The organism is Oceanobacillus indicireducens (assembly GCF_014647195.1).
In the GTDB taxonomy this organism is placed as follows: Bacteria; Bacillota; Bacilli; order Bacillales; family Amphibacillaceae; genus Oceanobacillus; species Oceanobacillus indicireducens.
Genome location: NZ_BMOS01000004.1, coordinates 6,869 through 58,001, shown reverse-complemented (window position 1 = coordinate 58,001; position 51,133 = coordinate 6,869). Strand labels below are relative to the sequence as shown.

The window sequence follows — 51,133 nt, the reverse complement described above, 5'->3', positions numbered from 1 at the left end:
CAGATATCGTAGACTCTAGATTTGCCTCTAGAAAGACAAGTTCATCTTTTTTAATGATACGGCGACCACCGAGAATGACTTCTTTATCAAGGTAGCCATTATCCTTTAATGGTTTCAGCTTGCCTTCAGGAATTTTTATTTTCACGTCCCCCATGGTAAAGTAAGAATCCTTCACGATGCCTGTAAAGAAGTTCATTGCTGGTGAGCCGATGAAGCCACCGACGAATACGTTATTAGGGTTCTTATACACTTCTTCAGGAGAACCGATTTGCTGGATTTCTCCATCCTTCATAACAACGAGACGGGTAGCCATTGTCATTGCTTCCGTCTGATCGTGTGTAACGTAAATAGTAGTTGATTGCAGACGCCTGTGCAGCTTTTGAATTTCTGTACGCATCTGGACACGTAATTTAGCATCAAGGTTTGATAAAGGTTCGTCCATGAGAAACACTTTCGGATCGCGGACAATGGCTCGTCCTAATGCAACACGCTGACGCTGACCACCAGAAAGTGCTTTAGGTTTACGAGTTAAGTATTCCTCCAAGCCTAAAATTTTAGCTGCTTCATTTACGCGCTTATCGATTTCCGCCTTCTTAAATTTCCGCAGTTTTAATCCAAATGCCATATTATCGTATACACTCATATGCGGATAGAGGGCGTAGTTTTGGAAAACCATTGCAATATCACGGTCTTTTGGAGAAACATCGTTCATCCGCTTATTATCAATGTACAGGTTTCCTTCCGTGATTTCCTCTAGACCTGCAATCATTCGTAGTGTAGTAGATTTACCGCAGCCGGATGGTCCAACGAATACGATAAACTCCTTATCTTCAATATGCAGGTTAAAGTCTTTAACCGCTACGACATCTTTATCATACTTCTTTTGAATATTTTCTAATACGAGTTCAGCCATTATGAGATCCTCCTTCAAATATATGAAAACGTTTTATTCACTGATTTCATTATAGTGAAGAACGATTACTCATTAAATGGTAAACGTGCACAAAGCTTTGGACATGTTTTAGGCAACTTTACAAATGGATTCACTTGACCAATAAAGCCAGGTAAACAGTTAGTGCATGATGGAAATTTCGGATATCGAGACCCGTTTTTTCCTTGAACTTTTCAATTCGGTATTGAAAACTGTTACGGTGCATATATAGCTTTTTAGCCGCTACTGAAACATTTAAATTGCTTTTCAGAAAAACTTCCATCATCTTTAGGAACCCCTTATCGTGTTGAAATTCCTGTGGGATGAGCTGCTGCAGATCGTCTCTTAATTTCGGTGTTAGTTGATCGATAAGCAGGTAAGGAATTGCTTCTATATAAGAAATCACATTATGCTCCGAGTAGGAGAAGACAATGCTTGCTTGAGAAGTTAATTGGTTATAATAATGTTTCGCTTGTCGGAGTTCCGTAAGATATGGGCTCACGAAAAAGCGGATTTTTATGTATAGATCACTCATTAAAATGTCGATGATTTCCTCTAATGAAATATCTTCTTCATAGTCGGTGAGCTCTTTATCAACAATGACTCCTTCCGTTTCACTTTCCCATAGGATAATCATCTCTTTTTCAAATAATTGATTAAGGGCGTCCTTGAAGTCTGCTGGTTGTAGTTGATCTGGCGGGATTTGGAAAAAGATTAGGCGAAACATGTTTTCTATTATCGGTAGCTCACCGTCAGCTTGAATGTATTGCTGCCATAATTTTTCTGCTTTCGTCATAGGCGGAAAATTATGTTGGTACGGTTTTAGAAAGATATGTAATAAAGCGGAATCCTTTTCAGTGATTTCGGACGGATCGATACTGATAATTTGGCCATTCTCTGCAATAAACCATGTCAGTTTATCATCGATTTCCGTTGGTGTTTTTTTATAAGATTGTAAGGAAGGAAAATGTTTTTTTAATTGTTGGAGCATGGGATAGACCTCCTAGTTGAGGAGTTAGACACCTCAAAAAAATGGTAAACCATATCATAATATAGTTTACCATTTTTCTGTTGGAGGTGTTTGGCGGAAGAATATATTCTTGCAAAATTTGAGTTCTGCCAGACACCAAATACTCAATTCCCATCATACTCCGCAAACTGTTCAAACATCTTTTCATTTTCAATTAATCCACATACCCCGCACTGAATTCTGTATTGCGGTCCATTATAAGCTTGGTGAAAAAGAAGCGTATCTTCACTCGTATATTCTTCTAAGATTTCACCCGTTTTTGCATCGAGTTTGACGGGAGTTGCGGTCTGTTCGATCAGGTTAAAGCGCGATCTGTTTGTTTTGCAATTTGGACACCGGTATGGTTTATTCATGCTGCACCTCCGTATATTTGTATCAATCTATGCCTTTTTATTTTGACTATTTATACAGTTACTATACGGAAATACGGCGATAAAATTTAGAAAGTGGCATGTATTGCTTCGCGGCCTTACCAGATTTCAAGTACATCGAGCATGACAAAAATAATCAACGCTGGAACGATGTAGCGAACGAGGAAGAACCAAGCTTGGAAGATGCCGTACATTAAGTTGCTGCCCCGTTTTAATTCTTCGTACATCGCTGATTTTTTCATTTTAACAGATACGAAAATTGCGATGAATAATGCCCCCGTTGGCAGCAAAATATTACTCACGGTGTAATCCGCTAAGTCAAAGATTGATTTGCCGAATAACGAAACATCACTCAAAATACCAAAAGAGAGTGCAGACGGTACACCGAAGAGAAAGATTGCTAATCCGACAATCCAGGCCCATTTTTTCCTTTTTACAGGGTCGCCTTTGGAAATGACGGCTACAATAATTTCCAGCATGGAAAAAGCCGATGTTAAGGTCGCAAATAAAAAGACTATGAGAAACGCTGCGAAAAACAGCATCCCGGCTGGCATTTGACTGAAAATCGTAGGAAGCACATTAAATAAAAGGGTCGGCCCTGCATCCGGCTCCATTCCAAACGAGAATACTGCAGGAAATATCACAAGACCCGACAAGAGAACAACCATTATATTCATAACGACAATCGATACAGCGGAACTTGGCAGACTCTGGTCTTTTGACAAATAAGCACTGTATGTAATCATGACGGAAACACCGACACTTAACGTGAAGAAGGATTGTCCCATAGCTTCAAGAATTGTGCTTGATGTCACTTTTGATAAATCAGGTTGAAATAGAAAAGCAACACCTGCAGAAGCACCATCAAGGGTGACCGAGCGAATTACGAGAATGATGAAAAGGATCGCAAGTGCTGGCATCATGATTTTATTTGTTTGCTCAATTCCATTTTGTACGCCTCTACTAATAACGAAAATGGTCATGATGATAAATATCAGTTGCGCACCGATACTTATCGCTGGATTCGCTATTGTATTTGCGAACAGCTCTGCATATTGAACTTCATTTAAACCGGTTAATCCTCCAGTCACGACTTTCCATAGATATGTAATGATCCAACCGCCAATAACACTGTAGAAGGAAAGTAAAATAAAAACACTGATCATGCCAAGAATTCCGATAAAATACCATTTTGTTCCGGGAGCGATTACCTGGAAAGAACGAACGGCATCTTGCTGTGCTGTTCTACCTATCGTAAATTCGGCTAACAGTAAGGGAAGGCCGAGTATAACGGTAAACAAAAGAAAAATAATGAGAAATGCGCCACCGCCATTTTGTCCTGCGATGTATGGGAATTTCCAAATGGCACCAAGGCCAATTGCGGCCCCTGCGGCCGATAAAATAAATCCTATCCTGGATGAAAATTGCTCTTGCTGCTCCAAATAAAACTTCCTCTCATGTAGAATATCTATACCATTTTCTATTATCTAGAGGGAAATGTCAAAGGAGTACTAAGTTACCTGGAATTCCTTAGGTTGTTTCGAAAACCTGCAACTATTTACCGGAGGAGCGTATTTTAGAATAAGATCATTTAATTTTAGCTGTGCGTTGTTATTTAGAACGAAAGGGTGCCCTTATAGTCAATAAGGGTGCCCCAATTTAAAGTTTGACTATTGGTGAGGGATAGGTTTATAACAAAGGAGGAATAACATGAGCAATCAAAAAAAGGTATGGTATGAAAATGCAGAGTCTAAATTAGATCCAGGCTTAGTGGAACATTTACGGGATATTCAAAAAGTAAACCTGAAATCGACGAATAGCAATGAGATTCCCATTATCCTTTATCTGAAAAAGAATTGCCAGCAGGATAAAAAAGATGACCTCCTCAAAATATGTAACAAGGATTCTCCTAACAAACTAAGTAAAGGATTACCCAGTATTAACGGATTAAAAGGCCATTTAACACCTGATAAAATCAAACAGATTAAGGATCATGAAGCAGTAGAACGGATTTTTTACGACCGGATTGTAACATCTTTTCTGGATATCGCCAGTGAACAAATAGGTGCGATTCAGGTGCGAGAGCAGTTAGGTTTAACAGGGAAAGGGATTGCCATTGCTGTGATTGATACAGGTGTCCATCCACATGACGACCTTGTTCAACCCTCAAATAGAATAATAGCTTTCCATGATTTTATAAATGGGAAAGAAGATCCATATGACGATAATGGACATGGAACACACTGCGCAGGAAATGCTGCTGGAAATGGCAGTCTTTCTAATGGGAAATATACGGGTCCTGCATCAGAAGCTTCGATCATTGGATTAAAAGTGTTAGATAAACAAGGTGAAGGCAGGCTGTCAACGATTATTGAAAGTCTGGAATGGTGTATGGAACATAAAGAAGAGCATCGTATTCGAATTATCTCCCTTTCACTCGGAGCTCCTGCCTACGAGTCTTTCAGGGATGATCCGTTGTGTTTAGCTGCTCAAGTTGCTTGGCATCAAGGAATCGTTGTATGTGCCGCTGCTGGAAATAATGGTCCTGATCAAACAACAATCAGTACGCCAGCAATTGATCCGTTCATTATAACGGTGGGATCAACAGATGATCAGAACACATTAGACCGGGCAGACGACCGAATAGCCGATTATTCCAGTAGAGGACCTACAATTGATTCGTTCGTCAAGCCTGACATTTATGCACCAGGAACCAATATTGTATCGCTGCTTGCACCAGGCTCAAGCATCGAATCGGAATTGCCAGAGATGATTAGGGATGAGAAATATATTGAGTTATCAGGTACATCGATGGCAACCCCAATTTGCGCAGGAGTCATTGCTCTTATGCTTGAAGCGAATCCGGATCTTAGTCCAAATGATGTAAAGAGCATTCTGAAAGCTACTGCCCACCCGATTCTCGATGATATATGGGGATATATTGACGCGGAACGTGCCGTAGAAATGGCGAAAAACCACCGATTACACTCTTCAACAGAAGTTGTTCAGGAAGGATAAATTTTAAATAAAGGGAGGACAATACGTTCTCCCTTTTTCATTGGTTTAGGAATGACTCGAGGGAATATTCCTGATCTATTAGAATGAGACTTGAGCATGTACAACAATTGACGATAAGAGTAGAAAGCAAGAGAAACAAAGAAGCATGGGGCATTCATCTCCACTTGAAGAATGCTTGAGGAGACTTGCTTTATGTAGCCGTTCCCTGGAAGATGAAAGGGAACGGGACTTAGTGGCTGATGACAAATGAATTTAATAACCCTATGATTATATAGAATTTGTATCCTATCCCCCTATCATGAATTTTTAACTGGATGATCAGAATTTTCTTTTGCTGTCTGTTCAACTACATGCAGTTCTTTTAGACGATTGGTAAATTCCCAAAAACCGTACGTATTATTGTAGTCATACTTCCTAATGATTTCTATTACTCTAATTTTTAGTTCTTGATATAAATCGACTTGTTCCTGTGGTGAGGTTTCTTTTAATGATGCTCTGATTTTAGGTTCGAACAGGGTAAGAACAATTTCTAATGATTCGGCATCATTGTACTTTTGCACTTTTTTCGTTAGATCAATGAGACTCGTCATGAAAGATCCCTCCTTAATTTGTTGATTGTATCTGATAAATCTTTAGAGTGTTTTTCCAAACGTTCCATCCTGATTTCATAGCGTATTAATAAAAACAAAGCCACGATGACGGGGAATCCAACATTTTCTATCATATCAATCAAACCGGAAAGAGCAGAGATATCAATCATGTTTTATCCTCCTCTGCCAATAGTTGTTTTCTTAGCTCCCTTAAAGCTCTGTTTCTCGTCTTGGAAATGGATTGCTGGGATACACCTTCTTTAGCGGCAATTTCTGTATCAGACATCTTGAAAAGATACGCTTGATTTAAAATTTGTTTCTGCCTGGAAGTAAGGGAAGAAAAAGCTTGAAATAGAGTTGGATTTTCAAGATAGCATTGCAAATCCTGGTTATTTTCTAGCGCCGCTTCATCAACAGGGATAGCATGCTTATCTGTGATAACATCTTTGAAAGATATGCTATTCTCTGTTTCGTCATGGATTGGCTGGTCCAAAATTAGTAATTGACTTCTTCTGTACAAGTTAACCTTCTTGTCATAACGAATGGCATGTCTTCTCAATTCATTTGATAATTGACTAATTAACCTGATCTCGGCAAAATGATCTTGGAATGCCTTATCTAAAGCATTATTCGTTTCTGGCGTTGGATGGCGGATGGATTGATTTAGCAAAAAGTAATTTTCCTTCTTAAGCAAAAATGACTTTATTAAACGATTCCGGAAAATTAATTCATTTTCTGCTATAAATTTATTTGCCCACATGAACTCACAATGTTTCCCATCAGAAATTGTGGTTTCTTCCATCCTTTTTTCCTCCTTTCTATATTAATAAAGGCAAAATTGATGATTATAATACAACCTTAAACAGGCTTCAATTAGTTAATTATAATAAATATTTACAATAATTTCTATAAAACCTAAAATTGCACACTTTGACGAAAAAAAGTTTTATTCGGGACATTTATGATACTTTTGGGCAAGATAGGGAGAATATAACTAAGCTTCAGGTACTGGATTGGCAAAGGAAGGGGGAAGAGATATAAAAAGTCAGTGGATTCATTCGACAATCGAGTGCGAAGAATTAGGACTAAGGTACCTAAAAATTTTACAATTCATTGGATAGCAGGAGAGATGTTTTAGGGGGGATGTGTTGTCCTTCGTTGTTGTTACAAAAAGCTAGAAAAGATGAAGGTAGTGATCACCAATTCTAGCTTTTTTTCCGTTATTTTTTTATTGTTTAATCCGTTTTTGTCAATTTGTTATTTTGGTACTTTAAAACTTTCTTATACCGACACATTCATCCCCATATTTCCATTGTCGTCCTTACGTCGTTTTTGAATGTACCAGATCCCTAATACTAAAACTAAACCAATCGTACTGCTCATTATATTTGGAACGATCAAGATAATACCAGCGACGAAAAGAATGATCCGCTCCCAAGAATAAGAATTCCGGACAAAGAAGCCGATGACTGCACTGCTAACAGCGATCATACCCAATAATGCTGTTGCAAGAGCAATGACAAGCCTTACTGGTGTAACATCTATTAGAACGAGAATTGAATCATAAACAAATATATACGGTATAATAAATGCCGCAATTGCGAGCTTCACTGCGATGACTCCGGATTTAAATGGATTCGCCCTCGCTATTCCCGCTCCAGCATATGCGGTAAGACAGACAGGTGGTGTAATATCTGCTGCAATTCCAAAGTAAAAGACAAACATATGCGCAGCGATTGGCGCTACACCGAATTCATTAATAAGTGCTGGTGCTGCAATTGTTGCTGTTACCACGTAATTAGCCGTTGTCGGTAATCCCATTCCAAGAATCAGACAAGCGATCATCGTGAAAAATAGCGCTAAAAATAAATGTCCACTTGATAATGCAATAATACCGGAAGCAAATTTAGAACCGAGGCCGGTGATACTGACTACTCCAGCAATAATACCAGCCGTAGCAACTGCAGCTATTACCGGTAAAGCGACACGCGCTCCTTGTTCAAGTACATGAATCGTTTGCCTAAAATTGAGCCTCGTTTCTTTTCTAACTAAACTTATCAAAAAAGCTGACAAAATCCCTAGTAAAGCAGCCCGCTGTGGGGTGAACCCAATCATGACTGTGCCGATGACGACGACTAATGGTAAAAGCATATATCCATTTTTAATCATTAATTTACGGAAACTCGGGAGTTCTGACTTTGGCAGACCAACAATACCTAATCGTTTCGCCTCAAAGTGTGTTCCGATAAATATCCCTGTAAAATATAAGACAGCTGGAACTGCAGCAGCAATCATGATTGTTGCGTAGGACACGCCTAAGTATTCCATCATAATAAATGCTGCGGCTCCCATTACTGGAGGCATAATTTGTCCACCTGTTGACGCTGATGCTTCTGTTGCCGCAGCAAACTCTGGTTTAAATCCTGCCTTCTTCATCATCGGAATGGTAAAGGAACCGGAAGCGACGGTATTACCAACAGAACTTCCAGAAACCATTCCTTGCAATGCACTAGCCGCGACGGCTGCTTTTGCCGTTCCGCCTGTATATCTCCCTGTTAACGCGAATGCAAGGTCATTGAAAAATTTACCAATCTTTGTTTGTACGAGGACTACACCGAAAAACAGAAAGAGGAAAATAAACTTAGCTGAAATTTGAATGGGTGTCCCGAAAACACCACTTTCCTTATACCATAAATCTGTTGCCAAGCGGTCAAAAGCAAAACCAGGATGAGACAAGATCTGTGTTGGTATGATATTACCAAATAAAGCATAAAGTAACGTAACTCCAGCTACAATTACAATTGGTAAACCAACTGTACGACGGGTTGCTTCGAGTAAGAGAAAGATACCGAGTATGGAAATGATTGTATCGAGCATACTGTAGCCTGCAATCCGACTCTCGAGAATTGAATCAAAAAAGATGACTTTATGATAAGTCACATACATGGCCAAAAATGCGAGAAGAACGTCATACCATGGAACCGTCTTCTGTAATTTCTGCAGACCACTTTTTGCCGGGAAAAGCAAAAAGATAATACCAAGTGCAGTCCCAAGGTGGACAGCACCTTGCTGTTGGGATGGGAGGTTTCCAAAGTATCCTGTATATAAATGGAAAGCGGTTAAGGCAACACCTAAAAATGTTACAATCCATGCCCATTTTCCAATATTCTCACGGAAATTACTTTCTTTATCGTATTTCTCTAAAATTTCCTTTACGTTGATTTCTTGGTTTTCTTTCATCTAATCACACCCTTACGGAGAAGCTAAACGATGAGGGACCTTCCTGGTTAAAAGATCCCCCAACATTTGCGAATGATGAAATTAAAAGTCATCAAGGCTCTCGATACCAGTACTTTCACGGGTTATAATTTGAATAACCTCTGGATAAATATGACCGATAAAAGCGGCGTTCTCAACTTTCTCTCCTTCAAAATCCGCTTCCCCATTAATTGCAGCTTGTGCTGGAACATGAACGGTCATACCAAGGTCAATATCCCCGTTACGAATTCCAACAAGGTTTTCAATCGATGCCCCAGTTTCCGTATTCGTTATATTGATGCCATCGATATGGTTATTCCAAATATTAGCCATTTCTCCTCCAAGAGGATAATAGGTGCCGCCTTGACTGCCCGTTCCTAATATAAGCTCAGGTTTCGCTTCCGTTGTATTTAATTCTGCTACAGGATTGTCTACTGTTAAGCCTTGTTCTTCATAATAACGTTTTGCACCTGGATGAATTGGTAGTCCCTCTGCCCCAAGAAGAGCATTTTCTAATGTCATATGTTCAGACTGTGCATGTGTATTTTCGTTCGCATTCTCAACCATACTTTTTGCAAGCTCATAACCAAGCTCTTCATCAATTGTATCGGTGCTTGCCATTAGAATTGCATAGGCCGTAACAGTTTCAACATCTGATTCAAGAAAATCGTACGTATCTTGTGGAATAGTGAAACGTTTGTACCCACTATTTTCCTCAATATGTGCGATCGCTTCATCCGAGAGTCCTAGCATTTTCACATCCCCAACAGATGCTTGCAGGCTTTCAATGTTACCTGCAGGCAAGCCTAAAATACCAATTGATATATCAATATTTCCATCCTGTACGCCATCTGCCGCATCACCAAATCCTTCTTGATACGCATTGTAATCACCATCACCGATCCCATATGCATCAAGAATTAAACTTGATGCCGTATTCGTCTCACTTGCTGGAGGACCAATTGCTATATTTTTCTTCCCCTCTCCACAAGCAGCAAGTATGAGTAATATACATCCCATCAACAATAAAAAATAAATTAAATTCTTTATTCTCAACTTTATCGATCCCCTTTTTCCTCTTTATTTTGTCCACATTTTAAACGTTCTTTGTTAACTCATAGAAAAGGCAAGCTATCCAAGTTATTACAAATTATGTTGGAAAGCTTAGGAGTATTACAAAACTTTGAAAAGTGGAGTTTCTAGAAGAGGATTGTTCTTTCCTTTTCTTCTAAAAAAGCGATACCTTCAATACGATAGAAATAAGAAAAGAATGACCTATTTGGGAGGTAAAAAATGATTACGATAGCGGATAGGGTGAAAAGTTTACCAGCCTACGTATTTTCCGAATTCCAACGTAAAAAAGCGGAACTCGAGAAAGAGGGAGTCGATGTTATTGATCTAGGGATTGGTGCTCCTGATTTACCTACACCCGATTTTGTTTATGAGCGGCTCGTGCTTGAGGCAAAGAATCCTGATAACCATCGTTATTCCCCGTACAGTGGCTGTTCTGAATTTAAAGAGGCGGTTGCGGAATTTTATAAAAAACAATATGCTGTTGATCTGGATCCCGATACAGAGGTTTTGGCACTAATCGGTTCGAAGGAAGGGATTGTTAATCTGTTTCAGGCGGTTTTAAACCCGGGTGACGCGGTATTTGTCCCTGATCCGGGCTATCCAGTATATCAAAAAGGGGTCCTTTTGGCTGGTGGTGAAAGTATATTATTGCCTTTAAATGAAGAAAAGGGTTATATTCCAGAGTTTGGCAGGATCTCTAAAAGGAACAAGCAACGGGCCAAACTTTTGATGTTAAATTATCCAAGCAATCCGCTAGGTGCCACTGTTGAATTAAACACGTTTCGGGAAGCAGCAACTTTTTCAAAGAATAATAAAATTTTGCTTGCGAGCGATGCGGCATATAATCTGATAACATTTGACGGTTATAAAGCTCCGAGTGTCCTGCAAGTCCCAGACGCCAAGGATTATGCAGTGGAATTTGGTTCATTATCAAAGAGCTTTAATATGACAGGCTGGCGAATCGGTTATGTGGTTGGAAATAAGCATGTCATTCAAGCCTTGGCCACTTTGAAAAGTAATATTGATTCTTCCCAGTTTCTTGCTGTACAAAAGGCTGCGGCTACAGCGTTACGGAGTGATTTATCCGCAGTCAAGGAGCATAATGCCATTTATCAAGAGCGGATGGAGAAGCTATACACAGCGCTGAACGAATTAGGGATTTCTACAGAAAAAACGAGAGGAACCATTTTTCTTTGGGCGAAGGTTCCCACTGGATTTACAGCGAACAGTTTTGCTAACAAACTGCTAGAGGAGGCTGGAGTGATTGTTACTCCAGGAACAGCTTTTGGACCATCAGGTGAAGGTTATATTCGAATTGCTTTAACGGTTAGTAAAGAGCGATTAGATGAAGTAGTTCGTCGGTTGAGGAAACTCAGGTTGAAGGAGGAGAGCCGGTAATGTCTGTCGAACATTTCGGCAAAATGTCTGCAGCTCGGGCCATTGTAGAACTGGCTTTAATCTAAGGTTAACAGAGTCCATTAGTTACCTAAGTTGATCACTGCAGTTTTACTGCTCGAATTTGGACAAATGCCGAAAACTCGCAGTGTCAATTCACAGGATTAAAAATAGAGCGATAACAATGGCTATTACTTTTACCATTGCTATTGCTCTATTTTTTGCAGCAAGCATCATTAGTCCTTCGTAGACAAGCAATAAAAATTTGCTTGGAACCTTTTTTTGTGATTTTTCCTATCCCGGCACGATTTTCCGTTCATGGTGGCGTTTTTACTCAAATTCACCGCCATCAATGCAAAGGCTAATTCATTCTTCACTTTCTGTTTTCCCCTGACGGAAAAACGAGTGAAACCCAAATTAGCCTTCAGGAAACCGAATGCTGGTTCTAGGTCGATTTTACGTTTTCCGTAAATTTTACCAGTTTTCTCGTCTGAAAACTTCGTACGTATATATTCTTTTTGGGACTCCACTTTTCATTAATTTGTAGACTTTTCGGTTGTTTCCTTCTTTTGCCTTCGTGCATAAATCGCGGAGTAGACAGCCCGAACAGTCCTCACATTCGTACACTTTAAATTCACGGGTGAATCCGTACCTGTCTGTTCGTGTTTAATGATGGCTAAACCGTACTTCTCGTCTATTTGGGCCCAAAAAGGTATCTTCGTCCGCATTATATTCCCAATCTTTTCTCGACTCGATTGAAGAAAACTTTTTCGAACTGCCGGAACACATTGTCGCGGATGCAGGATATCGCAGTGAACAGAGGCGTTGGGTTTACACTTTTTTCAGTGTTAGCTCCCACGCCTTATTTTACTCGTTTAAACGTCAACATTTCTTGAATTTTGTAGAAGATCATGCTAGCAGCTATTTTCGTATCTCATAATTTAGTTTTCAGAACTCAAGCCTATTCATTAACTATATTTCTCAATGGCATCTAATGTTCGTTGACGTGCACGCATTAAATCTTCATGGTTAAGTAATTTGTAGGTTAGTAAATCAAGCAGGAAGAGTCCTGGTAATTGAGAATTAATGAACTTCGCATCATCAATGTACTTATAGCTTGAGATGAGAACAACCTCGTCTGCGAGTTTGGTTAAAGCTGTTTGTTCAAAATTGGTTACAACCATAATGGTTGCCTTATTGGATTTTGCTATTTTTGCTGAGTCAATAATAGGTTTTGTTTTTCCGGAATTCGAGAAGCAAACGAGCAAATCATTTTCTTTTAGTAGACTGCTTTTCATTAACAGATCATGTGCATCCGTTACAGATTCTGAAGTGATTCCCATTCGATATATTCTGCTGTTGAACTCATGTGCAACCAATCCGGAGTTGCCAATTCCACAAAATAATACCTTATTTGAGTCTAAAATGAGATTCACAATTCTAGCTGTTTGTTCTTCGCTGAAAAATTGCTGGGTTGATTTGATAATCGTCTGATAATAGTTATAGACTGTATCGAATGTATGATCACTTTTCTTATTCTCTGTACTTGTGCCGATTAAGGAGTATTTCATTTGCTGAAACGTGCTGAAATCAATTTTTTTGCAAAACCTAGTTATACTAGCTGGAGATACTTGAATTTCCTCTGCTAAATCGATAATGGTTTTATCACGTATAGTAACTTTATTTGCAAGTAGATACTTTGTAATTTTTCGATCGCTTTCGGTCAGTACAGCGTTATATTTTTGAATCCTATTTTCGAAATTCAACGGCTTCATCTCCCTTCTTAACTTTAAACATTATACCATCATTGCGATTCAATATTATATTGACATAAATGAAAGCGGTTGTTAAGATGTTTATGAAAATAATTTTCCGGAGGTGTTATTTTTATGAAAAAGTTTTTCGGTAAAGCGCAGCAATTTGGGAAATCGTTTATGCTTCCAATTGCTATTCTGCCTGCAGCAGGTCTTTTGCTTGGTATCGGTGGTGCTTTATCTAATCCAAATACAGTTAGTGTTTATCCAATTTTAGACCATAGTTGGCTTCAAGCAATTTTTACGATAATGAGTTCTGCTGGGGACATTGTGTTTGCGAATCTACCGGTTATCTTTGCGGTAGGTGTTGCCATTGGTCTCGCTAAATCAGATAAAGGTACCGCAGGGTTAGCTGCATTAATTGGTTACCTTGTCATGAATGCAACAATTAATGCTATTTTAATTATTACAGATAGCCTTGCAGCAGATAATCTTTCAGCAGTTGGGCAAGGTGTTACATTAGGAGTTCAAACATTAGAGTCAGGTGTTTTTGGCGGAATTCTTGTTGGGATTATGGCAGGTATGCTGCATAATCGATTTAATAAAATTGAGTTGCCACAGTTCTTAGGATTCTTTGGAGGATCACGATTTGTTCCAATTGTAACTTCTTTTTCTGCAATTATTCTTGGAACGGTCATGTATTTTGTATGGCCGATTATTCAAAATGGTATTTTTAGCTTTGGGGATATTGTTAATGCAACAGGGTATATTGGTACATTCTTCTATGGCTTTATCTTGCGTTTATTAGGCCCATTTGGACTGCATCACATTTTCTATTTACCGTTCTGGCAAACTGGCTTAGGTGGAGCATTGGAAATTGGTGGGCAATTAATTCAAGGAACACAAAATATATTCTTTGCACAATTGGGTGACCCTACGACAACGAAATTCTTTGAAGGTACTTCACGTTTTATGTCTGGGCGATTCATTACGATGATGTTTGGATTATTAGGGGCAGCTTACGCCATCTATAGAACTGCGAAGCCTGAAAATAAAAAGGTTGTCGGTGGATTAATGCTTTCAGCTGGATTGACGTCCTTTTTAACGGGTATTACAGAGCCATTGGAATTCTCATTCTTATTTATCGCACCAGTGCTTTATGTGATCCATGCAATTTTTGACGGTTTAGCATTTATGCTAGCACATATTTTCCAAATAACAATCGGACAAACCTTCTCAGGAGGATTTATTGACTTTATTTTATTTGGAATATTACAAGGTCAGGCTTTAACGAACTGGATGTATGTTATCCCAATCGGAGTCATTTGGTTCTTCTTATATTTCTTTACGTTCACTTTCTTGATAAGGAAGTTTAATTTTAAAACACCTGGACGTGAAGACAAGAAGGCAGAAGATGATACGACAGTACAAACAACTCAAGGTTCCGGTGAGGAGCGACCACTTGCAATTATTCAAGCATTGGGTGGAAAAGATAACCTTGTTGATGTCGATAATTGTGCGACGAGATTGCGTGTCACGGTTAAAGATGGCGAAATGGTAGACAAGGATGCCTTACAGCAAACAGGAAGTAAAGGTGTTATTGTAAAAGGTGAAGGCGTACAAGTAATCTACGGACCACAGGTTTCTGTTATTAAAAATGAGGTTGAGGAAGAATTGGAGAAGTAATAGGAGATGACTGTTTTGAAATTACCGAGAAATTTAATTGTATCGTGTCAAGCGTTAGAAGACGAACCGCTTCATTCGTCCTTTATCATGAGTAAGATGGCACTTGCTGCTGCTCAAGGTGGGGGAAAAGGAATTCGAGCCAATTCAAAAGAAGATATTATCGAAATAAAAAAAGAAGTGGATCTTCCTGTTATTGGAATTGTAAAGCGGGATTATGAAGGATCTGATGTCTATATCACCGCAACGAGTAAAGAGATCGATGAATTAATTGAAAGTGGCTGTGAAGTTATTGCAATGGACGCCACAATCAGCCAAAGACCTGAAAAAACTTTGGAGGAATTAGTTTCCTATGCAAGAGAGAAAGCACCAAATGTTGAATTGATGGCAGATATATCAACAATGGAAGAAGCTGTTATTGCTGAAAAATTAGGATTTGATTACATCGGAACGACATTACATGGTTATACCAAGCATACAAAAGGTAAGAAATTATATGATGATGATTTTGCCTTTTTAAAAGAGATACTACGTGCCGTCGATAAGCCAGTAATTGCCGAGGGAAATATTATGACACCGCAAATGCTGAAGCGAGTTTTTGAATTAGGTGTATATGCGACAGTCGTCGGCGGTGCAATTACAAGGCCAAAAGATATTACTGCCCGATTTGCTCATGAAATTAAAGATATGCTTTAATAGTAGATAATGATGATCCTAATACAAGAAAGGAAATCAGCCATGTTTAAAAAATTATTCAAGCAAAAAAAGGAAGAAAATATAGTTGCACCAGTAAATGGAAAGATTGTACCTTTGGAAGAAGTTCCGGATCCAGTATTTAGCGAAAAAATGATGGGTGAAGGGATTGCCATTATTCCGGAAGATGGAAAGATCTATTCGCCTGTAGACGGAAAGGTTATTCAAGTTGCTGAAACGAAGCATGCGATCGGACTTGTTACAGAAGGTGGCGTTGAAATTCTAATCCATATTGGACTTGAGACAGTTGGACTTAAAGGTGAAGGATTTACAGCAAAGATAAATGTTGATGATGAAGTAAAAGCTGGTCAGCTTTTGATGGAAGCAGATTTGGAATACATTGGTGAACATGCATCAAATACAATTACGCCAATTGTCATTACCAATAGTGCAGAAGGAAAGAAAAATTATCACTTTACATCTGAAAAGACAGCTAAAGCAGGAGAAACGGTTATTATAACAGCTGAAGACAAATAGCATTAGCAGAAATTTGCAGAGAGGGCGCGAACAATGGAAACCAATAAGTCCATTCTTATAAAAAATGCTAAAATCTATCTGGAAGATAAAGTTATCCCAAATGGTGGGATTTACATTGAAAATGAACAGATTCAAAGCCTTTTGGAGGGAGAGTCCTTCACACAGACTTTCACTGAGGTCGCTCACATTATTGATGCGACCGGGCTAATCGCCATCCCTGGATTTATCGATGGTCACATCCACGGTGCAAATGGAGCGGACACCATGGATGCAACAGAAGAAGCGCTGGACAAGATTGCATCGCTTTTACCAATGGAAGGAACGACAAGCTTTATCGCAACGACGATTACGCAGTCACCTGATAACATTTCGAAAGCCTTAGAAAATGCTGCACGTTATCCAAATAAACCGGGTCAGGCGGAAATGATCGGTATCCATTTGGAAGGCCCTTTTGTAGAAAAGTCAAAAGCTGGCGCACAACCAAAAGAGTATATTGTTAAGCCAGATTTAGAGCAATTTAAGAAATGGCAGGAGCAATCAGGTGGCAATATAAAAACGATTACGATGGCACCAGAGCATGATGAAGAAGGTCTTTTTATAAAACATCTCGCAGCAGCTGGTGTGAATGTATCGGCAGGGCATACAGATGCTGGATTTGCTGGAATCAAAAAGGCAGTAGCACAAGGGGTTAGCCAACTGACCCACCTTTGCAATGCAATGAATGGAATCCATCACCGTGATATTGGTGCAGTTGGTGCTGCATTTCAATTGGATGAATTACGAGCAGAGCTTATCGCAGATGGAATTCATGTTACCCCAGAAATGCTGCAATTAATTTATAATAACATGGGCAGTGAGCGGATTATTTTAATTACGGATGCGATGCGGGCTAAAGGGCTGCCAGATGGAGACTATGAGCTTGGTGGTCAGCCAGTTAAAGTAAAAAATGATAGAGCTGTTTTAGAAGATGGAACATTAGCAGGCAGTATTTTGAAGATGCATGATGGTGCTAAGCAAATGCTTCAACTGGAAGGTGTTAAGCTGCGTAATATTGTTGAGATGGCTTCCGTTAACCCGGCAAAACAAATTGGCATTTACGATCAAAAAGGCAGTATTACTCTAGGGAAAGTTGCCGATATCCTATTGGTCGATGATGATCTGAACATTAAATATACAATATGCCGTGGGAAAATTTCATTCCAATATGAATAATCTGTATTATTATCGAAATAGATGTAGAAGTTTTATATTTGGGGGAGATTGAATAGTGAACGTTATCAAAGTAAAAGACTATGATGAGATGAGCGAAAAAGCAACCGAGTTTATGGTTGATCGTATCAATTCGTTGGAAAACCCGGTTCTTGGTTTAGCAACTGGTTCCACACCAGAAGGACTTTATCAACGAATTATTGAAAAGCATCAGCAAAATGAAATATCTTTTGAAAATGTGACTACTTTCAATTTAGATGAATATGTCGGATTAGAACAAAATGATCCAAATAGCTATTATTATTTTATGAATGAAAAGTTATTTCGCCATGTAGATATTGCGATAGACCGTGTTCACATTCCAAATGGTGCTGCAACAGATTTGAAAAAAGAATGTATGGAACATGAGCGTGCAATTGAACAAGTAGGTGGAATTGATGTTCAGGTATTGGGTATTGGTGGAAATGGCCATATTGGTTTTAATGAGCCAGGAACATCATTCACTAGTAAGACACATATTGTTGATTTAGATGAGTCTACTATTCAAGCAAATGCACGATTCTTCAATTCAATTGAAGAAGTGCCAACACAAGCAGTTTCTATGGGAATCGAAACAATCATGAACAGTAAAGAGATTCTATTACTTGTTTCTGGTGAAGCAAAAGCAGATGCAATGGCAAAATTATTAAATGGCGAAGTTACAGAAGACTTCCCAGCCTCAATTTTGAAAAAGCATGAAAATGTTACTGTTATTGTTGATGAAGCAGCGTTGAGTGGTGTAGAGGGTAAATAACTATTTTGACAAGCGTCCGAAGTCTGGGCGCTTTTATTATTTGCTAGATCCCACACTCTCTTGATTGCGATCTTTGGGGTACTTAGAAAGGTTGCTGCTCGATTTGTCCGCTGCACGTAATTTATCATAGTAGTTTTTTGGCCTTGACTCTTCCCATAATCCTTAGTATCTTTTGTAATACTAAAGAAATTATAAAAAGATATACAAATCATGGTATATTAATAATATAGAGAATATAAAAACGGAGGAGATGGAGAGATGAACACAGTCTTTATCGCAGGACATTCGAGACTACCATCAGGGATGGCAGCAAAAAATATCTATGAAACATTGACAATTACTGCGGAAATCGATAAGAAGTATGGGGTAATCGTGACGGCAAGTTGTACACTCGCAACAGAGCATGGTAGAGATTTTGTTCAATATTTACTAAAGGGGCATAGTTTGCAAGATGGAATTGATAAGCCTGTGCAAGCAATTAAAGAGCATTATCTGGGAAAGGCAGGTAACGCGCTCGCTTCGGCAATGAAGGATTTATATAAACAGTACGAGAATATGGTAAAAACACCTAAATAACAGGATGAAAAAATGGTGAGTCCTCTCTGGCGTGGCAGAGGAACTCACCATAATTATTTACTAAATCCCAATTGAAACAAATTGCTGTTCAAGGAATTCATCCATCCCGTGATTTCCGCCTTCTTTACCGTTTCCAGATTGTTTGATACCACCAAAAGGAGCTTCTGGACTGGCAGGGAAGACATCGTTGACACCGACAATACCGTAGTCCAACTTTTCCGTAACTCGGATTGCCCGACTCGTATTCTCCGTGAAAATAAAAGAGGCTAACCCATAGTCTGTATCATTTGCCTTATTAATTACGTCGCTTTCATCGTTAAATGTTTGAATCGGAATGATCGGTCCAAAGGTTTCTTCATTCATAATAACCATATCGTTTGTCACTTCAGATAGAATCGTAGGCTGATAGAAATGCCCTTTTAAATTACCATCCCATGGAGCGCCTCCATTCAGAACTTTTGCTCCTTTACTTACAGCATCTTCCAAATGGGAATGTACTTTTTCTAAAGCTTTCTTATTGATTAAAGGTCCAATCTCCGTATCTTTCTCTAAGCCTGAACCAATCTTTAATTGTGCTACTTTTTCTGTAAGTTTCGCAGTAAATTGTTCGGCAATGGATTCGTGGACATATAAACGGTTCGTACAGATACACGTCTGACCGTTATTTCTAAATTTACTCCCTAGCACGAGTGTTGCTGCTTTCTCAAGGTCGGCATCTTCAAAAACAATACTTGGTGCATGGCCACCGAGCTCAAGCGACAGCTTTTTCACATGGTTGGCACTTTCTTGCATTAAATATTTTCCAACCGCGGTTGATCCGGTAAATGTAATATGGCGGACTTCTTTACTTTCAAGCAGAGCCTCGCCAATTGCTTTGGAATCACCCGTAATTAAGTTTACAACTCCATTAGGCATACCAGCTTTCTCAAACACTTTCATAATCTCGATAGCAGAAAGCGGTGTTTCAGGAGCTGGCTTCAAGACAACGGTACATCCTGCTGCTAAAGCAGGAGCAATTTTTCGAGTGATCATAGAGGCTGGGAAGTTCCAAGGCGTAATTGCTCCAACAACTCCAACAGGTCGTGGGATGACGAGCATCCGTTTATTCTTATTGGAAGAAGGGATCCATTCCCCGTATCCTCTGCTTGCTTCTTCGGCATACCAGAGTAAGAAGGCGGCTGCACCTTTTACTTCGCCGATTGCTTCATTTAATGGCTTTCCTTGTTCCATTGTCAAAATTTTGCCAAGCCGTTCTGCATCTTCCAACATGAGCTGGTGTGCTTTATATAAAATGGTCGATCGCTCACGTCCAGTCGTCTCACTCCAGGAGAGAAAAGCTTCTGCTGCAGCTTCAATTGCTTCTTCCGTTTCTTTTTTTCCGGCATAAGCGACTTCTGTGATTGGTTCTAATGTGGCCGGATTATAGACTGTTTCTGTTTTTCCGTCAAAATCTCTCCAGGAACCATTAATGAATAAGCTTTTTGTCATCGTTTCAATCTGCATTTAGACACTCTCCTTCACTAATAATTAGAGACCGGGAACGGTTGAAGATTCTTCCCAAGCAGGCAGCATTCGATTAAGCGTTTTATCCTGACGGTAGCCAAGGACATATTCTGCTTGCATGATCGTATGAATTTCTCTCGTCCCTTCATAAATAACAGGCGCTTTTGAGTTGCGTAAATATCTTTCTACCGGATATTCATCAGAGTATCCGTATGCCCCGTGGATTTGGACGGCATCATCCGCAGCTCGGTTGGCAAAATCGCACGCCTGCCATTTAGCGAGGGATGTTTCTCTTGTGTTCCGTTTTCCTTGATTTTTTAACTCTCCGGCGCGATAGACGAGAAGTCTGCTCATTTGAAAACCAGCTTCCATTTTGGCAATCATCTGTTGCACGAGCTGATGTTTTCCAATCTCCTTACCGAAAGTTTCCCGCTCATGACAGTATTTTACACTAGCCTCGATGCAAGCCATAATTTGTCCGACGGCACCGGCTGCAACGGTGAAGCGTCCATTATCGAGGGCTGACATGGCAATTTTAAAGCCTTCTCCTTCTTCACCAAGCAGGTTTTCTTTCGGTACCTTCACATTATCGAAAAAGATCTCTCCAGTATTCCCGGAACGTATGCCATGTTTTCCTTTAATTGCTTTAGAGGAAAAACCATCCCATGTCCGCTCCACGATAAAAGCAGAGATTCCTTTATGTCTTTCCGATCTGTCACCAGTGTAGGCAAATACTAAAAAGTTGTCCGCCAGATCACAGAGGGAAATCCATGTCTTTTGACCGTTTAAAATATAATGGTCACCATCTTTAACAGCACTCGTTTCTAAAGCTGCAACATCAGATCCGGCAGCTGGCTCCGTGAGGCCGAATGCACCGATTTTCTCTCCCTTTGCTTGTGGCACGAGATATTTTTGCTTTTGTTCTTCCGTACCCCACTGAAGCAACGTCATGCTATTTAATCCGGTATGGACGGAGACGGCTGTCCGGAATGCGGTATCGCCTCGCTCAAGTTCTTCACATACAATTGCAAGGGAATTGTAATCCATGCCGCTACCGCCATATTCCTCTGGGATACATACACCCATTAGACCGAGTTCGGAAATTTTGTCAATTATACTTGGATCAAATTGTCCTGTTCGGTCCCAATCTGCAATGTACGGCATGATCTCCCTATCGGTAAAATCTCTCACTGTTTTACGTAGCATATTTTGTTCTTCCGTGAATTCAAAATTCATATGATCATCTCCTAAAATTAGTTTTTTGTTGTTTGATTCATGATTTCCTCATTATGCTCCCCAGCGTTAGGCGGGTGATGGCGGTATGTTACGGGTGTTCTCGATAATTTCAATGGACTGCCAATCATCTTAATCGGTCCGGCAGTTGGATGTTCAGCGCTAATAAACATGTCACGAGCGATGAGCTGCGGATCTTTGCTCACTTCTTCCAGGTTTTGTATCGGTCCGCAGGGAATGTTATTTTCATTACAGCGCTTTTGCCAATAGTAGGTAGGTTTCGTCGCAAATACCTCCTGTAATAATGGAACTAATTGTTCCCTGTGCTGGACGCGGTCCGGATTCGTTAAAAATCTAGCATCTGTACCTAACTCAGGTCTTTCGAGAACGGTACATAGTGATTTATATTGGTGATCATTGCCAACCGCAATAACAATTTCACCATCTAATGTTTTAAATGTTTGGTACGGAACGATATTGGCATGATGATTACCGAGTGCTTCAGGGATTTTCCCTGACATTAAATAATTACTGCCAATATTAACGAGTGAACTGACGGCACTGTCATAGAGTGAAATATCAAGTTTCTGTCCTTTGCCAGAGAAGTTTCTTTCAAGCAGTGCAGCCTGAATGCCGATACAGGCATATAGCCCGGTTAAAACATCTGTAATAGCGACACCAAGTTTTTGCGGTCCAGAATTTTTATCTCCTGTGATACTCATTAAGCCACTCATTGCTTGCACGATAAAATCATAGCCGGGCATCGCTTTATTTGGACCCGTTTCGCCAAAACCGGTGATGGAGCAGAAGACAATTCCTGGATTAATATCCGCAACGGTTTCATAATCGAGTCCAAGTCTTGCCATTGTCCCAGTTTTAAAGTTATTGATAATGACATCACTTTCTTTTACTAATTTCTTAATGAGGGTGATTCCTTCTTCCGTCTTTAAATCGACCGTAATACTTTTTTTGTTGCGGTTCGCGCTCAGGTAATAAGCACTCACACCTTCTTGAAAGGGGGGACCCCATTTTCGGGTATCGTCACTCCCTCCAGGCGCTTCGACTTTAATCACTTCAGCACCGAGGTCACCTAAAATCATCGTACAATAAGGACCGGCAAGTACCCGGGACAGGTCAAGAATTTTAAAATTAGAAAGAGCTGAAGCCATGAATGAACCTCCTTTCATATGTATTAAAAAAGCCAGCTCAAACGATATACAGCATCCTGTAAATCAATTTGAACTGGCTTTTGGCTGTTGGAACAATCCTGGTAGGGACTGTAAACAGATTAGGCAGTTTACTATTTAAATTGCTACATTGATCATGTGACATAGGCGTGGATGCGCCTTAACACGATTCATTATTTTTATTATAGTATATTCTAAAATTTTTGCAAACAATATTAAGCAATGCGGTCAATTTCTTTTTTCATATGATCTTCTACGTTTTCTTTCCCATATTTGTGCATGGAATAATTGTAAAAAATCGCTCCAATTAAGAACCAGAATCCGATAATAATCCATTCTGGAATTCCTAAAGCAGATGGCATGCCTGGTAAATATAAAGTAGCGATTCCAAATGCAAGGATGGTTGCAATCCAGCCAATTACCGATCCACCGCGAAGTTTGAATGGACGCTCCATTTCCGGTGCTTTCTTTCTTAGGATGACAAAGGAAAGTGCGACCATGGACCAACCGATGACAAGTCCGATTCCACCTGCATCGACAAACCAGACAAGAGCAGGGCGGCCAAGCAGTGGCGCCATCGTGGACAGAACTGCGATAAGAATGATTGCCTTATGTGGAGTCCGGTATTTAGGGTGTAACTCGCCTAGGAATTTTGGTAACATGCCAGCTTTTGCGAGGGCATAAATTGCTCTACTACCACCAACGTAAAAACCTAACCAGCTTGTCAAAATCCCGCCGATCCCTCCAAGGACAAGAATATTAGCCATTAATTGACTTCCGCCATAAGCGTTACTCATTGCATCTGCAGTTGCTAAGTTTGTTGCTGCAAGTTCTGAAGGTGTCATGACCCGTGAAACACCAAAAATAATAGAAACATACCAGATAACCGCTAAAATAACCGAAAAAATAAGTAGTTGACCAATTCGTTTTTTCGGTAGATTTATTTCTTCTGCAGCTTGAGGGATCACATCAAAGCCAACAAACATGAATGGAGTCATGACGATAACGGTTAATAATCCGGAAAATCCTTTTTGAAAGAACGGTTCCATTGTTGCAGTTGTGCCGGAAACACTACTACCTGTAATAAGTAAAATGCCTGCGATAATGATTAATAATGTCAGTACGATATTGATGAAAGAAGTTAGTTTAATCCCGCGATAGTTCACCCATGCAATAAGAATCGATCCAAGCATTCCAGTACCTGCCCAAGTAAGCGTTACATCCCAGCCTTGGATTGTGTACAAATAGCCTTGGCTGAAATTCGGAATTAAATATTCGAACACGGTCGGTAAGGCAACCGCCTCAAAAGCGACAACAGATACATAACCGAAGATGATGGCCCATGTTGTGATAAAGGACAGCACCCTGCCCATCGCTTTATACGTATAGACAAATTCACCACCAACGAGCGGCATCGCAGCAGCGAGCTCCGCGTAAGTAAGACCTACGAAGACTACCATAATCCCACCGATAACAAAAGCTAAAATAGCCCCCAAAGATCCCGCTTCATTAATCCAAATACCTGTCGTGACAACCCAGCCCCAGCCAATCATAGCGCCAAAGGCAAGTGCTAGTACGTCCTTATTTCCTAACAGTTTTAGAAGTTTTTGGTCTGAATCCATGTAAGCCCTCCTTACTGGAATGTAGTATGAGGTGGGATTCGTTTTAGGAAGGAATCCCACCTGTCTAAAATGTTTATTTTAAAACAGCCGATAACTCTTTTCTCACTTCTTTAATCGCATCATGAAGTCTCTCTATCATTGTTTCGATTTGTTGTTCATTAATAATGAGCGGCGGGCAGAAGCAGATAATGTCTGTTCCTTCGTAGGTAACAGCACGACAAATTACACCACGCTGATGCAGAGCTTCGATTACTTTTGGAGCTACTTGTAAGTCACTAGCAAACCGCTTATTTGTGGCAGGATCTTCCACAAGCTCTACGGCACCAAGTAAGCCAACAGCACGAACATCCCCAACAATATCGAGTTCTTCTTTAAGCTTTTTAAAGCCTTTGAGCATGACCTCTCCCATTTTCTGTGCATTCTCTAGCAGTCCTTCATTTTCCATGATTTCAATATTTTTGAGTCCAACAGCAGTTGCGGTAGGGTGGCCACTATACGTGTAACCATGGAAAAGGGTACCGGCAGACTTTTCTTTTAAAACGTCATGGATCTGATCAGAGACAATAACTCCACCAAGCTGGATATACCCGCTTGTAACGCCTTTCGCAAAAGAAATAATGTCTGGAGTAACACCGTAATTTTCAACACCAAACCATTTTCCAGTGCGCCCAAAGCCAGTAATCACTTCATCCGCAATATACAAAATTCCGTACTCGTCGCAAAGATTTCGTACCTCTTGCAAGTAATTTTCTGGTGGAACGAGTACACCGCCAGCTCCCTGAATCGGTTCTGCAATAAAGGCGGCAACTGTTTCTGGACCTTCTGTTTCAATAACGGATCGGAGTGAGGAAAGAGCTTTATCCTTGCCGATGCCATATGGATTATCAGCGTGATAAATATCTGTCATCATTTTACCTGCCATATTCCAAAATTCAGGAATGCCTGTAGCGCTTGTTGAGGCAGCAGCAACACCATGATAAGCTCGGTTGATTCCAATAATTTTTCTTCTTTCCGGTTTATCCTGAACCCTCCAATAGTGTCTTGCGAGTTTGATTGCTGTATCATTCGATTCGGAGCCACCGGATGTAAAGAAGACTGCGTTTAATCCCTCGGGAGCAAGAGAGCTTATTTTTTCAGCAAGTAATATCGCTGGCTCATGGCTGAAAGTAGAAAAAGTCGAACTAAAAGCTAACTTTTTCATTTGTTCGGCGGCCGCTTCAGCGAGTTCCTCTCTTCCGTGACCAACATTCACATTCCATAAAGATGACATCGCATCAATGTAAACGTTATCATTTCTATCCGTTAAATAAATTCCATCGCCTTTCTCAACAATCATTTTCGCTCCGTCTTTTTGCTGTTGCTGAATCGATGAAGTAGGATGAATGAAATGCTTCTTGTCCAATTCAATTAATTTTTCTTGTTCCATATTTACGCCTCCTTAAAATGATGGAAAATATAAAAAACCAGCAATACTGGCAGAGGCATAGGGAAGAATATTTCCATACATCTGCACAATATAACTGGTTTTATCTAATGGATTGCTCTATTTCTGCAATAGAGTCAATTAGACTAAGCAGCTTATAATATTCTATTATTTTCAATTTAACGAATATTGAATTGCTTGTCAAGAAAAAGTTATTTTAATATAAGTGCTTCATTTTTGGATGATAATCTAAAAAAACATTGCTTTCTAATAATTGTTTGTTATAATAATACCAAAGATTCAAAAAATACTATCCGGTAGGTTAGTTGTTAGAATAAAATATGAGGAGGAATAAAAAATGGAATTTACCTACACAGAAAAAGTAGTTAAATTGCAGAAAAAGCTTAATGACTTCATGGAGAAGTATGTCTATCCCAACGAGAAGGTTTACAAGGAGCAGTTAAATCAACAGGAAACTAGATGGTCCACTGTACCTCCAATTATGGAAGAATTGAAAGAGAAAGCGAAGGCAGAAGGATTATGGAATTTGTTTTTACCGGAAAGTGAGTATGGTGCAGGATTAACAAATCTCGAGTATGCTCCGCTTTGTGAAATAATGGGAAGATCCATGATAGGTCCTGAAGTATTTAATTGCAGTGCACCCGATACCGGTAATATGGAAGTATTAGTACGTTATGGTTCAGAACAACAAAAAAAGCAATGGCTTGAGCCCCTTCTTGAAGGTGAAATTCGTTCATGCTTCTCGATGACAGAGCCCGATGTTGCTTCGAGTGATGCAACGAATATCGAAACGAGTATTATAAGGGATGGTGACGAATATGTTATTAATGGACGTAAATGGTGGACGTCCGGTGCTGGAGATCCTCGTTGTAAAATTTCAATCGTCATGGGAAAAAATGATCCAAAGGCAGAGAAGTATGAACAACAATCTATGATTCTTGTTCCGTTAGATACAAAAGGCGTTAAGATTGAGCGCATGCTTCCAGTTTTTGGTTATGATGATGCGCCCCATGGTCATGCAGAAATTGTTTATGATAACGTAAGAGTTCCAGCAGAGAATATGCTTTGGGACGAAGGCAAAGGGTTTGCTATCGCTCAAGGACGTTTAGGCCCTGGAAGAATTCATCATTGCATGCGTTTAATTGGAGCTGCGGAACGTGCACTTGAAGATCTATGTAAGCGCGCTCAACACCGGGAAGCTTTTGGTAAGAAAATTGCTGAGCAAGGTGTTGTTCAGGAATGGATTGCAGATTCCCGTATTGAAATTGAGCAAGCACGTTTACTAACTCTAAAAGCCGCATACATGATGGATACGGTAGGAAATAAAGAAGCAAAAGCTGAAATTGCGATGATTAAAGTTGTTGCGCCAAGTATGGCACTTAGAGTCATTGATCGAGCCATTCAAGCACATGGTGGTGCAGGGGTTAGTGAAGATTTTACCTTAGCAAACCATTGGGCAAATTCGCGAACACTTAGACTTGCGGATGGACCAGATGAGGTGCACCGCCGCCAACTTGCTAGATTAGAACTTAAAAAGCATAAGCTAGCTCAGGAGGTATATTAAAGTGACTGTATTCGATTTGTTTCGATTAGAAGGAAAAACAGCAATTATTACTGGTGGTGGACGTGGATTGGGGGCACAAATGGCACAGGCTTTTGCAGAAGCAGGAGCAAATGTTGTTGTTTGTTCCCGGAAATTGGAGTCCTGTAAAGAAACAAGTGAGGAACTAAAGAAGCTAGGAGTCGATTCGTTAGCATTTAGTTGTGATGTAACGAACCATGACGATATAAAGAGGGTTGTTAAAGAAACGGTAGAACATTTCGGGTCCATTGATATTTTAGTGAATAACAGCGGAGCTACATGGGGTGCATCAGTTGTTGATATGCCAATAGAGGCATGGCATAAGGTGATAGATGTGAATATTACTGGAACTTATCTCATGAGTTTAGAAGTTGGAAAGGTAATGATAGACCAAAATAAAGGGAAAATTATCAATATCGCTTCGATCGCTGGTTTTGGCGGTACAAACCCTGAAGTGATGGATACGATAGGATATAATACGAGCAAAGGTGCTGTTATAACGTTTACAAAAGATTTGGCAGTAAAATGGGGAAAACATAATATAAATGTAAATGCGATCGCCCCAGGTTTTTTTCCAACAAAAATGGCACGGGGATTATTAGAAAAAGGCGGAGACGAAATTTTACAAGGAACACCCTTGAATCGATTTGGGAATGACCAAGATTTGAAAGGAGCTGCATTATTTCTCGCGTCAAAAGCATCGGACTTTGTAACAGGTGATATTTTAACTGTTGATGGCGGATCTCACGCTTTTGCTTAGTGAAATATTACAGACCTTGTGGTAAGTTAAGAGTAACAAAATTATAAACTTGCGAGGTCAGACAAATGAAAAGTGAAATTGTAAAACAAAGTATTTTATTATTTGAAAAAAAGGGCTTTAGTACCACTTCCATTCAAGATATAGTGGATGAACTAGATGTTACAAAAGGTACATTTTATTACTACTATTCTAGTAAAGAGCAATTATTAATGGATATTCATGAGGAATATATAACAAAATTATTAGAAGCTCAGTATGAAATTATAAACAGAAGTTACACATCATATAAAGACCAATTAATTGAAATTATTCGTTTAATAATTACAGACATTGTTGAAAATGGTTCAAGTGCTCGTGTCTTTTTCCGTGAGATGCGACATTTATCCGAAAAGCACATTAAAATAATCAAAGAGAAGCGTAAACAATTCCGCTTAAATATTGAAAGTATTGTTGAGGAAGGAATTAAACATGGGGAAATTAGAGATGATTTACGTCCAGATATGATTTCATTTGGAATAGTTGGGATAACAAACTGGAGTTATAATTGGTATAAAACAGAAGGTGAAGTAACGCCAGAACAATTGGTATCCATTTATTCTAAAATGATACTAACTGGTATAGAAAAGTAGTATTGTAACTTTGGCTCTACAAATTTCATTTTTACTATTTACTAATAGAATATGCTTTGCATGCTGACCGGATAGTATGCAAACGAAAGTCCCGATATATTGCTAATAAGCTGCATAATGAGCAGTGTCGTGAGAGGAGATAGATAGGTGAAATCTTTATATAGAGACACAATGCCTGTTAGAAAAGGTGAAGAGCTGGATAGGAAAACACTTTATCATTATATTCGGGAAAAGATGCCTGAAGTTCCAAGTGGAGAATTAGAAATTGAACAATTCGGTGCAGGAGCATCTAACCTTACCTATCTATTGCGAATAGGAGCGTGGGAGGCAGTATTACGACGACCTCCCCTTGGACCGGTTGCTCCAAAAGCTCATGATATGGAAAGGGAATACAAGATATTATCTAGTTTATATCCATTATACCCAACAGCACCAAAACCTTATCACTTTTCGAAAAATGAGGAAGTTGTGGGAAGCCCTTTTTTTATCATGGAACGCAGAAAAGGCATAGTTCTTGATTCAACTTTTCCTGAAGGGGTAACTTATGACGAGCAATTAGGAAAGAAAATTTCAAAATTAATGGTTGAAAGATTAGTTGAATTACATCGTATTGATTATAAAAAAACAGAATTAGAGCATATCACAAAACCAGATGGATTCATGGAGCGTCAAGTAGCTGGTTGGATTAAGCGTTATGATAACGCAAAGACAAGTGAGATTTCTGGACTCAAAGAATTAACAAATTGGATGCGGAAAAGTATTCCATCTTCACCTAAACCAACAATTATTCATTATGATTATAAACTAAATAATGCAATGTTTTCTGAGGACTTTAGTGAAATGATTGGTTTGTTTGATTGGGAGATGACAACTGTCGGTGATCCCCTTGCAGATTTAGGTGTTGCTTTATCGTATTGGACACAGCCAGATGATCCTGAACAATTGAAAACAGGGTTAGGAAAAGCATCTGTAACAACATGGGGGGGATTTTTTACTCGAGAAGAATTTTTGGAACATTACGCAAATAGGAGCGGTCGTGACGTATCAATGATTAATTTTTACCTTACTTTTGCTTACTTTAAACTAGCGGTAATATGTCAACAAATTTATTATCGGTACTTTAAGGGACAGACGAGTGATCCAAGATTTGCTCAGCTAGATCAATATACAGAAACTTTAATTCAATATGCATTGGATTCTGCGAGGGGGCTGTGATTCGTTGAAAGTTCATTTGCTTCTCAAAAAGGAAGAAATAGATACGGTACAAATGAGTGACGATAAAATTGCAGTTGTGTTTGATGTATTACTGGCAACCTCCACAATCATTTCATGTTTGCAATTTGGTGCAAAAGAAGTAATCCCTGTAATGAATGGGGAAGAAGCAATTCTTATGGCTAAGGGTTATAAAACAGAGGATGTTGCCCTCGTTGGGGAATATGACGGTATTACAATTGATGGGTTTTTAAGCCCAGCCCCATCAAGATTAGAAGAACATGTAAAGAATAAAACAGTCTTACTATCTACTACGAATGGAACCGTTGCGATACGGCAATCAGCTCCAGCGAAAGAGGTTTATATTGCTTCCTTGTTAAATGGAGAGGCTGTAAGTAAACAGATTATAAAGACCTATGATAATGAGACAATAATTGTCGTTTGCTCTGGATCATCGAATCAATTTTGTCTTGAAGATTTTTATGGGGCTGGTTATTTTATTGAGCAATTGGTAAAAGAGTATGGTTTAAATAATATTGAATTAACGGATAGCGCATTAGCATCTAAAATATTCTATCAAAATTTATCCCATGAAGCCTATAATGTTCTAAGTGAATCAAGAGTTGGCCAAATGCTACACTCCCACGACCTCCAACAAGATCTAGCATTTGTTAGCAAACAAGGTGAATTATCGATTATACCCATACTATTGGAAAAGAAAATAATTTGTTTGGAAAAAATGGAAACTTGTAAGGGAAAATAATGAGTGAGAATCGGGAGGGAAGTGGAATGATGAAAGGAATTCAATTTAAAGAATTTGGTGGTCCCGATGTGTTGGAACTCATCGAGATGGAAATACCAGCATTTAGTCAAGATGAAGTATTAATTGAAGTAAAAGCTATTGGTGTGAATTATGCTGATACCGCCAGGAGGGAAGGTAATTATGTTGTACCGACACCGTTACCATTTGTTCCAGGCGCAGAAATCGCAGGGGTAGTAAAGAAGGTTGGAAAAAATGTCCAAGATATAAAGGAAGGAATGCGAGTTGTAACGTTAATCGGTTCAGGAGGGTATGCGGAATATGCTGTTGTGCATGCGAGTCAGCTAATTCCGATTCCTAAAGATGTGTCTTTCGAAAGAGCTGTTGCATTACCACTACAAGGGTTAAGTGCTTATCATATTTTGAAAACAATGGGGAGATTGGAAGAAGGAGAAACAGTGCTTGTTCACGCAGCTGCGGGAGGAGTCGGCTCTATTGCAGTACAGCTTGCCAAAAAAATAGGAGCAAAAAAAGTGATCGCAACGGCAAGTACGAAGGAGAAATTAGCTTTTGCAAAGGAGATGGGAGCGAACTACACTGTTAATTATTCAGAGGAAGGATGGGAGAAGGAAATCCGTGAATTAACAGATGGTAAAGGTGTTGATTTAGCTCTAGAAATGGTAGGGGGAGAGGTTTTTAATAAAACAGTGAAATGCTTGGCCGCTTTTGGTAGGCTCGTCATTTATGGCGCAGCGAGCGGTGAACAGTCAGAATTTGATCCAAGAATTTTAATGCGACGTAATCAATCAATTATTGGATTTTTCCTACCACAGATAATGAATAAGCCTGCTTTGTATCAAAAGAGCTTACAGGAACTACTAGAGTATATGAATAACGGTGAATTAGTACTCACAATTGGCGGAACTTATCCATTAAGCGACGCTGCCAAAGTTCATAGGAAGTTGCAGGGAAGAGAAACAAAAGGAAAGCTTGTGTTACTTCCGTAGTAAAGATAATTTCATGCAATAGCTAAAGAGGAGGAGTCTATACATGAATAAAAATCATTTTAAGTTTTGGCCGCCTCGTTTATCTAAAAGTTTAACAATACCGAAGACAACCATATATGATAACCTAGTCATTTCAACAAAAAAATATCCTGATAAAATTGCCATACATTATTATGGAAGAAGTATTACGTATACAGAGCTACTTGAGGAAGTCGAGATACTTGCTGGGTATTTAAAAAAGAAATTAGGGGTAGAAAAGCAAGAGAAAGTATTGTTGTTCATGCAGAATTCTCCACAATACCTCATAAGCTTCTTTGCTATTTTGCGCCTACGGGCTGTAGTTGTTCCAATTAATCCGATGAGCACGACGCAGGACTTAGCGTTTTATGTGAAGGATTGCGATATTAAATATGCAATTATTGGGGAGGAATTGTATGACAATATAGTCCCATTAATAAAAGAAACTTCCTTGAATAATATCATAGTAACTTCGTATTCCGAATACTCAGGTGAGTATAACGAGAATAATGATTTCAAACCTAATCTTGCGAATAATAATCAAAAGCTATCTAATGTTATTTTTTGGAAAGATGCTTTAAGTGAAACCTATCAAATAGATGAATATGATGGCTTAGAAGATGATGTAGCAATGATTCCCTATACGTCTGGAACAACAGGGATGCCGAAAGGATGTATTCACCCCAATAGAACAATTCAGGCAAATACTGTAGGAGCAAGCCTATGGATGAATATGACAGCTGATGCGATTCCATTGTTAACTCTACCATTATTTCATGTAACAGGGTTAATTCACAGTGCACTTGCCCCTATTCAATCAGGTAGTACGATCGTGATGATGACCCGTTGGGATCGTGATTATGCAGCGAAGGAAATGGAGAGACATGGTTGTACACATTGGATTAATATAAGCACGATGTTAATAGACTTTTTATCAAATCCAAATATGAATAGTTATAGCTTATCTTCCTTACAAGTAATAGGAGGTGGAGGAGCACCGCTTCCGGAAGCAGTAGGAGAACAATTGTATGAGAGAACAGGTCTTCGTTATTATGAGGGATACGGTCTGACAGAGACCATATCACATACGCACTTCAATCCACCAAATCGTCCTAAATTACAATGCTTGGGAATCCCTTCATTTGATGTGGATGCTAGAGTAATAGACCTAGCTACGGGAAGTGAGGTTGGACCTCATGAACTAGGAGAGCTTGTGGTCAATGGGCCCCAAGTCTTTTCCGGCTATTACAATCGAGAGGATGAGAATAAGGTATCACATATAGAGATAGATGGAAAACAGTTTTTTCGAACAGGTGATATTGTGAAAATGGATGAAGAAGGGTACTTTTTTATTGTGGATCGATTAAAGCGAATGATAAATGCTTCAGGATTTAAAGTATGGCCGACAGAAGTGGAAGCTATCTTATATAAGCATCCAGCCGTTGAACAGGCATGTGTAGTAAGTGCTCCAGATAAAAAGCGTGGAGAAACTGTAAAAGCCTTTATCATATTGAAGACTGATTTTATCGGTAAAATAAAGGAAGATGAAATTATAGAATGGTCGAAAAGTCAAATGGCAGCGTATAAATATCCACGTATTATTGAGTTTGTCGAAAGCTTTCCAACAACTTCAAGTGGAAAAATATTATGGAGAGAATTACAAGAGAAAAGCTAACAGAATCTATTATTTTAAATCCTTTAAGGAGTTGATAGGTTTGGGCGAATGGATTGAAACGGTCACAGGTAAGATTCCTGTCGAAGATATGGGAAAGACATTAATCCATGAACATTTTATATTTGGCTATCCAGGATACAGTGGTGATGTAACGAATGGTCCCTTTAATGCAGACGAAGCGTTAAGTGCGGGAACAAAGGCTGCAAATGCTGTTAAGAAGTATGGAATTAAAACAGTTGTAGATCCAACCCCCAATGAATGTGGTAGAAATCCTGAACTATTAAAACAAATATCTGAGGCTACAGGGATTCAGATAGTTTGTTCTACTGGCTATTATTATGAAGGAGAAGGGGCTACAACCTATTTTAAGTTTCGCGATTCGTTAGGAACGGCGGAAAAGGATATTTATGAAATGTTCATGACGGAGATCAACGAAGGTATAGCAGGGACTGATATTAAACCAGGAATAATTAAGCTTGCTTCAAGTAAGGATGAAATCACCCCGTATGAAAAAATGTTTTTCGATATAGCAGCAGAGGTGCATAAAGAAACAGGTATTCGAATTATTACGCATACGCAGATGGGGACAATGGGACCTGAGCAGGCTAGATTGCTTATTGAATTAGGAGTAGAACCATCTAAAATTATTATCGGTCATATGTGTGGCAATACAAATATTGATTATCAAAGAGATACTTTAAAAACTGGAGTAAAAATTGGTTTTGATCGATTTGGAATTCAAAAACTGGTTGGAGCTCCAATGGATGAAGAGCGTATAAATACGCTTATAAAGTTACTTGAAGAGGGGTATGAAAAACAAATCATGCTCTCCCATGATTCCATTAATTACTGGCTAGGGCGTCCATTGGAAATGAACGACGACACTGCAACATTAGTAAAAGATTGGTATCCGACTCACATTTTTGAAAATATTATACCAGATTTAAAATCACGGGGTATCTCAGAAGAAATTATTAAGCAAATGTTTTATTTAGAAACATAGGATGATAGAGGCGGAATGACTAGTACTAGATGTTCTATAGTAAGCGCTTACTTAATAATTTTTAGGGGGTATTTGTTCATGGATAAAGTATGGCTAAAACATTATCCGGATTATATAAGAAAGGAAATTAGTATACCTGACGAACCAATAACCGAAATCCTAAAGAAGTCCATCACCCATTATGGTGACAACCCGGCCCTATATTTCTATGGAAATGAGATGACCTATAAAAGGTTAGGGGAGTTGGTAGATTCTTTTACTGCCGCACTTCAACAAGAAGCGTTTGAGCAAGGAGAAAGGGTAGCAATTATGCTCCCGAATTGTCCACAATATGTCATTAGTTATTATGGAATATTACAAGCTGGTGGTATCGTAACACAGCTGAACCCAATGCTTGTAGAAAAAGAGTTGGAATACATTTTAAATGATTCAGATGCTGAAACGATTATAATTTATGAACATTTACTACCGGTTTTGAGGTCTATTATTGAAAATACATCTGTTAAACGAATAATTACAGTTAATTTTGAAGGTAAAGATACGAGGGACAGTGTAGCAATTGAATTTAACAGCTTTTTGAAAAGAGCAAAGCAATTACCAGTCGAAGTTGCCTTCAATCCATCTGAGGATATAGCAGTTTTACAATATACAGGCGGAACTACGGGACGTTCAAAAGGGGCAATGTTGACCCATCGAAATTTATTTGCAAATGTATTACAAACATACGAGTACTTTCGAGATACTATGGAACTAGGAAAAGAGCGGACTCTAACTGCAATACCACTTTTCCATGTGTATGGAATGACTTCAGCGATGAATCTTTCAATCTTTATAGGTGCAAAAAGCATATTATTGCCTAAATTTGAAATTCAGGAAGTCCTACAAACAATAAAGGAGACCAAACCAACATCATTTCCTGGAGTACCTACTATGTATATTGCATTAATCAACCATCCAGATGTAGAAGCATATGGTCTGGATAGTATTCGTACTTGTAATAGTGGTAGTGCACCAATGCCGGTAGAGTTATTAAAGAAATTCCAAGAAAAAACCGGTGCGAAAATATTAGAAGGATATGGTCTCACAGAAACCTCACCAACAACACATTGTAATCCGTCTTTCGGTAATAGAAAACCTGGGAGTGTTGGTATTGGAGTACCTTCTACGGATTATAAAATTGTTGATTTAGAAGAGGGTTCGAAAGAGCTTCCACCCGGTGAAATTGGCGAGGTTATTATTAAAGGACCACAAGTCATGAAAGGGTACTGGAATATGCCTGAAGAGACAGAGAATGCACTTCGCGATGGTTGGCTCTACACAGGAGATATTGCTTATATGGATGAAGAAGGCTATCTGTTTATTGTTGATCGTAAAAAGGACTTAATTATCGCAAGCGGGTATAATGTGTACCCTCGCGATGTGGAAGAAGTTATTTATCAACATCCCGCAGTCCAAGAAGCTGTCGCTATAGGGGTCCCTGATTCTTACCGAGGAGAAACAGTGAAAGCTGTAATCGTCTTGAAAGATGGGATGAAATGTGATGAGGAAGAATTAATTGCTTTCTGTAAAAAGAATTTGTCAGCTTATAAAGTACCGCGGATTATTGAGTTTAGAAAGGAATTACCTAAAACAGCTGTTGGCAAGATTTTAAGACGGCAAATTAGAGAAGAGACGGTTTGAAACGATGATATGAAATGCAAATGTGGAGGGATTTAATATCAATAATTTTGTTAATGAAATTTTATTATCTACAAATCAGTATTAGAAAAAATAGGATGTAATGAACAATGAATCGTTATAGCTTACTGGGATGCTACCGTGGGATTGAAGAAGGGGTTACTTTCAGACAGGACTCTTATACCAGGAGGTAGAGCAAATGAAATCCATTTTAAAGAAAAGCTGGCCAAGTGATATGCAGGAAACATTGCACTATCGTCTAGGTGAGAAACCATTACATGAATATTTGCTACAAAACGCGATTAACCATCCACAACAAACTGCCTATACTTATTACGGAAACAATATTACTTGGCAACAACTAAGTGATAATTCCCGCCGATTTGCACAGTTTCTTAAAGGGGAGGGTGTTTCAAAGGGCGATCGAATTGCATTATATATGCAGAACTGTCCCCAATATCTGATCTGTCATTATGCAATTCAAATGCTTGGTGCAATAGTTGTGCCATTGAGCCCAATGTACAAGGAAGCAGAGCTCCTCTATTTTATTAATGAAGCTGAAATTAAGGCTATCATTTCGGCTCAGGAATTGTATGAACAAGTAGAAGCAGTAAAACAGCAGACGACCTCGCTCCAATTTATCATAACTACTCATTATACAGATTTCCTTCCTGAGGCGAAAACATTACCATTACCAGACGAATTAAAAATTGAAAAAAAGAAACTTAATAGTAATTTCGATTTACTAGAAGAAATACAATCAAATAATCCAATTTCAGAGACTGAACAGATTGATATATGGGAAGATGTTGGCTTGATGGTTTTTACCTCTGGAACAACGGGAAGGCCAAAAGCAGCGATGCTCACATATGGGAATGCTCTGTTTAAAACAGCCGCAACAGCTCAAGGATATCAAATGAAACAATCAGATATTACATTGGCAGTTGCACCCCTTTGTCATATTGCTGGCATGGTGATGGGAGTTAATCTTCCTGTTTATAATTCTTTATCATGTATTTTGCTGACGCGTTTCGATGTAGAAACAGCTGTAAAGGCAATTGAAGATTATAAAGTAAATAAATTATATACGGTCGCTACAATGAATGCTGCTATTCTTAATTTCCCAGAGATTGAACAGAGGAATTTAACATCACTTGAACTAAACTTCGCAACAAGTTTTGGAACGAAAGTGGATCAAAACCTAGCCGAAGCTTGGGAGAAAGTCACTGGAGGCTGTGTACTTTTAGAAGCTTCTTACGGATTAAGTGAAACACATACATGTGATACATTTATGCCGATTGAAAATATTAAATTTGGAACTTGTGGTATTGCTACGTATGATACAGAAATACGTATTGTAGATATAGAAACAGGTGAAGACTTACCACCAGGAGTTCAAGGAGAAATTGTTATAAAAAATCCTGGAGTATTTAAAGGTTATTTAAATCGACCAGACGCAACAAAGGAAACACTAAAAGGTGGTTGGGTGTTTACAGGTGATATTGGGATGCTTGATGAGGAAGGATTTCTATATTTTAATGGTCGGGTAAAAGAAATGATTAAATCATCAGGGTATAGTGTCTTTCCTGAAGATGTTGAAGCTTTATTGAATGATCATGAGGCAATTTTACAAGTAGCGGCTATCGGTGTGCCTGATAAAAATAGAGGAGAGAGTGTAAAAGCTTATATTGTATTGAATCCTGCTTATAAAGGAAAAGTTAGTGAAAGGGATATCATTAAATGGTCAAAGGAAAAAATGGCAGCATATAAGTACCCGCGTGATGTAGAATTCCTTGATAGCTTACCAGCAACAAGTTCTGGTAAAGTTCTACGCAGACTTTTAAAAGAGGATAGATAAATAAATGGACTATAACGAAGAAGGAGAAATTATATGGACGGGATGATAGAGGAATTATGGGAGCGAAAAGAGCAAGCAAAGTATGGAGGTGGAAAAGAAAAGCTTGAAAGATTGCATAAACATGGTCATTTAACTGCTAGAGAGCGAATAAAAAAGCTTGTCGATCCGGATACATTTTTAGAATTAGGATTACTTGCCCATTCGGACCAATTAGGTTTTGAAGAGAAAAGTGCTGGTGATGGAATAATTACGGGTTTAGGTAAAGTAGAAGGAAGGCCAGTTGTATTGCAGGCAGCTGATAAAACAGTTCTTGCTGGAACGGAAGGAATGGTTTATTTTCGTAAATCAAAGGCAGCACATCAATTTGCCGTTAAGCGCGGATTTCCGTTATTGAATTTAATGGAAGGTGGAGGCTTAAGGATGCCTGATGGTATGGGGTCTGACGGGATAAGCCAGATGTTGTTTCCGCAAGAACTTTTGCTCCACAATCGTAAAGTTCCATTAATAACTGCAATTTTAGGAGATAGCTTTGGCGGCCCAACATGGACAGCTGTAACATCAGATTTTGTAACACAAGTAAAAGGAAGCGCGATGGCAGTAGCGGGACCACGTATGTTGGAAGTCGCTACAGGTGAAAAGATTTCAAATGAAGCCCTCGGTGGTTGGGAAATTCATGCAAATTATACTGGGCAAGTAGATCGCTTTGTTACGAGTGAGGAAGACTCTATACAGGAAATGAAGGAATATTTAAGTTATATGCCACTACATTCAAGTGAAGAGCCGCCGGTTAAAGAGACAAAAGATGATCCATATAGAAGACTTGATGAGATTGTTAATCTCGTACCGACTAGACGACAACGTGCCTATGATATGAAAAAGGTTATTCGTCAAATTGTTGATGATGGGAATTACTTCGAATTAAAATCTTTATATGGAACTGCGCTTATAACTGTTTTGGCTCGTATTAATGGAAAAGTAGTAGGTATTATCGCAAATCAACCATTGAAATACGCGGGCGCAGCAGGCCCTAAGGAATGTGAAAAGGCGACTGAATTTATTTGTCTTTGTGATTCTTACCATATTCCACTTGTTTTCTTACATGATATTCCGGGGTTTAGAGTATCCGGTGAAGCTGAAAAATTAAAGATGCCTACAAAGATTATGATGTGGAATCAAGCTCTTGCGCAGTCAACAGTACCTAAAATTTCAATTGTTATTCGAAAGAGTATTGGTGCCGCTTATGGGAATATGTGCGGCCCAACAATGGGGGCTGATTTTGTAGTTGCTTGGCCAACAGCCGAGATAAATTTTACTGGCCCTGAAGTTGGTATAAATGTTGTTTATGGCCGTGACCTTCAACAATCGCAAAATGCGAAAGAGGAACGATTAAAATTATTAGAATCATGGAGTTTCGACAGTTCCCCATATAAAGCAGCAGGGAAACATCTTATTGACGATATCATCGATCCAAGAGATACAAGAAAGTTTCTTTCTCAAACATTAGAATATGCCTGCATGAAAAATGGATCCATGAGTGAACGTAGACTTGCTAATTGGCAGACAGGGTTTTAAGTATTGAGAGATAAAATCCAAAGTGAATAGGCTGAATATACCGTCTATAAATGCATTTTATAAGCATACTATACGTTTAGTATAATTATTTTGGAAAACGACTTTTTTAAATTCGAAATATAGGATGAAGAGCGAAGAAGGAGGAATTTTAATGCGTAGTTGGAAGGTAACGAAATTAGGTAATCCACGAGAAGTATTAGAATTGCAAGACCATTCACGACCGTCTATTCAGGAAGGTGAAATACTGATTGAAGTAGAAGCCTCTTCACTTAATTTTTTTGATATATTACTTTGTCAGGGAAAGTATCAGGAAAAGCCCCCAATCCCATTTACGCCAGGAGCGGAGATTTCAGGAGTAATTCGTGAAATTGGAAAAAACACTCAGTTAAAAGTGGGGCAACGTGTGATCGCAACTCCTCCATTACCGGATGGAGGGTTATCTGAATGGGTGAGTGTTCCAGAGGAATCTGTTTATCCTATTGTAGATTCAATGGCTGCAACGGATGCTGCTGCAATGTTCATAACCTATCAAACTTCTTATTATGGGTTATATTACCGAGGTAATCTCCAAAAAGGGGAGGTACTTTTGGTGCATGCCGGTGCGGGTGGAGTAGGATCAGCAGCTATCCAACTTGGTAAGGCAAGGGGGGCAAAAGTAATAGCAACTGCCGGTGGTCCTGATAAAGTCCAGATATGTAAAAATCTTGGAGCGGACATAGCTATTGATTATATAATGGATGATTTTGTAGAGATTGTGAAAAGCGAGACTAACGGGCGTGGAGCAGATGTTATCTATGACCCAGTAGGAGCAGACGTGTTTGATAGATCACGTAAATGTATTGCATTTGATGGACGTTTGTTAGTAATCGGTTTTGCTGGTGGACGCATACCTGAAGCACCTGTAAACCATGCACTCATTAAAAACTATTCAATTGTTGGTGTGCATTGGGGATTATTTGCACGGTTACACCCTAGTAAAGTAAGGGAAATCCATGCAGACTTAATGCGACTTTACGATGAAAAATCAATTCGCCCATTAATATATCAAGCGTATGATTTTAGAGAAGTTCCAGACGCATTAGAAATTTTAGCCGATAGGAAGACGTATGGGAAATTGATTGTTAAGCCATGAGGCCACTTATTTAATAAATAGGTTTAACAATCCAGATATTAAGGGGGGAAGTCTATGCGCTTAAAAAACAAAGTTGCAATCATTACCGGTGGCGGTGGAGATATCGGTAAGGCAACAGCGATTCGATTTGCAAGGGAAGGAGCAAGGGTGGTCGTCGTTGATTTAAATGAAAAGACTGCATGTGAAACCGTAAATCTAATAAGAAAGGAAAATGGAGAAGCTAATTGTATAAAGACTGACGTAACTAATGATCATGCAGTACAAAATATGGTTCAAGAAACGATTGCTAAGTATGAACGGCTCGATATTATGTTTAATAATGCTGGAGTAAATAGTGTAGAGAAAAAATTGCCCGATGTTTCATTTGAGGAATGGAAGAAAGTTATGGATATAAATATAACAGGTGTATTTCTTGGTATGAAATATGCCATTCTGCATATGAAGTCGGGAGGTTCAATTATAAATACAGCAAGTATTGCAGGCATAAAAGGGCAAAAGTTAGTTGCGGCATATTCGGCATCAAAAAGCAGTGTTATTGCACTTACTAAATCGACAGCAACTGAATTTGGGAGGAAGAATATACGAATCAATGCCATTGCACCAGGAATAATTGAAACAAGTATGGTTGATGACTGGAGAAAGACGGATAAATGGCCAGTTTTATCTACAGCTAACGCTTTAAAAAGAATCGGACAACCGGAAGAAATAGCGAATGCTGTATTATTCCTTGCTTCAGATGAAGCTTCCTTTATTACAGGAGAAACACTTGTAATTGATGGTGGTACGCTTAATATTTAGCGACTACAAACATTAGAGATGTTATTCGTGAGTAAGCACTTGTTATAAATTAGAAAATTACATTCAAAAATTATTACCCCAACAGTAAATAGAAAAAAAGAGGAGGGAAAATGATGGATTTATTTCTCCAGCAATTATTAAACGGGCTTTCTAATGGCAGTGTTTACAGTTTGGTGGCGCTAGGTTTGACAATGGTATTCGGAATTCTTCACGTTCCTAACTTTGCTCATGGTGCGTAAAAAAGATGTTTGAAATTATTAAGCAGATTAATGAGGTTTAAAAGCATTTCTTGTTTTGGAATCCTATTGCTATTTGTATTCGGATTAGCAGCCTGTCTAGATATGTCATCAAGTGACTCTGGGGATAAAAATAGTAGTGAAACGGAAGAAGCGCCAGAAACTCTAGAAAATCCAACATTAAGTGAAGGAGAGGAGATTGTTGAGATAGGTTACAGCGGACCATTAAGTGGCCCGGCTGCTCAATATGGAATTAACGTTATGAATGGACTAGAGATGGCTGCTGAGGAAATTAATGAAATGGCTTTGAAGTGGATGGAACGACGTATAAACTTGAAATCGTTGCATTTGATGATCAATATTTACCAAATGAGACAGGCGTAAATGTGAAGCGAATGGTTTCGGAAAATGATCCTGTAGCAGTTTGGGTACCTCACAGTGGAGGAGTTTTTGCCACTCAAAAATTTAATGAAGAGGATAATTTCATTCTTATGGCATATACAAGTGAACCAAGACAATATGAACAAGGGAATGAGTTAATGATAGGAATCCCACCCCAATATAATGTTTGGACAGAACCATTTAGTCGATATCAAATCGAAAAATTTGGAAGTAAAATGGCACTCCTTCCTACAAACTCCCAATATGGTAAGGACTGGACTGAATCAATTGTTCCTGTATGGGAAGAAATGGGGGGAGAAATCGTCTATGAAACTGAGATTGATTTTGCAAAGGAAACCGACTATTTTACCATAATGACCAACGCATTAAATGAAGATCCGGATGTGCTTTTTGTTGGGGGACCTTCAGAACCTACTGCGCTTGTTATAAAACAAGCCAAGGAATTGGGATTCGAGGGTGGATTTATGATTATGGACCAAGCAAAATTAGAGGAAATGTCTGGTTTCTTAGGAAGCTATGATCTGCTTAACGGTTCAATTGGTCCTCTTCCTATTGAGAGTAGTGATACTTATCAAAGTGACAGATTTGTAGAGACATATAAAAAGGATTTTGGTGAACCATACGCAACTTCTGAATCTGCACTAAATTATCAGAGTGTGTATGTTTTGGTAGAAGCAATGAAAGTTGCTGGTACAGTTGAAGACAGAAAGGCAATTATGGAAGCTGTAAATGAAGGGATAAAAAATATACCAGAGGATAATTTGGTTCTTCCACTTCATGAAATTGACGAAGTAGGAAGTCTTCAATGGAAATTTGATGCAGGCATTGTTGAAGATGGAGAGGTAGAAATATTTCCATTTGAATAACGGATGAAAATATTTTTAATCATTAAAGGAAAAATTAAACCAGTCTTGAATATATATAATAAAGGTAGGGGGAATTTTTCCTTATATTTTACACTAAACATACCAACTAGTTGGTATGAAGTGATTAATAAATAAGAGGAGTGCATGAAATGTATTTACGCCTGACAGATGAACAAAAAATGGTGCAAGAAACAATCCGAAAGTTTGTCGAAAAGGAATTGATACCTTTAGAAAATGAGGTCCTTCGTAATGAAATGGAAGGTAAGCCCAGTTTATCTAAAGAAAAACAAAATGAATTGCAATTGAAAGCAAAGGAAGCTGGATTTTGGGGGATCAATACACCCGCTGAATATGGGGGAGCAGATATTGGTCAAATGATGCTAGCAATTGTACAAATGGAAGTTTCAAAGTCTTTTGTCCCGTTTCAATTCGGTGGTACTGCAGATAACATTCTCTATTATGGAAATGAGGATCAAAAAGAACAGTATTTGATACCAACAATAAATGGTGAGAAGAAGTCATGCTTTGCTATGACGGAGCCTGGAGCGGGATCGGATACAAGAGGATTAAAAACAACCGCCGTAAAGGATGGAAATGAATGGGTAATAAATGGAGAAAAGACATTTATTACGGGAGGAAATGAAGCAGATTTTGTAATGGTTATGGCTGTGACAGATAAAGAAAAGCATCAACGTACAGGCACAGATGGGGTTACATGCTTTATTGTTGATCGGGAAATGGGTTGGAAATCAGAATATATTCATACAATGGGAGAATGGGGACCGGCAGGATTAGTGTTTGATAATGTACGTGTTCCAGAAGAGAACATTCTAGGAGAAGTCGATGGTGGTTATCAGCTCGGCTTAGAATGGATTGGTTTTGCTAGATGGATTGTTGGTGCGACTGCTGTAGGAGCTAGCGAAAGGCTACTTCAAATGGCGATTGATTATTCTAAAGAAAGGAAGACATTTGGAAAGCCGATTGCTGACAGGCAAGCAATCCAGTGGCAAATCGCTGATTCGGCAGTAGAAATTGAAGCCGCAAAATGGCTCGTATTAAATGCTGCTTTTACGCTTGATCAGGGAGAAGATAACCGCCATTTAGCCTCAATAGCAAAGCTTTATGGAGCGAATATAGGTAATAATGTGGTGGATCGTGTTCTGCAAATTCATGGTGGCATGGGGTATACACGCGAGCTGCCAATTGAACGCTGGTATCGTGAAGCTAGATTATGGAGAATTTATGATGGCACGGATGAAATACAACGATTAATTATTTCTAGAAATCTTTTAAAAGGCCATGTTAAAGTAGGCCAATTTATATAAAAATAAGGGAGGAATTTTTTATGACGGGTAGATTTGATGGAAGAACTGCTTTTATAACAGGTGGAAGTAGAGGGATAGGTAAAGGTATCGCACAAAGGTTTGCTGAGGAAGGAGCTAAGGTAGGAATCATAGATATAAATGAAGCAGCTCTAAGTGAAACAATGAGAGAATTAGAAGAACAAGGTTATGAAGTTTTTTCAAAAGTCGTGGATGTCGTTAATGCTGATGAAGTAGAAGCTGCAATGAAGGAGTTTGTTACATCATTCGGCTCACTTGATATTCTAGTAAATAATGCTGGAATTATTCGTGATAATTTATTATTTAAGATGACTGATAGTGACTGGGAACAAGTAATGGATGTCCATCTAAAAGGAACATTTTATGCTTCACGTGCAGCTCAAAAATATATGGTGGATAAAAAATATGGCCGAATCATAAACGTTTCATCTACCTCGGCATTAGGGAATCGTGGACAGGCAAATTATGCAACAGCAAAAGCAGGATTACAAGGATTCACAAAAACGCTTGCAATTGAACTTGGAAAATATGGAATTACAGTAAATGCAGTAGCTCCAGGATTCATTGAAACGGAAATGACAAGAGAAACAGCTGAACGAATCGGTATTTCATTTGAAGAAATGGTGAAATTCAGTGTAGCTTCTATTCCTGTTGCTAGAAGTGGAAAGCCTGCTGATATTGCGAATACAGTAGCATTTTTTGCAGACGAACAGTCTTCATTTGTTAATGGTCAAGTCATTTATGTTGCTGGTGGACCAAAAGATTAAATCAATAAACATGAGAAAGGGGAGTTGTGTAAATGTTTAAAGATATAATTGGAAAAAGATCTGAAAAGGTAAAAAACACTGTTGAAAGGGGAGCGGTTAAGAAGTTTGCAGAAGCTATTGGCGATGTACATCCGATTTATGTGGATGAAGAATATGGCAAACAATCAAGATACGAGCAAAATATAGCACCCCCAACTTTTCCTCGAGTTTTCGACTATGGAGAAATAGAGGATTTTAACTTACCAAACGTCGGTCTTATTCATGGAGAGCAGATATATCATTATAAAAGGCCATTATTGGTAGGGGAAGAGGTTTATTGTTATACCGAAGTTCTTGATTACTATGAAAAAACAGGAAAGATGGGTCTTCTTAGTTTTGTAATATTACAAGGCAGTGGTGAGGATAAAGACGGAAAAATTATATATACGGAAAGGCAATCTGTAATTATAACGGAAACAGTAAGAAAGGAGTTGGTAAGATGACTAGCATCTTTGATTTACAAATTGGTGATTCATTGGAAGAGATTACACTTCATCCAGTTTCAAGAATTGATTTAATAAAATATGCAGGTGCATCTGGTGATTTTAATCCAATTCATACAATCGATGCCGAAGCTTCAAAGGCAGGATTACCTGGCATCATTGCTCATGGCATGTGGACAATGGGGAACCTAGCAAAATTATTTACACCTTATTTAGAAGAAGGATTTATTCAAGATTATAAAATTCGCTTTGCAGGGATGGTTTTTCTAGAGGATGTTATAACACTTAAAGGGAAACTACAAAAAGAACGTGAAGGATTACTTGATTTTACTGTAGCGGCTGTGAATCAAGATGGAAAAGAGGTAATTAATGGAGCAATCACATTCAAGAAATATGTCTAAACCCGTATACTACCGAATTCCTTCTATTAAATGTCTGGATATATCAATAAAATATGGATTAAAAGTAAAATCATAAGGAGAGTATCCAATGGAGAGAGATGCAGTTATCGTATCAGCTGTTCGAACAGCAATAGCAAGACAGGGTGGTGCTTTGGCAACTGTTCCGGCGCATGTCTTTGGAGCAGAAGTTATTAAAGAAGCAATTAAGCGTACAGGTATTGATCCGCAATCTATCGATGATGTGATTCTTGGAAATGTATTAAGTGGTGGAGGAAATATTGCTAGGTTAACAGCCTTGCAAACGGAATTGTCAATGGAATTACCGGGTCTTACAATTGATCGCCAGTGCGGTTCAGGAATTAATGCTATTCATTTAGCTGCACAAGCAATTCGAGCAGGAGATGGTGATATTTATGTTGCTGGTGGTACAGAGAGTATGAGTCGTGCACCATATTTGATGGACAGAGCTGAAGGGGCATATAGTTCAGCACCACCACAGTTTCGCGGCTCTCAACTTTCACCAAAGGAAATAGGCGATCCACCAATGGGCATAACGGCAGAAAATTTGGTGAGAAAATATGAAATTAGTAGAGAAGAGCAGGATGAATTTTCATTACGGAGTCAACAAAGAATGGCTAAAGCAATGGAAGAAGGACGCTTTGAGGAACAAATTGTACCAATTAGCGTTCCAGTTCGAAAAGGGGAACCCATTGTTTTTAAAACGGATGAACATCCTCGGCCGGAGACGACAATCGAAGGGTTATCTAAATTACAACCGGCTTTTCTAAAAGGAGGAACAGTGACAGCAGGGAGCAGTTCAGGATTAAACGATGCTGCATCGGCTCTTGTGATTATGTCAAGAGAAAAGGCAGAAGAATTAGGTGTTCAGCCATTGGCAACGATCCGCGCTTCAGCAGTTGCTGGCGTCGATCCGAATATTATGGGGATAGGTCCCGTTCCAGCTACTAGAAAGGTTATGGAGAAGTCGGGCCTTCATTTAAATGAGATGGATATTATTGAATTAAATGAAGCTTTCGCAGCACAAGTAATTGCCTGTGATAGGGAACTTCATTTAGATCCGGAAAAATTAAATGTTAATGGCGGTGCTATTTCTCATGGGCATCCACTAGGAGCCACAGGAGCAATTCTTGCAACAAAAGCTGTCTATGAATTAAGACGTGCAAATGGGAGATACGCACTTATCACCGCCTGTATCGGTGGAGGCCAGGGTATTGCAACAATTATTGAGGCGGAATAGCTAGGTTGATAGATTTTGGGTTTTCAACATTAATTTAATTTTAGGGAGGTTACCATGACAAAATCATTTGATATAGAGGTATTTGTTCGATTTGCGGAAACAGATGCAGCTGGTCATATAAATAACACAAGTTATTTTTTATATTTTGAAGAAGCACGGACAAAGTTTTTCTATGAAATTGGAATTGGAAAGACTAATAAAAATCCATTGATGATTAATTTTATTTTAGCTTCCACTAAATGTGATTATATATCACAAGCTTTTGGAGGCAAAATATTAAAGGTTTCTACTATTGTTACAGATATTGGAACAAAGAGCTTTACGGTACATCATGAAATTACAAATAGTAAAGAAGAAGTGGTTGCTCGTGCCACAGCTACATTAGTTTGTTTTAATTATGCAGAGCAAAAAACTGAACCCATTCCAGATTCAATTAGGAATAAACTTGAAGAAGTTTTTAGTGGGGTAAGTAAGTGATTCACTCATTAAAAAGTCTGCTTTTAATAAATGAACTAAAAGGAGAATGAAAATAATGAAAAACACTCAAAGTGAAGATTTAATTATAACAATTAACGCAGGGATAATGCATCTTACACTAAATCGACCGGAAAGTTTAAATGCCTTTAGCCCAGAAATGATGGAGGCCTTAATAAATGCTTTTAAGCTTGCTAAAAACGACAAAACAATACGAGTTGTTGTCCTATCAGGTTCAGGACGATCATTTAGCTCTGGTGGAGATGTAAAGACTATGGGAAAGAAAGCGCCGTTAGAAGCCTATGATCATATTGGAACATTGAATGAATTAATTCTATTGATGAGGGACTTAGAAAAGCCAATTATTGCGGCAGTACATGGCTTTGCAGCTGGAGCTGGGTTTAATTTAGCATTGGCAAGTGATCTTATACTAGCTGCAGATAACAGTAAATTTGCTTTAAGTTTTTCAAGAGTTGGCTTAATATCTGATGGTGGTGGATTATATTTCTTGCCAAGATTATTAGGTCCCTATCTTGCTAAAGAACTATTATTCAGTGCAGAACCGATTACTGCTGAGAAAGCACATGCATTGGGTATTGTTAATCACATTTATCCACTAGATGACTTTCAAAATAAGGTGAATGAATTTGCTGGCAAGTTAGCTTTAGGTCCTACTATTGCATATGGCTTTATAAAAAAGATTACTAATCAATCTTATAATTCTACACTAGATGAAATACTTGAACTAGAACGTATTGCCCAAGCATCTCTTATTACTACGGAAGATCATGAAGAAGGTGTTCAAGCATTCAAGGAAAAACGCCAACCTAACTTTGGTAAAACAATAGAGAAAGCACAAACTTGAATCGTTAAGAAAAAAGTCTTTGCCCCCCTTTTAGAGAGGATTATGCTAGTAACGCCATAATGAGCGAAAATGTTAATCATGCATTAATTTATCTTCTCGGCTGTTTCGTGCAGATCAGTAAATAACTTTGGGAGAAATTAAAAATAGAGTAAAAAAGGATAAGAAACACAAAAACTTTAGTGAACAAATGAAACAGCCGAGAATTCATTATTCATATGGGTTCAAGGCTGTTTCTTATTTTATTAACTGAAGAACTCAGGGTATTTTATTAGATTAATGAATTTAGCCGCTTGTAAAGGGGAATTTCAAAGTAAATCATTTCGGCTTTATTTGATAAAGTTGAGATATCCTATCACCGCTCCGCCAAAATGTCTTGAATAATTTTCACATGCACGACAGCCCATGCTTTTTCTTTAAAATGTAAGATTAAACTGATGCTGAGAAGAACTAAATAAAGGAATGCGAAAATTATCCAGTAGGAACTTCCATCTTGAAAAAGAAAACTTTCCAACGGATTAGCAAAGAGAAAGAGGAGCCAGGGAATCGCTGTTGCAAAGATTGGGATGATCCCGGTACCGTTCTTTTCTTTTGCTATTTGGTAATAAATTAATTGTAATGTTTCCTTGTCGAGCGTTTGGTAAAATTCTTTTATTGCTTTTGTTTCTTGTAAATAACGACTCTTTTTTATCTCTTCAGTTGGCATTTCTTTTAAACGAAGATAGAGTTTATGAGCGTCTCCACGAATAGAAAATTTCAGAGAACATCCTCCTCATCTTTGAGTGTATGTTATTATCCATTCGCAAAAAGATGTGAAATCATACATAGGAATCGATTCTTTCATGGAAAAAACCTGCATAATAGGGAGGTTAATCCTATCATACAGGTCTTGGAATGGTAAAAGATATTATGCTGCTTTCTTATCGTCTGAATCATCCTGGCTTCTTTTTGCCCACCAGTTTGCAAGGAGCGGACCTGAAATATTATGCCAGACACTAAAGATAGCACCAGGTACGGCAGCAATTGGTGTAAAGTGAGCGAGACCAAGAGAGGCTGCGAGCCCTGAGTTCTGCATTCCAACTTCAATGGAAATTGCTTTTTGATCTTTGAAATCCAGCTTAAGTGCTTTTGCAGCGATGTATCCGAGTAAATATCCAATACAATTATGGAGGACGACGACTGCAAAAATTAATAGTCCAGACGTCATGATCGATTCTTTATTGACCGCTACAACAGCTGAAGCAACCGCAACTATCCCGACGACGGAAATGAGAGGTAAGACATCCATGCTTTTGTTGACTTGCTTACTAAACAGCATTCGAATAACGACACCTAGAATAATTGGCAGTAACACAACTTGGACGATCGATAAGAACATGTCCATGAAGGAAACCGATAGCCATTGGCTTGCGAGTAAATAAGTGAGTGTTGGTGTCATGATTGGTGCAAGTAATGTGGAAACCGCAGTGATTGTTACAGATAATGCGGTATTTCCCTTTGCCATAAACGTCATGACGTTAGAGGATGTGCCTCCAGGACAACAACCTACTAAGATTACTCCCGCTGCAATTTCAGGAGGTAAGTTAAAAGCATACGCCAGTGCAAAAGCCGTGAGAGGCATGATTGTATATTGGGCAACGACACCAATTAATACACTTTTTGGAGCAAGAAACACACCTTTAAAATCATCAACGGTAAGGGTAAGTCCCATCCCGAACATAATAATACCTAATAATAGCGATACGTGAGGCGCAATCCACGCAAAACCTTGCGGGATAAAGAAACTAAGTGCTGCAAATATAATAACCCATAAAGCAAATGTACTTGTGGCAAATCTACTTATTTTACCTAATGTTTCCAAAATGAATTACCTCCCCCTAAATAAAAACTATAAATATTGCGAATACTAATTGTGTGTATAATTGAAAATAATAGCATAAATAACTCAATTAATCTAGGGTTCTTCTCTATATTTCATTAAATCAACTTTTCCAGCATTGTTGACTTCAATACCCTCTGCTTCCAAAGACAAGCGCTGTTCATTGAACTTTCCTTCGTCTTTCATCGCGATCTGTCCTTTAGCATTAATGACCCGATGCCATGGCAGGTGATGTTTTCTGCTCATCGTATGAAGAATCCGAGCAACTTGCCGAGCTGCGCGTGGATTCCCCGCGAGCTTTGCTACTTGTCCATAAGTCATAACTTTTCCCTCGGGGATATCTTTGATAATTTGAATGACCTTTTCCGTAAATGGTAGCATCAAAATCTCCTCTCTCACTCAAAATCAACTGACAATTACTTTCATTCAGCGTAAGTATTTTGTGCATTCATTCTATTGGCGTTCTAATTACCGTTCAGTTGCCCGGCGGACGGATGCGCATCCTAAGGCACGGCCTCAGCGTTGACTCACAGGACGTTAATGTCAGACGTTGCCACATAAGAGCGTTCTTAGTCTGCT

At 38.8% G+C, this 51,133-nt stretch carries 48 protein-coding genes and 2 pseudogenes; 31 read left to right on the top strand and 19 right to left on the bottom strand.

Going from position 1 to position 51,133, the window contains the following annotated elements; translation table 11 throughout:
* From IEX94_RS04005 to IEX94_RS03990, 4 genes are all read right to left on the bottom strand, one after another.
* The coding region (locus IEX94_RS04005) for an ABC transporter ATP-binding protein (protein WP_229782554.1) at positions 1-913 on the bottom strand (913 nt) is incomplete at its 3' end.
* A gap of 130 nt (positions 914-1,043) precedes the next feature.
* On the bottom strand, positions 1,044-1,922 hold the full coding sequence (locus IEX94_RS04000; RefSeq protein ID WP_188856133.1) for a PucR family transcriptional regulator: 879 nt from the start codon (positions 1,920-1,922) through the stop codon (positions 1,044-1,046).
* A gap of 143 nt (positions 1,923-2,065) precedes the next feature.
* Positions 2,066-2,314: a DNA alkylation repair protein gene (locus IEX94_RS03995; RefSeq protein ID WP_156856388.1), complete on the bottom strand. Its 249-nt coding sequence runs from the start codon at positions 2,312-2,314 to the stop codon at positions 2,066-2,068.
* A 116-nt stretch (positions 2,315-2,430) separates the two neighbouring features.
* Complete coding sequence (locus IEX94_RS03990; protein ID WP_188856132.1) at positions 2,431-3,774, bottom strand: sodium-dependent transporter; 1,344 nt, start codon at positions 3,772-3,774, stop codon at positions 2,431-2,433.
* A 268-nt stretch (positions 3,775-4,042) separates the two neighbouring features.
* Between IEX94_RS03990 and IEX94_RS03985 the strand changes: the two genes are divergently transcribed.
* Positions 4,043-5,350 (top strand): S8 family serine peptidase, encoded by a 1,308-nt coding sequence (locus IEX94_RS03985; RefSeq protein WP_188856131.1) that lies wholly within the window; start codon positions 4,043-4,045, stop codon positions 5,348-5,350.
* A gap of 296 nt (positions 5,351-5,646) precedes the next feature.
* On the opposite strand, the gene IEX94_RS03980 is transcribed toward IEX94_RS03985, so the two are convergent.
* The 5 genes from IEX94_RS03980 to IEX94_RS03960 all read right to left on the bottom strand — a co-directional run bounded on the left by IEX94_RS03980 (position 5,647) and on the right by IEX94_RS03960 (position 10,254).
* A complete protein-coding gene (locus tag IEX94_RS03980; protein WP_156856391.1) occupies positions 5,647-5,940 on the bottom strand; it encodes a helix-turn-helix domain-containing protein in 294 nt (97 codons plus the stop codon).
* Positions 5,937-6,110 (bottom strand): YvrJ family protein, encoded by a 174-nt coding sequence (locus IEX94_RS03975; protein ID WP_188856130.1) that lies wholly within the window; start codon positions 6,108-6,110, stop codon positions 5,937-5,939. Before IEX94_RS03975 ends, IEX94_RS03980 begins: the two co-directional genes overlap by 4 nt.
* Positions 6,107-6,742: a sigma factor-like helix-turn-helix DNA-binding protein gene (locus IEX94_RS03970; RefSeq protein ID WP_156856393.1), complete on the bottom strand. Its 636-nt coding sequence runs from the start codon at positions 6,740-6,742 to the stop codon at positions 6,107-6,109. Before IEX94_RS03970 ends, IEX94_RS03975 begins: the two co-directional genes overlap by 4 nt.
* A gap of 479 nt (positions 6,743-7,221) precedes the next feature.
* The gene (locus IEX94_RS03965; RefSeq protein WP_188856129.1) at positions 7,222-9,180 is read right to left on the bottom strand and encodes a TRAP transporter permease; all 1,959 of its coding nucleotides are present in this window, start codon (positions 9,178-9,180) and stop codon (positions 7,222-7,224) included.
* Positions 9,181-9,261: 81 nt separating this feature from the next.
* A complete protein-coding gene (locus IEX94_RS03960; RefSeq protein ID WP_229782553.1) occupies positions 9,262-10,254 on the bottom strand; it encodes a TAXI family TRAP transporter solute-binding subunit in 993 nt (330 codons plus the stop codon).
* A gap of 237 nt (positions 10,255-10,491) precedes the next feature.
* On the opposite strand from IEX94_RS03960, the gene IEX94_RS03955 reads away from it, so the two are divergent.
* A complete protein-coding gene (locus tag IEX94_RS03955; protein ID WP_188856128.1) occupies positions 10,492-11,670 on the top strand; it encodes an LL-diaminopimelate aminotransferase in 1,179 nt (392 codons plus the stop codon).
* A 233-nt stretch (positions 11,671-11,903) separates the two neighbouring features.
* Here the strand turns inward: IEX94_RS03955 and IEX94_RS19635 are convergent.
* Positions 11,904-12,330, bottom strand: a pseudogene (locus IEX94_RS19635) (transposase); the annotation flags it as partial.
* 305 nt (positions 12,331-12,635) lie between these two features.
* Positions 12,636-13,433 (bottom strand): MurR/RpiR family transcriptional regulator, encoded by a 798-nt coding sequence (locus tag IEX94_RS03940; RefSeq protein WP_188856125.1) that lies wholly within the window; start codon positions 13,431-13,433, stop codon positions 12,636-12,638.
* Between the two features lie 123 nt (positions 13,434-13,556).
* Between IEX94_RS03940 and ptsG the strand changes: the two genes are divergently transcribed.
* The 6 genes from ptsG to IEX94_RS03910 all read left to right on the top strand — a co-directional run bounded on the left by ptsG (position 13,557) and on the right by IEX94_RS03910 (position 18,912).
* Positions 13,557-15,107, top strand: a complete 1,551-nt coding sequence (gene ptsG, locus IEX94_RS03935) for a glucose-specific PTS transporter subunit IIBC (protein ID WP_188856124.1) — start codon at positions 13,557-13,559, stop codon at positions 15,105-15,107.
* A 15-nt stretch (positions 15,108-15,122) separates the two neighbouring features.
* Positions 15,123-15,800 (top strand): N-acetylmannosamine-6-phosphate 2-epimerase, encoded by a 678-nt coding sequence (locus IEX94_RS03930; RefSeq protein WP_229782552.1) that lies wholly within the window; start codon positions 15,123-15,125, stop codon positions 15,798-15,800.
* Between the two features lie 42 nt (positions 15,801-15,842).
* Complete coding sequence (locus tag IEX94_RS03925) at positions 15,843-16,334, top strand: PTS sugar transporter subunit IIA (protein ID WP_188856122.1); 492 nt, start codon at positions 15,843-15,845, stop codon at positions 16,332-16,334.
* Positions 16,335-16,367: 33 nt separating this feature from the next.
* Positions 16,368-17,546: an N-acetylglucosamine-6-phosphate deacetylase gene (gene nagA, locus IEX94_RS03920; protein ID WP_188856121.1), complete on the top strand. Its 1,179-nt coding sequence runs from the start codon at positions 16,368-16,370 to the stop codon at positions 17,544-17,546.
* Positions 17,547-17,601: 55 nt separating this feature from the next.
* On the top strand, positions 17,602-18,336 hold the full coding sequence (gene nagB / locus IEX94_RS03915; RefSeq protein WP_188856120.1) for a glucosamine-6-phosphate deaminase: 735 nt from the start codon (positions 17,602-17,604) through the stop codon (positions 18,334-18,336).
* Between the two features lie 258 nt (positions 18,337-18,594).
* Positions 18,595-18,912 carry a DUF3870 domain-containing protein gene (locus IEX94_RS03910; protein ID WP_188856119.1) on the top strand — a complete coding sequence of 106 codons (318 nt, stop codon included), beginning with the start codon at positions 18,595-18,597 and terminating at the stop codon, positions 18,910-18,912.
* A 60-nt stretch (positions 18,913-18,972) separates the two neighbouring features.
* Here IEX94_RS03910 and IEX94_RS03905 read toward each other — a convergent pair whose 3' ends face one another.
* From IEX94_RS03905 to IEX94_RS03885, 5 genes are all read right to left on the bottom strand, one after another.
* On the bottom strand, positions 18,973-20,415 hold the full coding sequence (locus tag IEX94_RS03905; protein WP_188856118.1) for an NAD-dependent succinate-semialdehyde dehydrogenase: 1,443 nt from the start codon (positions 20,413-20,415) through the stop codon (positions 18,973-18,975).
* Positions 20,416-20,439: 24 nt separating this feature from the next.
* On the bottom strand, positions 20,440-21,651 hold the full coding sequence (locus tag IEX94_RS03900; protein ID WP_188856117.1) for an acyl-CoA dehydrogenase family protein: 1,212 nt from the start codon (positions 21,649-21,651) through the stop codon (positions 20,440-20,442).
* Between the two features lie 17 nt (positions 21,652-21,668).
* Positions 21,669-22,817: a CaiB/BaiF CoA transferase family protein gene (locus tag IEX94_RS03895; protein WP_188856116.1), complete on the bottom strand. Its 1,149-nt coding sequence runs from the start codon at positions 22,815-22,817 to the stop codon at positions 21,669-21,671.
* Positions 22,818-23,050: 233 nt separating this feature from the next.
* Entirely contained in the window at positions 23,051-24,457 is a 1,407-nt protein-coding gene (locus tag IEX94_RS03890) for an APC family permease (RefSeq protein ID WP_188856115.1), read from the bottom strand.
* Between the two features lie 73 nt (positions 24,458-24,530).
* Entirely contained in the window at positions 24,531-25,883 is a 1,353-nt protein-coding gene (locus IEX94_RS03885; protein ID WP_188856114.1) for an aminotransferase family protein, read from the bottom strand.
* Between the two features lie 355 nt (positions 25,884-26,238).
* On the opposite strand from IEX94_RS03885, the gene IEX94_RS03880 reads away from it, so the two are divergent.
* The 23 genes and pseudogenes from IEX94_RS03880 (at position 26,239) to IEX94_RS03775 (ending at position 48,678) form a co-directional block, all read left to right on the top strand.
* Positions 26,239-27,465 carry an acyl-CoA dehydrogenase gene (locus IEX94_RS03880; protein WP_188856113.1) on the top strand — a complete coding sequence of 409 codons (1,227 nt, stop codon included), beginning with the start codon at positions 26,239-26,241 and terminating at the stop codon, positions 27,463-27,465.
* A gap of 1 nt (position 27,466) precedes the next feature.
* A complete protein-coding gene (locus tag IEX94_RS03875) occupies positions 27,467-28,243 on the top strand; it encodes an SDR family oxidoreductase (RefSeq protein WP_188856112.1) in 777 nt (258 codons plus the stop codon).
* Between the two features lie 65 nt (positions 28,244-28,308).
* The gene (locus IEX94_RS03870; RefSeq protein ID WP_188856111.1) at positions 28,309-28,872 is read left to right on the top strand and encodes a TetR/AcrR family transcriptional regulator; all 564 of its coding nucleotides are present in this window, start codon (positions 28,309-28,311) and stop codon (positions 28,870-28,872) included.
* A gap of 171 nt (positions 28,873-29,043) precedes the next feature.
* Positions 29,044-30,087 (top strand): phosphotransferase family protein, encoded by a 1,044-nt coding sequence (locus IEX94_RS03865; RefSeq protein ID WP_188856209.1) that lies wholly within the window; start codon positions 29,044-29,046, stop codon positions 30,085-30,087.
* Positions 30,088-30,091: 4 nt separating this feature from the next.
* Positions 30,092-30,847, top strand: coding sequence for a 2-phosphosulfolactate phosphatase (locus tag IEX94_RS03860; protein WP_229782551.1), 756 nt, complete (start codon positions 30,092-30,094; stop codon positions 30,845-30,847).
* A 29-nt stretch (positions 30,848-30,876) separates the two neighbouring features.
* On the top strand, positions 30,877-31,851 hold the full coding sequence (locus tag IEX94_RS03855) for a quinone oxidoreductase family protein (protein ID WP_188856208.1): 975 nt from the start codon (positions 30,877-30,879) through the stop codon (positions 31,849-31,851).
* 43 nt (positions 31,852-31,894) lie between these two features.
* On the top strand, positions 31,895-33,544 hold the full coding sequence (locus IEX94_RS03850) for a long-chain-fatty-acid--CoA ligase (protein WP_188856109.1): 1,650 nt from the start codon (positions 31,895-31,897) through the stop codon (positions 33,542-33,544).
* Positions 33,545-33,584: 40 nt separating this feature from the next.
* Positions 33,585-34,547 (top strand): phosphotriesterase family protein, encoded by a 963-nt coding sequence (locus IEX94_RS03845; RefSeq protein ID WP_188856108.1) that lies wholly within the window; start codon positions 33,585-33,587, stop codon positions 34,545-34,547.
* 78 nt (positions 34,548-34,625) lie between these two features.
* The gene (locus IEX94_RS03840; protein WP_308425574.1) at positions 34,626-36,227 is read left to right on the top strand and encodes a long-chain-fatty-acid--CoA ligase; all 1,602 of its coding nucleotides are present in this window, start codon (positions 34,626-34,628) and stop codon (positions 36,225-36,227) included.
* A gap of 196 nt (positions 36,228-36,423) precedes the next feature.
* Positions 36,424-38,082 (top strand): AMP-binding protein, encoded by a 1,659-nt coding sequence (locus IEX94_RS03835; RefSeq protein ID WP_188856106.1) that lies wholly within the window; start codon positions 36,424-36,426, stop codon positions 38,080-38,082.
* A gap of 33 nt (positions 38,083-38,115) precedes the next feature.
* Positions 38,116-39,654 (top strand): acyl-CoA carboxylase subunit beta, encoded by a 1,539-nt coding sequence (locus IEX94_RS03830; protein ID WP_188856105.1) that lies wholly within the window; start codon positions 38,116-38,118, stop codon positions 39,652-39,654.
* Between the two features lie 151 nt (positions 39,655-39,805).
* Positions 39,806-40,786 (top strand): NADPH:quinone oxidoreductase family protein, encoded by a 981-nt coding sequence (locus tag IEX94_RS03825; protein ID WP_188856104.1) that lies wholly within the window; start codon positions 39,806-39,808, stop codon positions 40,784-40,786.
* A gap of 54 nt (positions 40,787-40,840) precedes the next feature.
* The gene (locus IEX94_RS03820) at positions 40,841-41,584 is read left to right on the top strand and encodes an SDR family NAD(P)-dependent oxidoreductase (RefSeq protein WP_188856103.1); all 744 of its coding nucleotides are present in this window, start codon (positions 40,841-40,843) and stop codon (positions 41,582-41,584) included.
* Between the two features lie 113 nt (positions 41,585-41,697).
* Positions 41,698-41,820, top strand: a pseudogene (locus IEX94_RS03815) (ABC transporter permease subunit); the annotation flags it as partial.
* 105 nt (positions 41,821-41,925) lie between these two features.
* Complete coding sequence (locus IEX94_RS19630) at positions 41,926-42,204, top strand: hypothetical protein (protein ID WP_229782550.1); 279 nt, start codon at positions 41,926-41,928, stop codon at positions 42,202-42,204.
* Positions 42,132-43,088 (top strand): ABC transporter substrate-binding protein, encoded by a 957-nt coding sequence (locus tag IEX94_RS03810; protein WP_229782549.1) that lies wholly within the window; start codon positions 42,132-42,134, stop codon positions 43,086-43,088. The genes IEX94_RS19630 and IEX94_RS03810 overlap by 73 nt, the downstream gene beginning before the upstream one ends.
* A 149-nt stretch (positions 43,089-43,237) precedes the next feature.
* Complete coding sequence (locus IEX94_RS03805; protein WP_188856102.1) at positions 43,238-44,413, top strand: acyl-CoA dehydrogenase family protein; 1,176 nt, start codon at positions 43,238-43,240, stop codon at positions 44,411-44,413.
* A gap of 20 nt (positions 44,414-44,433) precedes the next feature.
* Positions 44,434-45,198, top strand: coding sequence for a 3-oxoacyl-ACP reductase FabG (fabG, locus tag IEX94_RS03800; RefSeq protein ID WP_188856101.1), 765 nt, complete (start codon positions 44,434-44,436; stop codon positions 45,196-45,198).
* 32 nt (positions 45,199-45,230) lie between these two features.
* Positions 45,231-45,680, top strand: a complete 450-nt coding sequence (locus IEX94_RS03795; RefSeq protein ID WP_188856100.1) for a MaoC family dehydratase N-terminal domain-containing protein — start codon at positions 45,231-45,233, stop codon at positions 45,678-45,680.
* On the top strand, positions 45,677-46,081 hold the full coding sequence (locus IEX94_RS03790) for a MaoC/PaaZ C-terminal domain-containing protein (RefSeq protein WP_188856099.1): 405 nt from the start codon (positions 45,677-45,679) through the stop codon (positions 46,079-46,081). The genes IEX94_RS03795 and IEX94_RS03790 overlap by 4 nt, the downstream gene beginning before the upstream one ends.
* 88 nt (positions 46,082-46,169) lie before the next feature.
* A complete protein-coding gene (locus IEX94_RS03785) occupies positions 46,170-47,339 on the top strand; it encodes a thiolase family protein (RefSeq protein WP_188856098.1) in 1,170 nt (389 codons plus the stop codon).
* A 54-nt stretch (positions 47,340-47,393) separates the two neighbouring features.
* Positions 47,394-47,816: an acyl-CoA thioesterase gene (locus IEX94_RS03780; RefSeq protein ID WP_188856097.1), complete on the top strand. Its 423-nt coding sequence runs from the start codon at positions 47,394-47,396 to the stop codon at positions 47,814-47,816.
* 55 nt (positions 47,817-47,871) lie between these two features.
* Entirely contained in the window at positions 47,872-48,678 is an 807-nt protein-coding gene (locus IEX94_RS03775; RefSeq protein WP_188856207.1) for an enoyl-CoA hydratase/isomerase family protein, read from the top strand.
* A 352-nt stretch (positions 48,679-49,030) separates the two neighbouring features.
* Here IEX94_RS03775 and IEX94_RS03770 read toward each other — a convergent pair whose 3' ends face one another.
* The 3 genes from IEX94_RS03770 to IEX94_RS03760 form a co-directional block, all read right to left on the bottom strand.
* Entirely contained in the window at positions 49,031-49,381 is a 351-nt protein-coding gene (locus tag IEX94_RS03770; protein WP_156856413.1) for a hypothetical protein, read from the bottom strand.
* A 201-nt stretch (positions 49,382-49,582) separates the two neighbouring features.
* Positions 49,583-50,536, bottom strand: a complete 954-nt coding sequence (locus IEX94_RS03765) for a bile acid:sodium symporter family protein (protein WP_156856414.1) — start codon at positions 50,534-50,536, stop codon at positions 49,583-49,585.
* A gap of 93 nt (positions 50,537-50,629) precedes the next feature.
* Positions 50,630-50,935, bottom strand: a complete 306-nt coding sequence (locus IEX94_RS03760; RefSeq protein WP_156856415.1) for an MGMT family protein — start codon at positions 50,933-50,935, stop codon at positions 50,630-50,632.
* Positions 50,936-51,133: the final 198 nt, after the last annotated feature.

What these genes read in the sequence shown, in the direction of transcription:
- IEX94_RS04000 (WP_188856133.1), bottom strand. Translation starts at nt 1,922, where the DNA reads ATGCTCCAACAATTAAAAAAACATTTTCCTTCCTTACAATCTTATAAA.
- IEX94_RS03995 (WP_156856388.1), bottom strand. Translation starts at nt 2,314, where the DNA reads ATGAATAAACCATACCGGTGTCCAAATTGCAAAACAAACAGATCGCGC.
- IEX94_RS03985 (WP_188856131.1), top strand. Translation starts at nt 4,043, where the DNA reads ATGAGCAATCAAAAAAAGGTATGGTATGAAAATGCAGAGTCTAAATTA.
- IEX94_RS03980 (WP_156856391.1), bottom strand. Translation starts at nt 5,940, where the DNA reads ATGACGAGTCTCATTGATCTAACGAAAAAAGTGCAAAAGTACAATGAT.
- IEX94_RS03975 (WP_188856130.1), bottom strand. Translation starts at nt 6,110, where the DNA reads ATGATTGATATCTCTGCTCTTTCCGGTTTGATTGATATGATAGAAAAT.
- IEX94_RS03970 (WP_156856393.1), bottom strand. Translation starts at nt 6,742, where the DNA reads ATGGAAGAAACCACAATTTCTGATGGGAAACATTGTGAGTTCATGTGG.
- IEX94_RS03965 (WP_188856129.1), bottom strand. Translation starts at nt 9,180, where the DNA reads ATGAAAGAAAACCAAGAAATCAACGTAAAGGAAATTTTAGAGAAATAC.
- IEX94_RS03955 (WP_188856128.1), top strand. Translation starts at nt 10,492, where the DNA reads ATGATTACGATAGCGGATAGGGTGAAAAGTTTACCAGCCTACGTATTT.
- ptsG (WP_188856124.1), top strand. Translation starts at nt 13,557, where the DNA reads ATGAAAAAGTTTTTCGGTAAAGCGCAGCAATTTGGGAAATCGTTTATG.
- IEX94_RS03925 (WP_188856122.1), top strand. Translation starts at nt 15,843, where the DNA reads ATGTTTAAAAAATTATTCAAGCAAAAAAAGGAAGAAAATATAGTTGCA.
- nagA (WP_188856121.1), top strand. Translation starts at nt 16,368, where the DNA reads ATGGAAACCAATAAGTCCATTCTTATAAAAAATGCTAAAATCTATCTG.
- IEX94_RS03910 (WP_188856119.1), top strand. Translation starts at nt 18,595, where the DNA reads ATGAACACAGTCTTTATCGCAGGACATTCGAGACTACCATCAGGGATG.
- IEX94_RS03905 (WP_188856118.1), bottom strand. Translation starts at nt 20,415, where the DNA reads ATGCAGATTGAAACGATGACAAAAAGCTTATTCATTAATGGTTCCTGG.
- IEX94_RS03900 (WP_188856117.1), bottom strand. Translation starts at nt 21,651, where the DNA reads ATGAATTTTGAATTCACGGAAGAACAAAATATGCTACGTAAAACAGTG.
- IEX94_RS03895 (WP_188856116.1), bottom strand. Translation starts at nt 22,817, where the DNA reads ATGGCTTCAGCTCTTTCTAATTTTAAAATTCTTGACCTGTCCCGGGTA.
- IEX94_RS03890 (WP_188856115.1), bottom strand. Translation starts at nt 24,457, where the DNA reads ATGGATTCAGACCAAAAACTTCTAAAACTGTTAGGAAATAAGGACGTA.
- IEX94_RS03885 (WP_188856114.1), bottom strand. Translation starts at nt 25,883, where the DNA reads ATGGAACAAGAAAAATTAATTGAATTGGACAAGAAGCATTTCATTCAT.
- IEX94_RS03880 (WP_188856113.1), top strand. Translation starts at nt 26,239, where the DNA reads ATGGAATTTACCTACACAGAAAAAGTAGTTAAATTGCAGAAAAAGCTT.
- IEX94_RS03870 (WP_188856111.1), top strand. Translation starts at nt 28,309, where the DNA reads ATGAAAAGTGAAATTGTAAAACAAAGTATTTTATTATTTGAAAAAAAG.
- IEX94_RS03865 (WP_188856209.1), top strand. Translation starts at nt 29,044, where the DNA reads ATGCCTGTTAGAAAAGGTGAAGAGCTGGATAGGAAAACACTTTATCAT.
- IEX94_RS03855 (WP_188856208.1), top strand. Translation starts at nt 30,877, where the DNA reads ATGAAAGGAATTCAATTTAAAGAATTTGGTGGTCCCGATGTGTTGGAA.
- IEX94_RS03850 (WP_188856109.1), top strand. Translation starts at nt 31,895, where the DNA reads ATGAATAAAAATCATTTTAAGTTTTGGCCGCCTCGTTTATCTAAAAGT.
- IEX94_RS03840 (WP_308425574.1), top strand. Translation starts at nt 34,626, where the DNA reads ATGGATAAAGTATGGCTAAAACATTATCCGGATTATATAAGAAAGGAA.
- IEX94_RS03835 (WP_188856106.1), top strand. Translation starts at nt 36,424, where the DNA reads ATGAAATCCATTTTAAAGAAAAGCTGGCCAAGTGATATGCAGGAAACA.
- IEX94_RS03830 (WP_188856105.1), top strand. Translation starts at nt 38,116, where the DNA reads ATGGACGGGATGATAGAGGAATTATGGGAGCGAAAAGAGCAAGCAAAG.
- IEX94_RS03825 (WP_188856104.1), top strand. Translation starts at nt 39,806, where the DNA reads ATGCGTAGTTGGAAGGTAACGAAATTAGGTAATCCACGAGAAGTATTA.
- IEX94_RS03820 (WP_188856103.1), top strand. Translation starts at nt 40,841, where the DNA reads ATGCGCTTAAAAAACAAAGTTGCAATCATTACCGGTGGCGGTGGAGAT.
- IEX94_RS19630 (WP_229782550.1), top strand. Translation starts at nt 41,926, where the DNA reads ATGTCATCAAGTGACTCTGGGGATAAAAATAGTAGTGAAACGGAAGAA.
- IEX94_RS03805 (WP_188856102.1), top strand. Translation starts at nt 43,238, where the DNA reads ATGTATTTACGCCTGACAGATGAACAAAAAATGGTGCAAGAAACAATC.
- fabG (WP_188856101.1), top strand. Translation starts at nt 44,434, where the DNA reads ATGACGGGTAGATTTGATGGAAGAACTGCTTTTATAACAGGTGGAAGT.
- IEX94_RS03795 (WP_188856100.1), top strand. Translation starts at nt 45,231, where the DNA reads ATGTTTAAAGATATAATTGGAAAAAGATCTGAAAAGGTAAAAAACACT.
- IEX94_RS03790 (WP_188856099.1), top strand. Translation starts at nt 45,677, where the DNA reads ATGACTAGCATCTTTGATTTACAAATTGGTGATTCATTGGAAGAGATT.
- IEX94_RS03785 (WP_188856098.1), top strand. Translation starts at nt 46,170, where the DNA reads ATGGAGAGAGATGCAGTTATCGTATCAGCTGTTCGAACAGCAATAGCA.
- IEX94_RS03780 (WP_188856097.1), top strand. Translation starts at nt 47,394, where the DNA reads ATGACAAAATCATTTGATATAGAGGTATTTGTTCGATTTGCGGAAACA.
- IEX94_RS03775 (WP_188856207.1), top strand. Translation starts at nt 47,872, where the DNA reads ATGAAAAACACTCAAAGTGAAGATTTAATTATAACAATTAACGCAGGG.
- IEX94_RS03770 (WP_156856413.1), bottom strand. Translation starts at nt 49,381, where the DNA reads ATGCCAACTGAAGAGATAAAAAAGAGTCGTTATTTACAAGAAACAAAA.
- IEX94_RS03760 (WP_156856415.1), bottom strand. Translation starts at nt 50,935, where the DNA reads ATGCTACCATTTACGGAAAAGGTCATTCAAATTATCAAAGATATCCCC.